This is a genomic window from Kitasatospora sp. NPDC023176, from assembly GCF_055560495.1.
In genome coordinates this window covers 161,757-218,845 of sequence record NZ_JBVHIP010000011.1, presented here as the reverse complement: position 1 = coordinate 218,845, position 57,089 = coordinate 161,757, and the positions used below count along the sequence as shown (strand labels likewise).

At 72.4% G+C, this 57,089-nt stretch carries 44 protein-coding genes and 1 pseudogene (2 of these 45 cut by a window edge); 17 read left to right on the top strand and 28 right to left on the bottom strand.

What is annotated here, in order from left to right; all coding sequences use genetic code 11:
- From ACZ3YL_RS18415 to ACZ3YL_RS18405, 3 genes are all read right to left on the bottom strand, one after another.
- Positions 1-562, bottom strand: the 5' portion of a protein-coding gene (locus ACZ3YL_RS18415) for an NAD(P)/FAD-dependent oxidoreductase (protein WP_465658457.1). The gene continues 689 nt to the left of window position 1, outside the view; only the first 562 of its 1,251 coding nucleotides appear in the window; its start codon is at positions 560-562; the stop codon falls past the left edge of the window.
- Positions 559-756 carry a ferredoxin gene (locus ACZ3YL_RS18410; RefSeq protein WP_188307302.1) on the bottom strand — a complete coding sequence of 66 codons (198 nt, stop codon included), beginning with the start codon at positions 754-756 and terminating at the stop codon, positions 559-561. Before ACZ3YL_RS18410 ends, ACZ3YL_RS18415 begins: the two co-directional genes overlap by 4 nt.
- Positions 757-894: 138 nt before the next feature.
- Positions 895-2,094: a cytochrome P450 gene (locus ACZ3YL_RS18405; protein ID WP_188307303.1), complete on the bottom strand. Its 1,200-nt coding sequence runs from the start codon at positions 2,092-2,094 to the stop codon at positions 895-897.
- A 321-nt stretch (positions 2,095-2,415) separates the two neighbouring features.
- Between ACZ3YL_RS18405 and ACZ3YL_RS18400 the strand changes: the two genes are divergently transcribed.
- A complete protein-coding gene (locus ACZ3YL_RS18400) occupies positions 2,416-3,021 on the top strand; it encodes a MarR family winged helix-turn-helix transcriptional regulator (RefSeq protein ID WP_465658453.1) in 606 nt (201 codons plus the stop codon).
- 152 nt (positions 3,022-3,173) lie between these two features.
- On the opposite strand, the gene ACZ3YL_RS18395 is transcribed toward ACZ3YL_RS18400, so the two are convergent.
- Positions 3,174-4,352 carry an SMI1/KNR4 family protein gene (locus ACZ3YL_RS18395; RefSeq protein ID WP_465658450.1) on the bottom strand — a complete coding sequence of 393 codons (1,179 nt, stop codon included), beginning with the start codon at positions 4,350-4,352 and terminating at the stop codon, positions 3,174-3,176.
- A 51-nt stretch (positions 4,353-4,403) separates the two neighbouring features.
- Entirely contained in the window at positions 4,404-15,821 is an 11,418-nt protein-coding gene (locus tag ACZ3YL_RS18390) for a LamG-like jellyroll fold domain-containing protein (RefSeq protein ID WP_465658448.1), read from the bottom strand.
- 632 nt (positions 15,822-16,453) lie between these two features.
- Between ACZ3YL_RS18390 and mycP the strand changes: the two genes are divergently transcribed.
- A complete protein-coding gene (mycP, locus tag ACZ3YL_RS18385; protein WP_465658446.1) occupies positions 16,454-17,686 on the top strand; it encodes a type VII secretion-associated serine protease mycosin in 1,233 nt (410 codons plus the stop codon).
- A gap of 35 nt (positions 17,687-17,721) precedes the next feature.
- Positions 17,722-18,255, top strand: coding sequence for a hypothetical protein (locus ACZ3YL_RS18380; RefSeq protein WP_465658444.1), 534 nt, complete (start codon positions 17,722-17,724; stop codon positions 18,253-18,255).
- Between the two features lie 9 nt (positions 18,256-18,264).
- On the opposite strand, the gene ACZ3YL_RS18375 is transcribed toward ACZ3YL_RS18380, so the two are convergent.
- Complete coding sequence (locus ACZ3YL_RS18375) at positions 18,265-19,617, bottom strand: M14 family zinc carboxypeptidase (protein WP_465658442.1); 1,353 nt, start codon at positions 19,615-19,617, stop codon at positions 18,265-18,267.
- 158 nt (positions 19,618-19,775) lie between these two features.
- Here ACZ3YL_RS18375 and ACZ3YL_RS18370 point away from each other — a divergent pair, with 158 nt between their 5' ends.
- On the top strand, positions 19,776-22,538 hold the full coding sequence (locus tag ACZ3YL_RS18370; RefSeq protein ID WP_465658440.1) for an AfsR/SARP family transcriptional regulator: 2,763 nt from the start codon (positions 19,776-19,778) through the stop codon (positions 22,536-22,538).
- Positions 22,539-22,598: 60 nt separating this feature from the next.
- Here ACZ3YL_RS18370 and ACZ3YL_RS18365 read toward each other — a convergent pair whose 3' ends face one another.
- Positions 22,599-23,009, bottom strand: a complete 411-nt coding sequence (locus ACZ3YL_RS18365; RefSeq protein ID WP_188303312.1) for a hypothetical protein — start codon at positions 23,007-23,009, stop codon at positions 22,599-22,601.
- 90 nt (positions 23,010-23,099) lie between these two features.
- Here ACZ3YL_RS18365 and ACZ3YL_RS18360 point away from each other — a divergent pair, with 90 nt between their 5' ends.
- On the top strand, positions 23,100-23,726 hold the full coding sequence (locus ACZ3YL_RS18360) for a hypothetical protein (RefSeq protein WP_465658438.1): 627 nt from the start codon (positions 23,100-23,102) through the stop codon (positions 23,724-23,726).
- A gap of 77 nt (positions 23,727-23,803) precedes the next feature.
- Here ACZ3YL_RS18360 and ACZ3YL_RS18355 read toward each other — a convergent pair whose 3' ends face one another.
- Entirely contained in the window at positions 23,804-24,166 is a 363-nt protein-coding gene (locus tag ACZ3YL_RS18355; RefSeq protein WP_188303314.1) for a peptidoglycan-binding domain-containing protein, read from the bottom strand.
- 130 nt (positions 24,167-24,296) lie between these two features.
- Positions 24,297-24,653, bottom strand: a complete 357-nt coding sequence (locus ACZ3YL_RS18350) for a Rossmann-fold NAD(P)-binding domain-containing protein (RefSeq protein ID WP_188303315.1) — start codon at positions 24,651-24,653, stop codon at positions 24,297-24,299.
- A 35-nt stretch (positions 24,654-24,688) separates the two neighbouring features.
- Between ACZ3YL_RS18350 and ACZ3YL_RS18345 the strand changes: the two genes are divergently transcribed.
- Complete coding sequence (locus ACZ3YL_RS18345) at positions 24,689-25,570, top strand: PIG-L family deacetylase (RefSeq protein WP_188303316.1); 882 nt, start codon at positions 24,689-24,691, stop codon at positions 25,568-25,570.
- A 63-nt stretch (positions 25,571-25,633) separates the two neighbouring features.
- Here ACZ3YL_RS18345 and ACZ3YL_RS18340 read toward each other — a convergent pair whose 3' ends face one another.
- Both ACZ3YL_RS18340 and ACZ3YL_RS18335 read right to left on the bottom strand, forming a co-directional pair.
- Entirely contained in the window at positions 25,634-26,935 is a 1,302-nt protein-coding gene (locus tag ACZ3YL_RS18340; protein WP_465658436.1) for a cation:proton antiporter, read from the bottom strand.
- 251 nt (positions 26,936-27,186) lie between these two features.
- On the bottom strand, positions 27,187-27,891 hold the full coding sequence (locus ACZ3YL_RS18335; RefSeq protein ID WP_465658434.1) for a G1 family glutamic endopeptidase: 705 nt from the start codon (positions 27,889-27,891) through the stop codon (positions 27,187-27,189).
- Between the two features lie 194 nt (positions 27,892-28,085).
- On the opposite strand from ACZ3YL_RS18335, the gene ACZ3YL_RS18330 reads away from it, so the two are divergent.
- Complete coding sequence (locus tag ACZ3YL_RS18330; RefSeq protein ID WP_317620935.1) at positions 28,086-29,039, top strand: LuxR C-terminal-related transcriptional regulator; 954 nt, start codon at positions 28,086-28,088, stop codon at positions 29,037-29,039.
- 7 nt (positions 29,040-29,046) lie between these two features.
- Here the strand turns inward: ACZ3YL_RS18330 and ACZ3YL_RS18325 are convergent, their stop codons facing one another.
- Positions 29,047-29,730 (bottom strand): TetR/AcrR family transcriptional regulator, encoded by a 684-nt coding sequence (locus ACZ3YL_RS18325; RefSeq protein ID WP_465658432.1) that lies wholly within the window; start codon positions 29,728-29,730, stop codon positions 29,047-29,049.
- 164 nt (positions 29,731-29,894) lie between these two features.
- Here ACZ3YL_RS18325 and ACZ3YL_RS18320 point away from each other — a divergent pair, with 164 nt between their 5' ends.
- Together ACZ3YL_RS18320 and ACZ3YL_RS18315 are read left to right on the top strand one after the other, a co-directional pair.
- Positions 29,895-30,578: an SRPBCC family protein gene (locus ACZ3YL_RS18320; protein ID WP_465658430.1), complete on the top strand. Its 684-nt coding sequence runs from the start codon at positions 29,895-29,897 to the stop codon at positions 30,576-30,578.
- A 138-nt stretch (positions 30,579-30,716) separates the two neighbouring features.
- Positions 30,717-32,123 carry a uracil-xanthine permease family protein gene (locus ACZ3YL_RS18315; protein WP_188303321.1) on the top strand — a complete coding sequence of 469 codons (1,407 nt, stop codon included), beginning with the start codon at positions 30,717-30,719 and terminating at the stop codon, positions 32,121-32,123.
- Positions 32,124-32,495: 372 nt separating this feature from the next.
- Here ACZ3YL_RS18315 and ACZ3YL_RS18310 read toward each other — a convergent pair whose 3' ends face one another.
- The 7 genes from ACZ3YL_RS18310 to ACZ3YL_RS18280 all read right to left on the bottom strand — a co-directional run bounded on the left by ACZ3YL_RS18310 (position 32,496) and on the right by ACZ3YL_RS18280 (position 37,091).
- Positions 32,496-33,719, bottom strand: a complete 1,224-nt coding sequence (locus ACZ3YL_RS18310) for an RNA-guided endonuclease InsQ/TnpB family protein (protein WP_465658428.1) — start codon at positions 33,717-33,719, stop codon at positions 32,496-32,498.
- A 238-nt stretch (positions 33,720-33,957) separates the two neighbouring features.
- Positions 33,958-35,154, bottom strand: coding sequence for an MFS transporter (locus tag ACZ3YL_RS18305; protein ID WP_465658426.1), 1,197 nt, complete (start codon positions 35,152-35,154; stop codon positions 33,958-33,960).
- Positions 35,155-35,238: 84 nt separating this feature from the next.
- Entirely contained in the window at positions 35,239-35,451 is a 213-nt protein-coding gene (locus ACZ3YL_RS18300; RefSeq protein ID WP_465658424.1) for a DUF397 domain-containing protein, read from the bottom strand.
- A gap of 11 nt (positions 35,452-35,462) precedes the next feature.
- Complete coding sequence (locus ACZ3YL_RS18295; protein WP_465658422.1) at positions 35,463-35,675, bottom strand: DUF397 domain-containing protein; 213 nt, start codon at positions 35,673-35,675, stop codon at positions 35,463-35,465.
- 10 nt (positions 35,676-35,685) lie between these two features.
- The gene (locus ACZ3YL_RS18290; RefSeq protein WP_465658420.1) at positions 35,686-35,883 is read right to left on the bottom strand and encodes a DUF397 domain-containing protein; all 198 of its coding nucleotides are present in this window, start codon (positions 35,881-35,883) and stop codon (positions 35,686-35,688) included.
- Positions 35,884-36,067: 184 nt separating this feature from the next.
- Positions 36,068-36,268, bottom strand: coding sequence for a DUF397 domain-containing protein (locus tag ACZ3YL_RS18285; RefSeq protein WP_465658418.1), 201 nt, complete (start codon positions 36,266-36,268; stop codon positions 36,068-36,070).
- Entirely contained in the window at positions 36,258-37,091 is an 834-nt protein-coding gene (locus ACZ3YL_RS18280) for a helix-turn-helix domain-containing protein (protein ID WP_465658416.1), read from the bottom strand. Before ACZ3YL_RS18280 ends, ACZ3YL_RS18285 begins: the two co-directional genes overlap by 11 nt.
- A 126-nt stretch (positions 37,092-37,217) precedes the next feature.
- Here ACZ3YL_RS18280 and ACZ3YL_RS18275 point away from each other — a divergent pair, with 126 nt between their 5' ends.
- From ACZ3YL_RS18275 to ACZ3YL_RS18255, 5 genes are all read left to right on the top strand, one after another.
- Complete coding sequence (locus ACZ3YL_RS18275) at positions 37,218-37,463, top strand: hypothetical protein (RefSeq protein WP_465658414.1); 246 nt, start codon at positions 37,218-37,220, stop codon at positions 37,461-37,463.
- 47 nt (positions 37,464-37,510) lie between these two features.
- Positions 37,511-38,047, top strand: a complete 537-nt coding sequence (locus tag ACZ3YL_RS18270) for an NUDIX domain-containing protein (protein WP_465658411.1) — start codon at positions 37,511-37,513, stop codon at positions 38,045-38,047.
- A 48-nt stretch (positions 38,048-38,095) separates the two neighbouring features.
- Complete coding sequence (locus ACZ3YL_RS18265; protein ID WP_465658409.1) at positions 38,096-39,058, top strand: quinone oxidoreductase family protein; 963 nt, start codon at positions 38,096-38,098, stop codon at positions 39,056-39,058.
- A 39-nt stretch (positions 39,059-39,097) separates the two neighbouring features.
- On the top strand, positions 39,098-39,700 hold the full coding sequence (locus tag ACZ3YL_RS18260) for a TetR/AcrR family transcriptional regulator (RefSeq protein ID WP_188303333.1): 603 nt from the start codon (positions 39,098-39,100) through the stop codon (positions 39,698-39,700).
- 376 nt (positions 39,701-40,076) lie between these two features.
- The gene (locus tag ACZ3YL_RS18255; protein WP_188303334.1) at positions 40,077-41,465 is read left to right on the top strand and encodes an MFS transporter; all 1,389 of its coding nucleotides are present in this window, start codon (positions 40,077-40,079) and stop codon (positions 41,463-41,465) included.
- Between the two features lie 83 nt (positions 41,466-41,548).
- On the opposite strand, the gene ACZ3YL_RS18250 is transcribed toward ACZ3YL_RS18255, so the two are convergent.
- Positions 41,549-42,484, bottom strand: coding sequence for a hypothetical protein (locus ACZ3YL_RS18250; RefSeq protein ID WP_188303335.1), 936 nt, complete (start codon positions 42,482-42,484; stop codon positions 41,549-41,551).
- Positions 42,485-42,670: 186 nt separating this feature from the next.
- On the opposite strand from ACZ3YL_RS18250, the gene ACZ3YL_RS18245 reads away from it, so the two are divergent.
- Both ACZ3YL_RS18245 and ACZ3YL_RS18240 read left to right on the top strand, forming a co-directional pair.
- Positions 42,671-45,418: an ATP-binding protein gene (locus ACZ3YL_RS18245; protein WP_465658406.1), complete on the top strand. Its 2,748-nt coding sequence runs from the start codon at positions 42,671-42,673 to the stop codon at positions 45,416-45,418.
- A gap of 177 nt (positions 45,419-45,595) precedes the next feature.
- The gene (locus tag ACZ3YL_RS18240) at positions 45,596-46,699 is read left to right on the top strand and encodes an NADH:flavin oxidoreductase/NADH oxidase (RefSeq protein ID WP_465658404.1); all 1,104 of its coding nucleotides are present in this window, start codon (positions 45,596-45,598) and stop codon (positions 46,697-46,699) included.
- Between the two features lie 41 nt (positions 46,700-46,740).
- On the opposite strand, the gene ACZ3YL_RS18235 is transcribed toward ACZ3YL_RS18240, so the two are convergent.
- The 7 genes from ACZ3YL_RS18235 to ACZ3YL_RS18205 all read right to left on the bottom strand — a co-directional run bounded on the left by ACZ3YL_RS18235 (position 46,741) and on the right by ACZ3YL_RS18205 (position 56,240).
- Positions 46,741-49,554 (bottom strand): hypothetical protein, encoded by a 2,814-nt coding sequence (locus ACZ3YL_RS18235; protein WP_465658403.1) that lies wholly within the window; start codon positions 49,552-49,554, stop codon positions 46,741-46,743.
- A 112-nt stretch (positions 49,555-49,666) separates the two neighbouring features.
- Positions 49,667-51,847 carry a DUF6571 family protein gene (locus tag ACZ3YL_RS18230; RefSeq protein ID WP_188306625.1) on the bottom strand — a complete coding sequence of 727 codons (2,181 nt, stop codon included), beginning with the start codon at positions 51,845-51,847 and terminating at the stop codon, positions 49,667-49,669.
- A 2-nt stretch (positions 51,848-51,849) separates the two neighbouring features.
- Positions 51,850-52,161, bottom strand: coding sequence for a hypothetical protein (locus tag ACZ3YL_RS18225; RefSeq protein ID WP_188306624.1), 312 nt, complete (start codon positions 52,159-52,161; stop codon positions 51,850-51,852).
- A 359-nt stretch (positions 52,162-52,520) separates the two neighbouring features.
- A complete protein-coding gene (locus ACZ3YL_RS18220; protein ID WP_465658402.1) occupies positions 52,521-53,594 on the bottom strand; it encodes a hypothetical protein in 1,074 nt (357 codons plus the stop codon).
- On the bottom strand, positions 53,591-54,472 hold the full coding sequence (locus ACZ3YL_RS18215; protein ID WP_188306622.1) for a hypothetical protein: 882 nt from the start codon (positions 54,470-54,472) through the stop codon (positions 53,591-53,593). The genes ACZ3YL_RS18220 and ACZ3YL_RS18215 overlap by 4 nt, the downstream gene beginning before the upstream one ends.
- A complete protein-coding gene (locus tag ACZ3YL_RS18210) occupies positions 54,469-55,371 on the bottom strand; it encodes a hypothetical protein (RefSeq protein WP_188306621.1) in 903 nt (300 codons plus the stop codon). The genes ACZ3YL_RS18215 and ACZ3YL_RS18210 overlap by 4 nt, the downstream gene beginning before the upstream one ends.
- A gap of 53 nt (positions 55,372-55,424) precedes the next feature.
- Complete coding sequence (locus ACZ3YL_RS18205; RefSeq protein ID WP_465658400.1) at positions 55,425-56,240, bottom strand: hypothetical protein; 816 nt, start codon at positions 56,238-56,240, stop codon at positions 55,425-55,427.
- Between the two features lie 342 nt (positions 56,241-56,582).
- Here ACZ3YL_RS18205 and ACZ3YL_RS18200 point away from each other — a divergent pair.
- Positions 56,583-56,801: pseudogene (locus tag ACZ3YL_RS18200) on the top strand (P-loop NTPase family protein); the annotation flags it as partial.
- Positions 56,802-56,905: 104 nt separating this feature from the next.
- Here the strand turns inward: ACZ3YL_RS18200 and ACZ3YL_RS18195 are convergent.
- On the bottom strand, positions 56,906-57,089 hold the final stretch of the coding sequence (locus ACZ3YL_RS18195; protein ID WP_465658398.1) for a DUF6262 family protein. Its footprint extends 332 nt past the window's final position; 184 of the gene's 516 nt are visible here — the last part of the coding sequence; the start codon falls outside the window, past its right edge; it ends in the stop codon at positions 56,906-56,908.

Here is a 57,089-nt window from a genome sequence, read left to right as displayed (position 1 = left end):
CGGCCGCGGAGACCAGCCAGGTCACCTCGGCGCCGAGGCCGACGGCGGTGGCCGCCGCCTCGGCGCCGAGCAGCCCGCCGCCGACCACCAACAGCCGTACGCCCTGGCGCAGTTCCTCGCGCAGGGCGAGGGCGTCGGCGAGGGTGCGCAGCACGTGGGCGCCGGGCAGCGGGGCCTGGGCGCCGCCGGGCCGGGGTGTGGTGGCGCCGGGCAGCCGGCGCGGGCGCACACCGGTGGCCACGACGAGGGCGTCGCAGCGCACCCGGCTCCCGTCGGCCAGGTGCACGGTGCGGCTCCCCCGGTCCAGGTGGTCGGCGGCCACCCCCAGGCGCAGGTCGAGCCGTAGCTCCTCCAGCGCGCCGGGGGTGCGCAGGGCCAGCCGTTCGGGCTGCCACTGCCCGTCGAGCAGCTGCTTGGACAGCGGCGGCCGGTCGTACGGGGGTTCGTGCTCGGCGCCGACCAGGGTGAGGCGGCCGTCGTAGCCGGCCCGGCGCAGCGCCTCGGCGGCGTGCAGTCCGGCCGCGCCGGCTCCGACGACGGCCACCTCGCGCGGAGCGGTCACCCCTGTTCCAGGGTGATCGCCGCGGCCGGGCAGACCGCGGCGGCGTCCTGGACGGCCTGGTGGAGTCCGGCCGGCGGGTTGGCGTCGAGCAGGACGACGATGCCGTCCTCGTCGCGCTGGTCGAAGACGTCGGGGGCGGCGAGCACGCAGCTGCCGGCGCCGCAGCACTTCTCCTGGTCGATGCGGACGAGCATGGGTGGGGTTCCCTTCGGGGCTTCGGGGTCGGTGAGGGGTGGTCAGGCACGGAGGGGTGATCAGGCACGGAGGGGCGGTCAGGCACGGAGGGGCGGTCAGGCACGGAGGGGTGGGTGACGGGCGCGGAGGCCCGGGGGTCACCAGGCGACGGGCAGCTCGTGGACGCCGTAGATGAGCATCTCGCCGCGGAAGCGGACCTCCTCGAACGGCACCGCCAGGCGCAGTCCGGGCAGCCGGCGCAGCACGCTGTCGAGGGCGATCTGCAGTTCCAGCCGGGCGAGGGGCTGGCCCAGGCACTGGTGGACGCCGAAGCCGAAGGCCAGGTGGCGGCGGGCGTCGCGGGTGAGGTCGAGGTCGTCGGCGTCGGGGAACTCCGCGGCGTCCCGGTTGGCGAGGCTGATCATGCAGATGACGCCCTCGCCGGCCCGGATCCGCACCCCGCCCAGCTCGACGTCCTCGGTGGCGACCCTGGTCAGGCCGGAGTGCACGATCGTCAGGTAGCGCAGCAGTTCCTCGACGGCGCCGGGGACGGCCTCGGGGTGGCGGCGCAGGTGGTCGAGCTGGGCGGGGTTGCGCAGCAGGGCGAGGATCGACAGCGCGGTCATGTTGGCGGTGGTCTCGTGCCCGGCGACCAGCAGCAGCCGGCCCATCGCGCCGATCTCCTTGGTGTTCAGCTCGCCGCGTTCCACCAGTCGGCTGAGGATGCCGTCGTCGGGCTGGGCGCGCTTGGTCTCGGTGAGGTCCTCCAGGTAGCCGGTCAGCCGCTCCTGGGCGGTGATGACGTCCTCGACGGCGGAGTCGCGGCGCAGCAGGACACGGCTGCACTCCTGGAAGAACTCGTGGTCCTGGTAGGGGACGCCGAGCAGCAGGCAGATGACCAGGGAGGGCAGCGGCAGGGCGAACTCGCCGACCAGGTCGGCGCCGGTGCGCCCTTCGGTCATCCGGTCCAGCAGCTCGTCGGCGATGCGCTGGATCTCGGGGCGCAGCGCCTCGACCTTCTTGATCATGAATTCGCCGGTGAGCATCCGGCGCAGGCGGGCGTGCTCGGGGTCGTCCATCCGGATGAAGGTGGGCTGGCCGTTGGTCAGCTGGCGGGCGCCGGCGCTGATGAAGGGGAAGCCGGCGCGGTTGGCGTCCGCGCTGAAGCGGGCGTCGGAGAGCACCGCCTTGACGTCCTCGTGCCGGGTGAGCAGCCAGCTGGGGGATCCGTCCCACAGCGAGATGCGGCTGATCGGCTCCTCCCGCTGGGCCTGCTGGTAGGCCGGCGGCGGGGCGAACGGGCAGGCGCCGCGGGCGGCGGGGTGGGTGGAGCTGGGGGTCTGTGCGGCGGTGGCCATGGGGGGCTCCCCTCTCGGAGCTGGCTGTGCCGGATGGGTCCGGTCCGCGGCGCCCTACGGTGTGCGGCCGTACGGGCGGGCGGCGCTACGTGTGTGCGGGTGGCGGTACGGGCGTGCGGCGGTGCGGCACGTGGGCGTGCGGTGGCATCCGGGCGTGCGGGCCCGGAGCATTTACGTGCCAAAAGCAACTAACTCGCTGTCACGCTAACTCGCGGTCAGTGTCGGCGAAAGGGGCCACCGGGTGGACGGCGAATCTGTCCGAAATCCGGTCACCGCTGCGCACCGCTGCGGTGGCGCGCACCGGCTCGCTAAAGTTCCCCCATGTCGGACGCCGCAGACGAGCCCGCAGACGGCCGGAACGCCACCGCAGACCTGGAGGCCGTACTCGCCTCGCTGGCCTACCTGCTGACCCGCTCCAAGGAGCACGAACACCGCACCGCCAAGGCCGGCATCACCGCGGCCCGCTCGGACGTCTACCTGCTGCGCGCGCTCGCCGAGGCCGACGGCGTCAGCCGGGTGGGCGACCTGGCCGCCCGGCTGATGGTCAAGCCCTCCCACGTCACCCGGCAGATCGACCGCCTGGAGAGCCAGCGGCTGGTCGAGCGCACCCCGGACGCCCTGGACCGGCGGGCCCGCCAGGTCGCGCTCACCACCGACGGCCGGGCCCTGCTCGACCGGCTGAAACAGGCCAACATCATCGGGCTGGCCGACGCCCTGGACGGCGTCCCGGAGCCGGACGTCGCGGCGACGGTCAGCGTGCTGTGCCATCTGATCGAGCGCTATGTGCACCGGGTACGGAGCACCATGCTGCCGGAGGACGACGGCGACTGCGCTCCCCCGGCGGACCCCGCGGCCGCGGTGCGGCGGCCGCGGGTCGAAGCCCGCCCGGGCCCGCGCGACGCGGCCCGCGACGCCGTCGAGTCCTGAGCACCCGCCGGAGGGTGACGAGCAGTTCGCCCCCACTACTATCCACGTAGACGCGCCGCCCTCATACTCGGCGATCTGGTACGGGTAGGGCAGCACGTCACGGTCTCAAGAAATCAGCGCCGCATGCATTCACTTGCACTGAACGGAAGCGGTCACGTTCCAGATGACCAGGACGCGATAATTGTGCTTTCGGATCCCTGGGGCGCCTCGATGCCAGCCCTCGCACGGAAGGCTCCAATCCCCTCGTCAATAATGCTCATGACTACCAGGGAAGCCTCGAGCGCGATCTCTGAACTGACATTCGGAACGTCCACCGAGAAAGTGAACGGGCGATCTCTTGTGACTTCGATAGACCCCGACTCAGATCGGTTATCGAGATGCACAATCACCAAATTTGAACTTCGCACCTCCTCCCCGCGTGAATCAAAAATTTTCACCACCAAGCGCAGTGGTACAGAGAGTGACAGCGGCCCAAACTCCGGCAATCCCAAAGCAATCGAAGTATCGATCGAAAGGATGCCGCCATTAAAACGGATGCCGAGGAAAACGAGTTGCGGCGCCCCACTCGTCTCCGGCGACCGGGCATCTATGGAAAATCCCTCTCGCCCCGTTACCACGTAGTCCTTCAGCTGCGCCAAGCGTGCCGACAGCTCGGCCGGAACATCATCTCGCCGATATGCGACATGTTCCCCAGTTATATGAGTTATCTCAACCGCCAGGTCACTTTCAAGGTCATCCAGGTCGTCGTGCAGCTCTTCCAAGTACTGCCACGGGTCGATATCTTCGGAATTCAGCCTCGCTTCTTCCCGCCAGTGGATGAATTTCGAATGAGGGTAACCAAAAAGATCTCGCTGCTCCAAAGGCAGGTGGGATGACTTACGGAGAAGCTGAGCCAGAAACTGCGCCATTCCTTCGGGATATTCGGCAAATCCCTGACGATCGCGCTTCCAAACTACCACCGGCCAGCGATCTGCATCGGGTCCGGCCGACCGCCAGTACAGGAATCCGTACGTCTCTCCATAGCTCTTCAACCTGCCCCAGCAGATGAGGGATCCCGGATCCGGCCAGAGAGGGTAGACGGACCCGCTCTCCTCGAGCCACCGCGCGCTGGATTCGCGTGGCGTCATGGCCATCATGCCCGCTGGGCCGACCACCCCTTCTTCGGGCGAAGCGACTTCGAGTTGATCGTCGATCGTCCCTGCGCCATAAACGGTGATGAATTCTCGAAAGTCGCTTGGCAAGGATACGCCAATGGCTTCTTCGATCGACTCCCAGTCAACGACTTCACCACATCCCTCATGTGGTGGCATCAGGTTGATCAGCGCTTCCATTGCCGGGTGCATATCACCCCTCCGCTCCAAATCGATTCCAACTCATCCACTCTATCTGACCCCCGGCGTCGGCAAGGGGCTGGAACATGACGAACATGAGTTCAGACCGATGTTCACCCACGCCCCCCGCTTCGGGCTGTATATCACATTTGGAACGATGCTCACTTGCACATGCCCCGTGCTGCTAAGGGCCTCCATCTGAAAAGCGTACGGAACGGTTCGATTTCCCTCATATTTTGGCTGAACACGATACAACACTTGCTGGCCCGCCTCTACCTCATCCCTTACAAGATTCTCAAAGTCAGTCATCGGGCCATTTCGGCCCGGATCGGTCGCATCCTGCCTGGCGGCATTCGTCGAACGGCCGCATGTTGCCAAGTTTGCAAGCACACCCCTTCCGCCCAACTGGTCCCCGAGAAGGTGGCATGCATTCACAGAATATTGCGCGGAGTCCACTTCAAGGTCATCGGTAGCGAATTTCTGCGCCCACTTGTATCCAGGAACTCCCTTTTGCTTCGCAGCACTCCCATTTTTAATGCTCTCCGTGGTCAGACAAGCCTCGACGCCAGTGGCCCGCTTCCCGTTTGACGCATCTCGCGGATCATATCCGACCAGCCCTCCCGACGAACATCCCAGGAAGTCCTTGTCACTACTACCAGAAAAGTCGAAGGTCTGAGTCGAACCTTGCGATATTGCGTCCTCTGCGTTGGCGATCGACTGCTGAGTAGAAGGGTCGGGAGCTAGCTGGGTGGCAATGCCCTGTTGAGTCAGACCAAGCTCTGGGCCATTCAGCGGGGTTCCCTGCGGAGTCGAGGTGGAGCAGACGGTGCAGGGGACGGGGTCGACACCGTGGGGGTCAACCGCCGGCGGCTGATCGTGCCTTGGCGGCGGGGGCGGCAACTTGCGGTAGTGGCGGGGCGGCGGGCCCGATCCGTCAGTGTCGCAGCTGCTGTGGCTGGCGGCCAGTTCGAACTCGGCCTCCATCTGCATCATCTCGGCTTCGGCCTCGGCCTCGGCTTCCATCTGCGCGAAGGTAACGGCCCCACTTACAGCCACACCACCGGACCGATTTCCGGAGAGTGCGTTCTCGATCCACTTGTTGTAGTTGTACTCGTTGCCCACCGATGATTCCGCGTAGCTCATGCGGTCGTAGGAGGCCTTCCGTTCTGCGGCTTCCGCGATCTCCATGTCCGCCATGTGCTGGGCCTTGCGTTCCCAGGCGCTCGCGCTCATTCCTGAGTACGCGGGGGCCGAGGCGGCTGCCGAGTCGCCGGGGCTGTTGCCCCCGGGGTCGTCGTCCGGGCTGGCGCCGCCCGGTTCGCACGGGTTGTGGCCGCTGGGGTCGGCGTTGTCGAGCGGGTCGCCGGCGCCGTAGGCGTAGCGGTTGGCGCCGGCGGCGGTGCCGGGGGCGAGGTTGGCGGTGTCGCGGCTGGTGAAGTCGGCGGTGGCGGGGTCGTACCAGCGGCTGGCGGTGCTGACCTGGCCGCTGGTCGGGTCGGTCCAGCCGCTCTGGTAGCCGAGGTCGTGGGTGGTGCCGGCGGTCGCGGTGGGCTTGCCCCAGGGGTCGTAGGCGCTGGAGCCTGCCGTGGCGGTGCCAGCGGCGGTGAAAGTGGCGACGAGGTTGCCGTGGCGGTCGCTGTAGGCGAAGGCGGATCCAGCGGTATTGCCGATGGAGGTCAGGCCGCCGGAGGGCGTGCGGGTGTAGTTCTCCGTTCCGTCGGAGGTGAGGTTGTCGCTGGTCGCGTCGTAGGTGAAGGTGTGCCCGGCGCTGGTGGTGAGGCGTCCCAGCGCGTCGTAGGTGTAGGCCTGTCCGCCCTGGCTGGTCAGTTCGTCGAAGGCGTCGTAGCCGGCGCTCGTCGTGGTGGTGCCGGTCGTGGCGGCGGAGCGGGTGCCCCGGGCCGTGTAGGTGTAGCTGGTGGTGCCGGCGGTGCTGAGCTGGTTGCGCTGGTTGTAGGTGGCCGTGGTGGTGCCGTTGGAGGTGAGGTTGCCGTTGCCGTCGTAGGCGTAGGCGGTGGTGGCGGCACCGTTGTTCCAGGTGCTGAGCCGCCCGGCGGCGTCGTAGCCGTAGGTGTGGGTGGTGGCCCCGGCCAGTCCTGCGGTGGTCTGGGTCTTGAGCCGCCCTGACGGGTAGTAGGTGTAGCCGAGCGAGGAGACGGCCGCGCCGGTGCTGGTCTTGACGCTGTCGCTGGTGACGTTGCCCTGGTCGTCGTAGGTGTAGGAGCGGGTGTTGCCCGTGCCGTACTGGATGGTGGCGACCTGGCCGGTGGGTGTGTAGCTGTAGGCGAGGGTGCTGCCGGTCTGGGGGTCGGCGAGGGTCTTGAGCTGACCGGCGCTGTCGTAGGTGAAGGCCGTGGTGCCGGCCGCGTCGGCTCGGGAGGCGAGTCGGCCTTCCGCGTCATAGGTATAGCTGCTGTTGCCCGTCGGGCCGGAGGCGGAGGCGATGGCGCCCCGGTCCTCGTAGGTGTAGGTCTGGGTGCCGTGGGGGGTCGACAGCGAGGTGGTCCGGCCGTCGGCGTCGTAGCCGAAGGTGCGGGTCGGGGTCGGTGCCTCGCCTCCGCTGCCGGCCTGGCTGATCAGCCGGCCGGCGGCGTCGTAGCTGCTGGAGATGGTGACCCCGCCGGGTTCCTTGACGGACACCGCTTCGCCCAGGGGGTCGTAGCTGGTGGTGTAGGTGCGGTCGGCGGGGTTGGGGTAGGCGCTGGTGGCGGGTTCGACCGTGGACTCGGGCAACCCGAGGCTGTTGAAGGTGGAGTAGGTGGTGTTGCCGTTGCCGTCCGTGTAGCCGGTCCGTCGGCCTGCGGCGTCGTAGGCGAAGGCCGTGGTGATGCTGCGGCCCGCGGCAACCGGCTGCGTCTGCTGGACCTGCCGGCCGAGTCCGTCGTAGACCGCCGTCGTGGTGTTGCCGTCGGGGTCGGTGACCGAGAGCTGCTGGCCCGCGGCGTCGAAGGTGGCGGTCGAGGTAGCCAACGTCGTTCCGCTGGCGGACAGTTGGGTGGTCGCGGTGTGGTTGCCGGCCTGGTCGTAGCTGGTTGTGGTGACCGGTCCGTCGATGCCGGGCCCGGTGCTGGGAAGGGTGACCTTCACGACCTGCCCGGTGAGGTTGTAGCCGGTCTTGGTGGTGCGCTGGAGGGGGTCGGTGGTGCTGGTGCGCTCCCCCGCGGCGTCGTAGCCGAACGTGGCGGCTGCTCCGGTCGGCGAGACCGCGGTGGTGCGGTTGCCTGCGTCGTCGTAGCCGAAGGCGCTGGTGTAGGAGGCGGTCGACTGGCTGGCAGTGCGGACCAGGTCCGTCAGGGTGACGGTGCGTCCGAGGTCGTCGTAGGTGGAGAGGGTCTGGGCTCCGGCCGGGTCGGTGACGGACTGCTTCTCACCGTCGAGGTCGTAGGTGTAGAGCCACTTGCGGCTGGTCCCGCCGATGCTTGGCAGGTCCTGCTCGACGAGGTTGCCCAGCTGGTCGTAGACGTTGGTGGTGGTGTTGCCCTTGGCGTCGGTGAGGGCCTTGGGGCGGCCCATGGTGTCGTAGTCGGTGCGGGTGACGGCGGTGAAGGTGCCGCTGCCGTCGGGGGTGGTGTAGGTGTTGCCGGCGACGGCGAGGTGTTCGCCGGTGGCGTCGTAGGTGTGGGTGGTGGTGGTGATGGCGCCGGTGGGGTCCTTGGCCTCGGCGCTCTCGCCGAAGGTGTTGTAGCCGGTGCGGGACTCGGGGGCGACGGTCAGCGTGAGGGGCTGGCCGGTGGCGGGGTTGAGGGTGGTGGTGGACACCGGCGGTTCGGTGGTGACGACCTGCCGACCTGCCGCGTCATTGAGGTAACTGACGGTGAACGAGGCGGGGTTGGCTCCGCTGACGTTGCCGTCGGGGTTGGTCCGGGTGAGCGGCAGGCCGCGCTGGTCATAGCTGAACGTGGTGGTGGAGTCCTGCGGCGGGTTCTTGGCGGCCTGCGCGGTGACGTCCCCCGCGACGTCGTAGGTGAAGTCGGTCTCCCGGGTCTGGGTTCCGTCGGTGATGGTGGAACGCAGCACGTGGCCGGCCGCGTCGTAGGCGTTGCTGCTGGTGCGGTTGAGCCCGCCGGGGTCGACCGTCGTGCTGGTGGCCCGCCCTGCGGCGTCCCAGGTGTTGGCGACGGTGGTCTTACCGCCGCCGGTCACGCGCTGGGTCAGGTGGCCGGCCGCGTCATAGGTGTTCTGCTGCAGGACGACATTGCGCAGGGTGCCGTCGAAGTTCTTGGCGACCGGGTCGAAGTTGTGGAATCCGTCGGCGTCGATCTCGGCGACCGTGTCGTCGTCGTTGTAGTAGGTGTGCGTGGAGCGCCCCATCGCGTCCGTTACCTTGGCCAGGCGGCCGGCGGGATCGTAGGCGCGGGACTCGACGATCTGCCAGCGGGCGCTGACCGGACTGGTCGGGCTTCCGGTGTAGTTGGTGACGGAGACCTGCTGCAGCCACCCCATCGGGGCGTAGTCGTAGCTGTAGGTGGTGCCGGCGGCGTCGGTGCTGGACACCTTGTTGCCGTACTTGTCGTAGGTGTAGCTGGTGGTGCGGCCGGCCGGGTCGGTGACCTTCGCGGGGTGGCTGGTGGTGCCGGAGTACGCCCAGCTGGTGGTGCGCGGTGCGTCGCCGCCGGTGAGGTCGGCGACGGTCCGGGTGAGGGGGTTGCCGTCGGTGTCGTAGGTGGTGGTGGTCCGGGGGGTGTGGACGGTGCCGGTGACGGCGTCCGTCGTGGCCGGGTCCGTGCGGGTGAGCGGGTTGCCCTGGCCGTCCCAGGTGAAGGCGGTGGTGACCTTGGTGGGGGTCTGCCCCTGGCCGCAGTTGGTGCAGGCCTCGGTGCTGGAGGTGAGGTGGCCGAGGTTGTCGTAGGTGTAGGTGGTGACCAGGCCCAGCGGGCTGACGCTCTTGGTGAGGTCGCCGGCTGCGTTGTACGAGTTGACGGTGCTCAGGTTCGCGGGTACCGCCGCCTGGTTGGGGTAGGCGGCGTGGTCGACGTACGGGGACTGCGAGGTGACCAGCCCGGCGGGCTGGGTTCCGGTCGTCGGGTTGCCGTCGCTGCCGACGGCGGCCTCGCTGCCGCTGGTGCGGGCGACGTAGGAGGAGCGTCCCTGCGGGAAGTCCGCGGTGGCGGGCACGGTCGTGGACAGGACCTCGCCGGCCGGGTCGTAGCTGTACTGCGTGCGGTAGGTGGCGTCGCCGGACCCGTTGGAGCGAGCGTCACTGCGGTCGGTCACCGTGTCGTTGACGGCGCCGAGGTGGTCCGCAGTGCCGTCGAGGTAGTAGTGGGCATAGCTGGTGTTGCAGTGGGTGGTGTCCTGGCAGGTGGTGTGAGAGACCTCGTTGCCCCGGTCGTCGTGGCCGATGGTGACGGTGTGCCCGTCGGCGTCGGTCACGGTGTGCAGGAAGCCGTTGGTGTCGTACGTGTAGCGGGTGGTGTGGCCCCAGGCGTCGCTGCGGGAGATGAGCTTGGCGGAGCGGGCATCGTAGCGGTACCCGAGGGTGTTGCCCGTCGGGTCGGTGACGTTGGCAGCCGTGACGGGAGTGGCGGTGCCTCCGTCGCCCATGGCCTTGAAGTGCGCGGCCACCGTGGCGGCGTCGAGCCGGCTGGTGTAGTAGGAGGCCTCCGCGATGCTGCCGGTGAAGTGGTCGCCACCGCCGGCGGGCCAGCCCCAGCCGGTGGTGGTGCCGGCGCCCAGGTAGACGTACGGGGTGCCGTTGAAGGTGATCTTGCGTCCGCTGGTGTCGGAGGCACTGGGCTGGCCGTCGATGTAGATGGTCTGACCGCTGTCGTCGGCGGCCAGGACTACCTGGTGCCACTTCCCGTCGTTGACCGTCCGGTCGGAGGTCATGACAGCGCCCGAGCCCATCCAGAACTCACCGTGGATTCGGCCGTCGGAACCGACGTACAGGGCCGGGTTCCAGCTGTTCCCCGGCGGACCGCCGACCGGGAAGTCCTGGTAGCTGTACAGCGGACCGCCGCTGGTGGTGTTGAACCACAGCTCCATGCTGGCGGGGCCGTGGGTGGGGGCGGCGTCGGACGGGAGCTGGATCTGCGAGGTGGTGCCGTCGAAGACCGCCGCGCGCTGGTTGCCGTAGTCGTTGGACGGGCCGTTGGCGTTGAGCGTGACGTTGCTGTAGGTGCCGGCCGTCAGGTCGGGCATGGCGGTGCCGAGTTCGGCGGCCGCGTACCAGGAGCCGGAGGGGTCGTTGAGGCGCCAGTACTGGATCGGCCCGGCCTGGACGACGGCGGCGCGGTAGGCGCCTGCGGCATCGAGGCCACCCATGGTGCCGGGGGTGGTGGCTGCGCGGTAGTGGTCTGCGACCGCACCGGGGACGAGCGGGTAGCTGTAGATCGAGAAGTCGGCGATGGCTCCGTTGAAGTAACCGACCTGGTCGGAGGGCGGGTTGGGCCAGCCACCACCGGTCCAGCCGGCGCCGAGGAAGTCGTAGGCGGAGCCGTTGTAGGTGATGGGCAGCGGCGTGTTGCTGGTGGCGTTGGGCGCACCGTCCAGGTACAGGCTCTGGCCGTGGCTGTCGCCGGCCAGGACGACGTAGTGCCACTTGCCGTCGGCGACGGTGGTGCTCGAGACCAGCGCGTTGGTGGCCGAGCCGGTCCACAGGGCGCCGTAGAGCTTCTTGTCCGATCCGACGTAGAGCGCGGGGTTCCACCGGTCGGTGGAACCGTTCGGCTTCCCGTCGATCGGGAAGGACTGGTGGCTGTAGATCACGCCGGGGGCGGTGGTCTTGAACCAGAGCTCGACTGCCGTGCCGCTGTAGGCCTTGGGCGCGGTGTTGGCCGGCAGCTGGACGTAGGAGGTGGTGCCGTTGAAGCCGGTGGCCGTGGAGGCGCCGGAGGCCCAGGGGCCGTTCTGGCAGCAGGTGGTGTTGTGGTAGCTGCCGTGGTTCTGCGCCAGTGCCGCGGAGGAGATCAGCTCGGCGGCCTGGTTGCCGTTGGTGTCACCCATGCGCCAGTAGCCCGTGGGGTGGGCGTCGACGACGGCCGCGTCGTACTGCGCTGCGCCACTGGTGGTGGCCAGCTGGTAGAGGCTCGTGACCGTCCCGCTGTCCAGGCCGCGGGGGAACGCCATGACGTCCGCGATCTGGCCGTTGAAGTGGCCGGAGTCGTCGCTGGGGGCGGCGGGCCAGCCGAGGGAGACCGCGCCTGCGCCGACGAAGACGTGCTCGACGCCGTTGGGGGTGATGCTGCCGGTCAGCGGGCCGGCGCTCTGCGCACCGTCCACGTAGAGCTGTTGTGAGGTGGGACTGTCCGCGGAGAGCACGGCGAAGTGCCACTTGCTGTCGTTCACCGTGACGCTGCTGGCCATGGTGTGAGAGGCGTCGCCCATCCACAGCTGCGCGTGGAGTTTGCCGTCGGTGCCGACGTACAGGGCCGGGTTCCAGTGCAGGCCCGCCTGGGTGTGGGGGGCGTTGACGGGGAAGGACTGGTAGCTGAGCAGGACTCCGGCACTCCCGGTCTTGAACCAGACTCCGAGCGTTCCCGGACCGGACTGGGGTGCGTAGGAGGCCGGTAGTTCAGCCCAGGAGGTGCTGCCGTTGAAGGAGGCGGATCCGGTGGATCCCGTCATCGGTCCGGTGGCTCCGAGCGCGACATCGGAGTAGGTGCCGTTGTTGGGGGTGGGCCGGGGGCTGTAGACCTGGCTGGTGGCCTGGACACCCTGGCTTTCCGACAGGCGCCAGTAGCCGGCGGGCTGCGAGCCCATGACCTGGCCGCGGTACTCCTGGGAGGAGCCGGACACGGTCGGGTTGCTGAGATTCCAGGTGCCGCCGTTCCCATCAGTGATCTGGGACGCGCGGTCCTTGGCGGTGTCGTAGGTGGCGGCGAGCTGGGTCTTGCCGGAGGGGAGCTTCAGGCCGGACAGCTCGGTCGAGGGCTGGCTCCCGGCCTGCCACAGGGCCTGCACGGTCGGGGCGCCGAGGGTCCGGTTGTAGAAGGCGACGTCGCTGATGCTGCCGGTGAAGTAGCTGGCCCGGCCGGTGTAGTCGGTGAACGGGCTGTCCTGCCACCAGGCGCTGGTGAAGCCGCCGCCGATGGCGCCGGCGCGCTGCCCCGGTGCGAGGACGGGGCCGGCCAGCGTGTCCTGGGCCTGGCCGTCGAGGTACAGCGTCTGGGTGACGCCGGCGGCCGAGAGCACCGCGTAGTGCCACTGACCGTCGTTGACCGCCTTGGAGGACTGCATGGGGTTGGAGGAACCGGCCCAGAACTTGCCGTGGAGCTTGCCGGAGGTGCCGACGTAGAGCGCGGGGGTGTAGTCGCCCGCCGTGGTGCCGCCGCCGGGGAAGGTATCCGTCTGGTAGCTGAACAGCACGCCCGAACCGGTGGTCTTGAACCAGAGTCCGACTGACGTGTAGGACGAGCTGGCCAGCCCGGTCTGCGGCAGCGTCACGTAACCGGTGCTCCCGTCGAAGGTCGCCGCTGTCGAGGCCGCCGCCGGACCGGGAGTGCCCAGGGTCACGCCGTTAGAGGAGTAGGTCGCGTTGTCGTTGCCCTGGTTCTCGATCACCTCGCTGGCCGCGGTGGTACCGGAGGCCTCACCGAGGCGCCAGTACGAGACGGGGCCGGCGTCGAGGACGGCCGAGCGCAGGTGGGAGCCCGGGGTGTAGCTGTAACTGGTGCAGGGCCTGGTCGTGTTGGTGCCGGCCGGTGGGGTGCAGACGCTGTTCAGCTGGTCCGGGTTGGCGCTGTCGTACGTGTAGGTCCAGGTCTGGGCGGTGTTCCCGTCCGTACCGGTCGTGGGGTCGGTGTAGACCTTGGCGACGTGTCGGTTGTCCGTGGTCCATTCGAAGTGCAGGGACCGGCCCGAGGCGGTGTCCTTGACCGCGGTGAGCCTGCCGTTGGCGTAGGTGAGGTCCTGGATGTGACCGGCGGCGTCGGTGACCCGGGACAGCGCGAAGGCACTGCCGCTGGGTATGTGGAACTGGTAGACCACGCCGTCCTTGGCCGTCAGGTCGAACCCGGCGTCGACCTTGGTCAGGGAGGCGAACTCGCCCGGCGGCGGAGTGAAGACGTTTCCGCTGCCCAACCCGAAACGTCCGGTGCGGCCGTTTGCGGTGGTCAGCACGACTGCTCCGGTGCCGTCCTGGTCCGGCTGCACCTGCATGTCGAAGGCGGAGGTCCAGCCGGCTCCGAAGAGCGTGGAGGTTCGCGGGTCGAGGGAGTTGTACGAGCGGGTCACGGTCAGGGCCGGTCCGACCGTCTTCACGCTCGCGTCCGTCGCGGCGGTGGTGTAGTTGCCCACGTGGGCGTCGAAGTCGTGCCCCGCGCCGTCGCCGGCGGCCCCGCCCAGGTGGGAGGTGATGACGGGCTGTTGCAACTGGGTGGAGAAGGTCGCGTACCCCGACCACGGACTCGCGCCGATGTGGTCACCGGCCATGACGGTCCACTGGTAACTGCTGTTCCAGGCCAGCTTGCCGGCCGGAACGGACCAGGTCTGGTTCGGCTGCCAACCCGACTCGGCGAGCAGCTGGGGGTCGCCCGAAGCCGGGTTGGTGTAGACACGGAAGTCGTAGTCCACCCCCGTGCCCGGGTAGTTGTCCGGGTCGTGACCGCTCGCGTAGAGCTGCGGGGAGAGCGTGCCGACCACTGAGTTGGACAGCGGCACCATCGTGTCGATCTGCGGGTTGACGTTCTGGGCAGTGACCCACGTGCACGTGTGGTACGGGATGCCGAAGTCGTCCCTGAGCGAGTACGTTCCGTTCACCACGCCGTCCCAGCACAGCTGGTAGCTGGTCCCCGGCGCCATGGGCGGGATGGTGGCGGTGAAGGTCACGGTGTCGCCCGTCTTGACCAGCCCAGGAACGCCCGTGGTGGTGCCTGCTCCGGGCCAGAACTCGTGCCAGCTCGCGTCGAAGAACCTCGGCTTGACCCGCATGCTGTTGGAGTTCCACCAGTTCGCGGCGAGGTTGGTCATAGTGACCTGCTGCGAGCCCGGGGTGATGGCCGTGGGCTGGATGTAGTCACCCGGGACGGAGTAGTCGGCGGCCCAGTCGACGTAGGTGAGCTTCAGGAACGGCGGGTGCTGGGTGTTGACGCTGTCGAACTGCTTCCAGGCCTGGATGTCGCTCGTGTCGGAGGTGAGTGCGAAGCCGTAGTTGCCCGCACCGTGGGTCCAGCTGTTGACGAGCTGGACGCCGGCCGTGGTCGGGTCGCCGCCGAGGTTGAACGGCACGGTTACGGGCGAGCCCGGGCAGTAGTTGCTGTTGGGCGCCTGGAAGTTGGCGGATGCGAGCACCGCGGGGTCGAACGGCACCTGGGAGAAGTTGTTGACGCTGCCCGGGTCCCAGGCGGAGGTGATGGCGTGCACGGCGACGTCGCGTGACTGGCAGCCGCCGCTCCAGATGGCGTTCAGGTCCAGCTCGGCCTTCTGGATGTACATGTTGGCCACGTTCGAGCCGACGGAGCCGAGGGAGTCGAAGACGAGGTAGCTGACGTCATAGGACGCTCCTCCGGTGTAGCTACCGGTCTTGAGACTGTTCTCGCTCGCGTGGTTCGTGGCGCTGTTCGACACGATGTAGGTGGAACGCGTGCCGTTGATCTGCCCGGTGGGGTCCACCTTGACCGGGAAGACCCGCTTGGGGTCCTTCAGCCAGGCGGTGTCGAGGTCCATCTGGAGGGCGGGCTTGCCGTCCACCGTGGTCAGCTTGTACGTGACGGCGTCGGAGGTGACCCCTTCACCGGAGTGGGGGTCGAGTGCCGAGTCCTCCATGTACCCGTGTGGGATGGTCATCCTGACCTTGCCCGCCTCGTCGGTGAAGCGAACATTGCCGGAGGTGTCCAGGGAGGCCGACAGTCCCGTGGTGTTCAGCGGGAACACCCAGGTGGTCGGGGCGGAGGTGCTGTGCAGGACCAGAGATTCCTTGATGCCCTGCGCCAGCGTGTTGTAGACGACGTCGGAGTCAGGGAGCGCCCCGGGGTAGGTCAGCGTGTTCGCCACGGCGGTGGCCGCGACCGGCTTGGCACCCTGGAGCGTGTAGGAGATCCGGTGGCCGGCGTCCAGCGTCCAGTCGATCAGCGCGGTGCCGTCGGCGCTCGGCGAGAAGCTGAGTGCCTGGTCGTTGGCGGCCTCGGCCCACCTGTTGTCCCGGCGCCGGGACAGGCCGGTGTCGATGTTCTCCCAGGTGCCGTCGGGCTTCTGGAAGTGGACGGGCTGGCTGTAGACCCGCATCGTCTTGGTGCCATCGGGGTTCTGGAAGACCGAGGTGGTAGAGGTCCTGGCTCCGGTGACCTCGGTGGCCCCGGCGGCCGGGTCGGTCGGGCCGACCCAGGCGGCCGGCGAGTCCTTGGTCGGGGCGACCCGACCCGTGGCGGCCTCGCCCTGGCTCTTCGGTGAGCCGTCCGCATTGCTCGCCTGAGGCCTGGGCAGCACGGGCGGCGTCGTCTGCTTGCCCTTCACCGGCACCGGGGCAGCGGGCGCGTGGGGCTCACCACCGTCCTGACGGTCCGACTTCTCGGGTGCCTCTCCTGGAGCGGGCATGTGTCCGGCCGCCACACCGCTGTCGGCGTGGCGCGAAGTCTCGCTCGCATCGACCTGGTGCCCCTGTCGGCCGGCATCATCCGAGCGCTGCTGCGGAACTCCGGGGGCCTGCGCCGATACGACGGGCAGCGGAGCATGTGCCTGGGCGAAGGCCTCAGCAGGCTGGAGCACCACAGCCTGCAGCAGGGACAACGACAGCAGCGCTACAGGCCAACGCCGCGTCGATCCGGCGGGCCGGTTCGGCCCGACTGCTCCGCTCCGCGCACGACGAGCCGCGTTCCGGGGGCTGTTAACGCCCCCCAGGCGCGACGTGTTTTGCGATTCACGGCGTGACAAGCGGCGCACGACCGACCCTCCGGGAAAACGAGTCCAAGACCGCCATCAGGCAGGCCGACAGATCTTCTATCGACCACGGGCACTTCCGGTCCAGCGTTCAACTGACTTCGGGCATCCGAGATGCCGCGCTATCGCCCGCTTTGCCTTCAAATGGCCCTGGCAAAAATTCCGCAAAGCGCGGCCCTGACGCTCGATCCCCACCCTCCCGGCATGGCACGTGTGTATAAGATCGCCACCGATCTAGGCACTTTCATGCCTTCTTGAATCACCGTCACTCCGTCCCAGGAGCACCACCGATGGCCGCGATACGCCGCTTTTTCCATGCCTGCGGTGTTGCCGTATTCACTGCGTCCGCCCTGATCGCCGGAGCGCCCGCCGGCAATGCCGAAGGCATCCGCTCCAGTGAATGGCCGCTGGATGCCGCGCACTTCAAGGCCGACCGGATCTGGTCGATCAGCCGCGGCGCCGGAACGACGGTCGCCGTCGTCGACAGCGGGGTTTCGGCCTCGCACCCCGACCTCGCCGGACAGGTCCTTCCCGGGGGCAGCCTGATCGGCGATGGTGACGACGGCCGGACGGACACCTCGGGGGAGTCACACGGAACCGCCATCGCCGGCATCATCGCCGGCACCGGAGGTCCCGCCCCTGGTGAGGGCATGACGGGCCTCGCCCCAGAGGCGAAGATCCTCCCGGTCCGTGTCAGCGCCGGAAACCAGGTCTCCGCCGCCGCCGTCGCGCGCGGCATCGTCTGGGCGACGGACCACGGCGCACGGGTCATCAACGTGTCCCTCTGCGCCCCCGATCCGGACCCCCTGCTCAAACAGGCCGTCACCTACGCCATGGGCAAGGACGCCATCGTCGTCGCCTCGGCGGGCAACGAGGGCGACCGAGGGAACCCGGCGATGTATCCGGCCGCTTTCCCCGGTGTCGTATCGGTTTCCGGCGTCGACGCGAACGGCGGTTTCTGGAAAGCCAGTGAATCCGGTCGCGGCGTGGTCGTCGCGGCACCCGCCGCCGAGATCTACTCGACCAACAACCAGGACCGATACGTCAAAGCCGACGGCACGAGCTACGCAGCGGCCTATGTCTCGGCCACTGTCGCCCTGATCCGCTCAAAGCACCCGGATTTGACGGCGGGACAGGTGATTCACCGCATCATCACCACCACGATCGAGCGGAACAGCCACCCCGACGCGAAAGTCGGGTTCGGAAGAATCGACCCGGTCTCGGCACTTTCCACCACTGACGACGGTGGCCGCGAGAATCCGCTTCTCCGCGAATCGCGCGAATCGGCTGTTGCCGGATCCGATGCGGATTCCGGTACGTTCGTCACCTTCTCGTCGTCCGCCGGAATCGTCCTGGCTGCCTGCGTCGCAGCCGTCCTTTGGCGGCGCAAGTCCCGCATGCATGGCAACGCCCTGACGGACGCACCGGTCCGACCCGCCGCGGAGACGGTCGGCAAGTCACCCCGGCGAAGCCCCCGTTCACGCACAGTTCCACGCGCATCCCGTTCCAAGCCGAACAGCTGACCCAGCTCCCCCCGCTCCCAGGAGGGCCCCGTCCCATGTCACTGCGTCTCGGTCCCGGCCGCCGAACCCTGGTCGTCGTCTCCCTGGGCGTCGCCGCTGTTGCTGCCACAGTCGGCTGTCTGCTGTTCACAGATGACGGCACCCCGCACGCAACCACCGCCAAGGCGAACGACGTGTCGGGCCGGGCGACCGCATGCCTGGCGGCGGACAGCACGAGCTCAACGGCCGGCGACACCGTCACCAGGATCTGGTCCGCCATGCAGTTGGCCGGCACCCAGCACGGCACCAACGTCCAGCAGATGGTCGAACCCGCTACCACTGCGGAGCAGGCTGCCCCGCACCTCGCGGAACTGCTCGTCCAGCACTGCGACCTGATCGTCACCGTCGGCGTGCCCTTCGGCCAGGCGACCAGCGGCATCGCCTCGGCCGCGCCGTCGGTCCCGATCATCGCCGTCGACTCGAGACTGTCCACCTCGGCGACCAACGTCACCCTGCTCACTGGCCCCGATGCGGCGGCACGGATCACCGATCGGATCAGCGGCTTGCGGCGGCACGCTGCAGGGTCATGAACCCCGGGCTCAGCGCGGGCGCAGGGCGGTCACGGCGGCCTCGGCGGTGTTGGCGTGGTGGGCGGCCTGGCGGGTGACGGGGAGCCAGGTGGGGCGGAAGCGGCGGCGGTAGTGGGCGCACCAGGTGTGCAGGAGGGCGGCGGGGCGGGGGTCGGGCGCGGGGGCGGCGCGGCGCAGCAGGGCGGCGGCGCGGACCGGGATGCGGTGGGCCCACAGGTCGATGCCGGCCAGGTGGGCGCCGGTGAGCAGGGGCGGCGGGATGAGGGGGTGCCCGGCGGTGCGCGGGTCCCAGGCGTCGGCGAGTTGCCGTAGGGCGGTCAGCTGGGTGTGGGCGGCGCGCAGCAGCGGGGTGTGGTGCGGCGGGAGGGCGGTCGGCGGGTCGCCCGGCAGGTGGTTCAGCACGTCGGTGAGCCGGCGGCCGCGTTCGCGCAGCTCGTCGGCGACGGCGCGCAGGTGCGGGTCGGGGTCGGCGGCGGGGCGGGGGTCGCCGAGGCGGTCGGTGGTCCAGGCGGGGACCTCGATGACGACGGTGTGGCCGCCGTGGCGCTGCGGGGCGAACCAGGTGGCGGCCCGGGCGCCGGCCGGGGCGTCGTCCTGGTCGGCGAGCATGCCGGTGGTGTTCTCCTGGGAGTCGATGTGGTGGGGCTCCATGAGGAAGACGCCGGGGCCGGCGGCGGACAGCCGGTAGGTGTCGAAGGATCCGGTCTCGACCGGGATGCCGAGGGCGGCGGCGGAGCGGGCGAAGGGCTCGACGAGGGCGGCCGGGTCGGTGGTGGCCTGGAGGAAGGTGCCGCCCACGTCGGCGGTGTGCAGGGAGAGTTGGAGCGAGGGCCGGAGTTCGTCGATCAGGTCGAGCAGGATCCGGCTCTCCGGGAGGCGGCCGCCGATCGCCGGGGCCCATTCGGGCTGTTCGTCGGCGGCGGGGCGGAAGTAGCCGGCGAAGTAGGCGGGCAGGGTGCGGGATTCCACGGCGCCCCGGGCCAGGTGGGCGCCGTCGGGGTCGAGGCAGAGCAGGAGGTGCCAGGCCGTCGCGGGGTGCCGGGCGGGGTGGGCCAGGGCCCGGTGGGCGAGTTCGACGAGGCCGGCGCGGCCGGAGAACTCGTCGGCGTGGGCGCCGGAGACGACCAGGACGTTGTCGGCGGGGTGGCCGCCGGGGCTGTCAGGGCCGTCGGGGTGATCGGGGCCGATCGACAGGAGCAGCAGGGGGCGGCCGGCCCGGGAGGTGCCGAGGGTGCGGACCCGGCAGCGTCGGGGGTGGCGGGCGGCCAGCCGGTGGGCGGTGTCGGCGAGTTCGTCGAGGGTGGGGTAGCGGTCGTGGAGCAGGATCGCCCGGCCCGCGCCGGTCGAGGTGTCGGTCAGCATCGGTCTCCTTCTCCCGGTGTCCGGAGGCCGGTGGGCCCGGAGGTGGTATTGGATCCGCTCGGGTGGTGATCCGTCCAGGGTGCTCCGGGCGGTGGCCGGGCGGGTGGGGCGAACCGTGTGTCACTACCAGGTCGCCTATTGTCATATGCTTGCCATATTTGCTGGTCAGGGTGGGGGCGCGGGTGGACTTCCGGTTGTTGGGCTCGGTGGCAGCCGTGGCCGCGGACGGGCAGGAGCTCGCGCTCGGCTCCCCCAAGCGCCGCAGCCTGCTGGCGATGCTGCTGCTGAACCCCGGCGCGCCCGTCGGCGTCGACCGGCTGACCGAGGCCCTCTGGGAGGAGGAGCCGCCCCGGCACGCCCGCACCGTCATCCACAACCACGTCTCCGGGCTGCGCGCCGTCCTCGCCGCCCACCGGGCACCCGCCGCCGGCGTCGAACTGGCCACCGACGGCAGCGGCGGCTACCTGCTGCGGGCCCCCGAGGCCGCGGTGGACACCCAGCGGTTCGAACGCCTCGTCCGCACCGCCCGCACGGCACCCGAGGCCGGCCACGCGGTCACGGCGCTGCGGCGGGCACTCGCCCTGTGGCGCGGTCCCGCGCTCGCCGGCACGGCGCCCAGCCTGCCGCTGCAGTGCGCCGCCCAGGCCCTGGAGGAACTGCGGCTGACGGCCGTGGAGGAACTGGCCCGCGCCCACGGCCGGCTCGGCGACCACGGCGCGGCCGCCGCCGTCCTGGCCACCGAGGCCGCCCTGAACCCGCTGCGGGAGCCGCTGGTCGCCGCGCTCGTGCTCGCGCTCGGCCGGGCCGGGCGGCGCTCGGAGGCGCTGGAGTGGTACCACCGCACCCGCCGCACGCTGGCCGAGCAGCTGGGGATCGACCCCGGGGCCGAACTCGCCCAGGCGTACGGGGTGCTGCTGCGCGGCGACGGGGCGGGCGCACCGGTGCCCGTACCCGTCGCGCCCGTCGTACCCGTGCCCGCCGGGCCCGCGCCGTGGCCCTTCCCCCGGCGGCCCCGGGGGTTCTCCGGGCGCGAGGACGAGCTGGCCGCGCTCGACCGGGCCGCCCGCGCCGCCGGCGCCATCGCCGTCGTCACCGGCGGGGCCGGGGTCGGCAAGACCGCCCTCGCCGTGCACTGGGCGCACCGGCGGCAGGCCGACTTCCCCGACGGACGGCTGTTCGTCGACCTGTGCGGGCACAGCCCGCTGCCCGAACGGGGCACCGGCGCGGTGCTGCGCGAACTGCTGCTCGCCCTCGGCCTGCCCGCCGAGCAGATGCCCGCCTCCCCCGAGGCCCTGGCCGCCCGCTACCGGGAACTGACCGCCGGGCGCCGGATGCTGATCGTGCTCGACAACGCCCGCCGCTCCGAGCAGGTCCGCCCGCTGCTGCCCGACGGGGACGACTGCGTCACCCTGGTCACCAGCCGCGACCGGCTCGGCGGGCTCGTCGCCACCGACGCCGCCCGGCCCGTACCGCTCGCCGAACTGTCCGCCCCGCAGTCCGTCACCCTGCTCGCCACCACCCTGGGCCCCGACCTCGGCGCCGACCTGGTCGGTGCCGAACCCGAGGCCGCCGCCCGGCTCGCCCGGCTGTGCGACGGGCTGCCGCTCGCCCTGCGCCTGGCCGCCGCCCGCATCGCCACCTGCCCGCACCGCGGCCTGGCCGCCCTCGCCGAGGAACTCGCCGACGAACAGGGCCGGTTGGGGCTGCTGGAGGTGGAGGACACCAGCGTCGCCGCCGCCCTGGCCCTGAGCGTCCAGCACCTGTCCGACCCGGCCCGCCGGATGTTGCGGCACCTCGGCACCCACACCGGCACCACCCTGGACAGCCGCACCGCCGCCGCCCTCGCCGACTGCGAACTCCCTCAGGCCGCAGGCGCGTTGGCGCAGCTGGCCACCGCCCACCTGGTCGTCGAGATCGGCCGCGACGCCTACACCCTGCACGACCTCGTCCGCCTCTACGCCCGCAGCCTGCGCGCCCGGCCCGGCGAGGACGACACCGGCACCCTCCCCCGCCTCCTCGACCACCTGCTGCACACCCTGCTCGCCGCGAGCGCCGCCGCCGAACCCGGCAGCGAACCCTGCTGCGACCCGCCCGCCGGGGCCCGGCGCCCCGTCGACGTCCGCCCCTTCCCCGACCGGGCCGGCGCCCTCGCCTGGTACGCCGCCGAACGCGACACCCTGCGCGGCGCCGCCCTGGCCGCCGTCGCCGCCGGACTGCACGACCGCGCCTGGCGCCTGGTCCTGCTGCAGTGGCCCCTGATCGTGTGGCAGGTCCGGGACGGCTGGGTGCCGCTGCTCGAACACGGGCTGGCCGCCGCCGAAGCCGACCTCGACCCCGGCGCCCAGTCCCGGGCCCGCGCCCTGCTCGGCTGGGTCCTGCTGGAGGAAGGCCGCCCCGAGGAGGCCCTCGCCCACCTCGAACGGGCCCCCGACCTCGCCGCCCTGGCCGGCGACCGCAGCGCCCAGGCCGTCGCCCTGGTCAACCTGGCCGCCGCCCTCCACCGGTACGGGACGGGCCACGGCGAGGCGCCCGCCCGGGTGCGGAACCTGCTGGGCCGCGCCCTCACCCTCGCCGAACGGGCCGGCCGCGCCGACCTCGTCGCCCTGGCCCACCAGCACCTCGCCGACACCTGCCTCACCGGCGGCGACCCCGAACGGGCCGCCCACCACGCCGCCCACGGCCTCGCCCTCGCCGAACCCCCCTTCCCCGCCGCCCGCCGCATCGTCCTGCAGACCCTCTACGGCCGCGCCCTCGCCGCCACCGGCCGCCCCGCCGAGGCCGCCCACCACCTCCGGGCCGCCCTGCACGCGGCCCGCGCCCACCAGTACGGCGACGGCGAGTCGGCGGCCCTGGCGGCCCTGGCGGCCCTGCCGGGCACGGCGGGGGCCGCGCCGAGGGCAGGGCTGGGCAAGCGCTGCTGACGGCGGAACCGGGCTGCGGGCCGGCTGCGGACTGGCTGCGGACTGGCTGCGGGCGGACTGTCAGCGGTAGCTGCGGTCCGCCCGGTCCGGGTCGGCCAGGACGTTGGCGACGAAGAGCCCGAGGTCGAAGTCCTCGGCCTCGACGAACGGGGTCAGGTCCTCCGCCAGGCCGTACCACTGCGGCGGCACCGGGTAGCGCAGTTCGGCGATCCGGCCGACGGTCAGGACGCACTCCGGTTCGACGATCCGGTGCCGGACGGTGGTGGCGGCGTCGAGCCGGATGTCGCACTCCCCCACCCGGATCCGCAGCCCGTCCGCGCCCCGGTAGAACACCACGCCGGTGCGGCCCACTCGGCCGTAGTGGCCGTGGGTTCTCTGCCCGGCGTCGACGGCCCGCGCGGGGCCGAGCCGTCCGGTCGCCGGATCGAACTCGGCGGCCCGGCCGTAGACGTCGAAGTCGGCGATCAGCATGGCGGGTTCTCTCCCCTGAGGTCCGGCCTGTCGTCGTAGCCTGCCAGGTTCCGGCCACCGGCGCACCGGCGGTGCGGGCATGATGCGGGGATGGAGAAGACGGTGGAGGCAGCGGCCGGCGGGGAGTCGGTGGCTGCGTACGGGCGGGTGTGGGACGTGCTGGTCCAGGCCCGGGCCGGGTACCTGGCGGGTGTCTCGCCGTACTACGACGAGCTGTTCGACGAGGTCGCGCAGCGGGCGCGGCGCAGCGGCAGCCTCGGGAAGGGCGACATCGCGGCGCTGACGGTCTGGAAGCGGCTGACCGCGCAGGCCCCGTGGGCGGCGGAGCTGATGGGCCTGCCCGAAGCCGAAGTCCGGGCCGTCACCGGGCGGGCCGTCGCGGCGGTCCGCGACACCGGCGTGCCGCGTGGTGAGGCGGCCCGGGCGGGGCGTCGCGTGCTTCTGGAGTTGCCCGGGTTCCGGACCGGGGACGCGCTCGCCTCGGCCGTGCTGACCGCGGCGGCGCCCGGCCGGATGGCGGTCTACGACCGCCGCGTCCAGGGCGCCCTGGACGCCGTCGGGCTCACCCTCACCGCCGCGCCGGGGCGGTACGGCCGCTACCTGGGGCTCCTGGACGACCTGCTGCGGCACGGCGGGGCGCGGGCGGAGGGCTGGACGGCCCGGGACGTGGACACCGCGCTGTACTGGGCCGGCGGCGCGTCGGCGCAGCAGCCCTGACGCGGGCCGGGGGCCGACGGCCGCTGGGGGCGGGGCATCCGGATGCCCCGCCCCCAGCGCTGTTCCTACCGGCTACCTCAGCAGTTGGGGTAGGCGTTCTGGGAGCTCCACCAGTCCAGCGCGCCCCAGGTCTGCGCGCCGACCTGGCCGTCGACCTGCAGGTATCCCATACACGCCTGGAAGTCGCGGACGCGCTTGAGGGTGTCGTCGCCGAAGATCCCGTCGACGGTGGTCTTGCCGTGGGTGTCGGGGTTGAGCGAGTAGTTGAGCTCGCACTGGAGCTCCCGGACGGCGTCGCCGGTGGCGCCGTACTTCAGCAGCGGCTCGGCGGTGCTCCAGTCGCCGCAGCGGGTGCCGGCAGCCTCGGCGGTGCCGGCCGTGGCGACGGTGCCGGCGAGGAGCAGGCCGGTGGCGGCCAGCCCGATGATGATCTTGCGCATGGGTTTCCCTCCCGTTGGCGGGCGCCGTTCCTGACGGCGTCTCGTGTGCCTTGACACTGCCAGGCCGGATGCCCCCGCGAGATATCCAATTGACCGCCGCTTCTGTGGGCCAATCGGGCTGCGCGGGCGGTCAGGGGCGGTAGTCGGCCAGGGTGTGGCGCGGGTGCCAGCCCTGGGCGCGGGCCCGGGTGAGGTCGAGGACGACGCCGCGGGTGAGCAGGTCGACGGTGTACGGGGTGAGGCCGGGCAGCAGGGTGGTGCGGGCGGCGAGGCGGGCGAGGGCGACCGGGAGGTGGAGGATGCGGGCCGGTATCTGATGCACCGTCAGGACGTGCCGCAGGGCGGTGTCGCGGCGGTAGGGGGCGGGGTCGGTGATGTTGTAGGCGCCGGGGGGCCAGGGCGGGGTGCCGGTGAGGCCGAGGGCGGCCAGGCAGGCGTCGGTGAGGGTCGAGGGCGGGCGGCCGAGTGTCAGAGCCGCCGGGCACACTGGGGACGGACACCCGAGCGAACCGAGGACTGAACATGGCCGACCGGCCCCTGACGCTGATGGCAGTGCACGCCCACCCCGACGACGAGGCCACCGGCACCGGCGGCGTCCTCGCCCGCTACGCCGCCGAGGGCATCCGCACCGTCCTCGTCACCTGCACCGACGGCGCCTGCGGCGACGGCCCCGGCGGCGTCAAGCCCGGCGAGGACGGACACGACCCGGCCGCGGTGGCCGCCCTGCGCCGCAAGGAGTTGGAGGCCAGCTGCCGGATCCTGGGCGTCGACCACCTCGAACTGCTCGAGTACGGCGACTCCGGGATGATGGGCTGGGCCGCCAACGACGCCCCCGGCTCGTTCTGGAGCACCCCCGTCGCCGACGGCGCCGCCCGCCTGGCCGAACTGCTGCACCACTACCGGCCCGACGTCCTCGTCACCTACGACGAGAACGGCTTCTACGGCCACCCCGACCACATCCAGGCCAACCGCATCACCATGGCCGCTCTGGAGCTGGCCCCCGGCCTGACGCCCAAGGTGTACTGGACCACCGCGCCGCACTCGTCGATGAAGCGCTTCTTCGAGGCGATGCAGGAGTTCGGCACCGACTGGGACGAGCAGGCCGGTGAGACCCCCGAGTCCTCCGAGCCGGCCGGAGAGGCCGGGGAGGCCGCCGCGGTGCCCGAGCTGCCCCCGATCGGCCTGCCCGACGAGGAGGTCACCACCTGGGTGGACACCCACGCCTGGGGCGGCCGGAAGTACGACGCGCTGGCCGCCCACGCCAGCCAGGGCGAGAACATCTTCTTCCTGCGGATGGGCAAGGAGCGCTTCACCGAACTGATGGGCACGGAGACCTTCGTCCGGGTCCGCGACACCACCGGCGCGGCCCTGCCCGAGGAGGACCTCTTCGCCGGCCTGCGCTGACGGCCCGTCCGTCCGGGCCCCGGCGGGAAGGACGGCGGCGGATGCGACGACGGGCGCCCCGGGTCAGCCGCCCGGGGCGCCCGGGGCCCGCACCGGGGCCTCCAGCAGGGGCCGGGGCACCGGCCGGGCGGCCCGGCCGGCGAGGTGGTGGACCAGCGGGTTGACCGGGAGGGTGGCGGCGAGGGCGGTCAGCAGCAGGACGGTGAAGAGCCGTTCGCCGATGATGCCCAGGTCCCGGCCCAGCGTCAGGATGAGGACCTCGCCCAGACCCTTGGTGTTGAGCAGCACGCCCAGGGTGGCGGCCTCGCGCCGGGGCACGCCGGTGAGGCGGGCGGCGAGGACGGCGCCGGCGAACTTGCCGCCCCAGGCCACGGCCAGCAGCACCCCGGCGGCGAGCAGGCCGCCGGTGCCGATGCCGTGCAGGTCCACGGACAGCCCGGTGAGGGCGAAGAAGACCGGGACGAGCAGGGCGCCGGCGTTGCGCAGCGGCAGTTGGACGGCCTGGCGCAGCTCCTCCCCCGCGTCCCGGGGCATGGCCAGGCCGAAGGCGAAGGCGCCGATCACCGCGTGCAGGCCGAGCCGGGAGGCCGTCCAGGCGGAGAGCAGGGCGCCGCCGGCGACGGCGAGCAGGATCAGCAGCGGATGGCCGGCGACGGCGCGCAGGGCGGGCCCGAGCAGCAGACGGCGCAGCAGCGGGCGCACCACCAGGGCCAGGACGGCGGCGTAGCCGGCGATCCGGGCGAGGGCGGGCAGCAGGCCGCCGTGGGCGGGTCCGTGGGCGGCGGCGCTGACGCCCGCCACGGCGCACCACAGGACGATCTCGGTGAGGGCGCCGCAGGCGGTGGCGAGCACGCCGGTGCCGTCGGCCTGGAGGTGGTTCTCCTCGACGATGCGGGCCAGGACGGACAGGGCGCTGGCGGACAGGGCGATGCCGAGGAAGACGGTGAACAGGGCCGGGGTGGCGGCCGGTCCGGCCAGGCCGGGGCGGCGGGTGAGCAGGACGGCCGCGAGGACGGCGGCGAAGGCGAAGGGCAGGGCGACCGAGGCGGTGGTGACGGCCAGGACGGTCCGGGCCCGGCCCGCCAGCCGGCGCAGGTCGAGTTCCCAGCCGGCGGCGAACATGAAGAGGACGATGCCGAGTTGGGCGACGACCGCGAGGTGGGCGCGGGCGGCGGGCGGGAAGAGCCGTTCGGTGGGGTCGCCGGGCAGCAGGCCGAGCACGCCGTGGCCGAGGATCACCCCGACGGCGATCTCGCCGATCACGACGGGCTGGCGCAGCCGGGTGCGCAGCGGGGTCAGGGCGACCCCGGCGAGCAGGACAACGGCGACGTCGGCCAGGACGGTCGTGGCGGAGGTGCCTTCCATCGCGCCGTCCCCTGGTCGCATGTACACGGTCGTACCGGTTCACTGCATTGTGCGTGGGGGCCGTGCGGGTGGCGGGGTGCGGCGCGGGCGGGTCGGGGTGTGGTGGGGTGCGGTGCGCCCCGGCGTGCGCGCCCGCCCCGGTCCGTAGCGGGTACGGTCCCCGGGGCGGGCGGTGTTCACGGCCGGCGGTGAGGCGTACGGCCGGTGAGGCGTACGGGCCTCGGGCGTACGGGCGGTGAGGCGTACGGGCGTCAGGCGGGGACGATGGCGAAGGAGCCGTTGCTGAGCGAAGTCTCGGTGTACTGGCCGCTGTTGATGGCCTGCGGGGAGTAGCTGTCGAAGACCTGGCCGTTGACGGTGACGCCGGAGAAGTCCAGGCGGTCGAAGGACGGGTAGCTCTGGCTGGGGGACTCTATGACGGCCTCGGCGCTGACGTTCTGCCCGTCGAGCTGCTGGGTGGTGTTCTCGGACCAGCCCTTGGTGGTGTCGGTGATCTGCAGCGTGTAGGTGGAGCCGCCGCTGTTGACGACGGAGGCGGTGAAGCTGTCGCCGGCGTCCACCGGGTCGTTGAAGTACTGCGGCGGGGCCGGGTACATCTCGTACCAGGCGGAGTAGACCGGGAAGCCGCTGGAGCAGTCGACCTGGACGCCGGTCTGTTCGACGGTCTGCGAGCCGTAGCCGTCGATGCCGACCCAGGGGGCGAACAGGTCGTTGGAGGTGTTGCACTGGACGGTGGGCATGGTCCAGGAGCCGGAGACGCTCTGGAAGCCGTTGCCCTGGGCGACGTAGCCGCCCCAGACGCCGCCGTCGTAGCGGGCGCCGTGGCCGTAGTGGTGGGCGCCGTAGCTGTGGGTGGCGTGGGTGGGGGCGGCGCTGGCCACGGGGGCGGCGAGGCCGGCGGCCGGCAGGGCCAGCAGGGCCGCGAGCGCGAGGCGGCCGGTGCGGGAAAGGGCCATGGGGGGCTCCTTGGCTGGGCGTTGTGGGGGTGCCGCCCAGCTTGGGGGCGCCGTGGCGGGGCCGGGAAGGGAGCTATGGGGGCCGGAACCCGACATGGCGTAAACATGTCAAGCGGTCAATCCCTTGATTTCGGCCACCGGGTGGCGCACAGTCACTCTGTTCCGCTGGCGGTGCAGGACGCGAGGAGGGTGTCGTGCCGGGGACGGGCATGCTCGGCGGGCTCGGGCTCGGCGCGCTGGAGGAGCAGCTCTACCTGCGACTGCTGGGCCTGCCGGCCGCCGATCCGCAGTGGCTGGCGGCGCAGTTGAACCTGCGGGCGTCCATGGTGGCGGCCGCGCTGGCGGTGCTGGCCGAACTGGGGCTGGTGGAGGCGTGCGCGGCCGGGGCGTGGACGGCGGTGCCGCCGGACGTGGCGCTGGAGGAGCTGCTGCTGCGGCGCGAGGTGGAGCTGCGGCGTGCCCGGGGCCGGATCGGCGAGCTGATGCGCGCCTACCGGCAGGGCCGCCCGGACGCGGAGGCGGCCGGGCCGGTGGAGGTGATCAGCGGGCGCCGCTCGATCGCCGACCTGTGGCGGACCCTGCAGCTGGGGGTGCGCGAACGGGTGCGGGTGCTGGACCGGCCGCCGTACGTACGGCGTTCCGATCCGCACACCGAACTGGCGCTGCTGGGGCGGGGGGTGGCGACCCGGGTGGTCTACCACAGCCGGGTGCTGCGCGATCCGGAGCGGCTGGCGGAGATCCGGACCTTCACGGCGGCCGGGGAGCAGGCCCGGGTGCACACCGAAGTGCCGCTGAAGCTGGCCCTGTTGGACGACCGGTGGGCGCTGCTGCCGGTGAGCGCGGGCACCGAACTGGAGAGTGTGCTGCTGATCCGGCCCTCGACCCTGCTGGACGCGCTGGCCGGGCTGTTCGAGCTGTACTGGGCGCACGGGATGCGGCTGCCGGAGCTGCCCGAGGAGCCGCCGGAGGACCGGCACCGGCAGTTGCTGACGCTGCTGGCCGCCGGACTCACCGACGAGTCGATCGCCCGGCAGCTGGGGGTGTCGACCCGTACGGTGCAGCGCTGGGTGCGGGAGCTGATGGACCGTTTCGGCGCCCGGACCCGGTTCCAGGCGGGCATCCAGGCGGCCCGGGCGCAGCTGCTGTGACGCCCCTTCAGCCGCGCGGGGCGAGCAGGTCGTCGAGTTCGGCGGCGTAGAGCAGGGCGGGGTCGAAGCCCATCGCGGTGAAGTGGCCGGCCAGTTCCAGGGACAGCACGCCGTGCAGGCGGGTCCACAGGCTCAGGAAGCGGTGCAGCGCCTCGGGCGGGGCGGGGTGGCCGAGGGTCCAGTCGCGGTGGTCGGCCAGGTGGGCGGCGAGCGCGGCGGGGGTGGACTCCGGCGTGGTGGGGCCTGCGGCGCCGGCGGCGGCGGACCCGGCGAGGACGGCGACGCACGCGTCGAGCAGGATCGTCATGATCTCGCCGGAGATCGCGGTGGTGTCCTCGGGCGCGTGGTAGCCGGGCACGGGCGTGCCGTAGATCAAAAAATAGCGCTGGGGGTCGGCCAGCGCCCACAGCCGCAGGGCGTGGGCCAGGGCCCGCAGGTCGGCGCCGCCCTCGGCGCCCACCTTCAGGGTGTCGGCGAGGCTGCGGTAGGCGTCGCGGACGAGTGCGGTGATCAGCTCGTCGCGGCCGGCGAAGTAGCGGTAGAGCGCGGGCCCGCTCAGGCCCATCTGCTTGGCGATGGCGTTGAGGGAGAGCGCGGAGGCCCCGGCCGTGGCGATCTGCTCCCGGGCGTGCCGCTTGACCTCCTCGCGTACCTGGGCGCGGTAGCGCTCCCTCGGGGTCTCCTCCGCCATGGTCCGCCGCCCCTTCCGCATCCGGATGAGCCACATCGCTACATCCTCAAGAATTAGTTAGAGGCTATCACTGAACCTGTTGACCCCGGCCGGGCCGAGGAGTTACAACTTCTAACGAACGAAGGAACGTCTAGCAGACCCTCCGTCGACCCCAGGGGACCACCATGTCCGGCACCCGCAGCACCCGCATCCACAGCACCCGCGTCCGCCCCGCCCTGTCCGCCGCCGCGCTCGCCGCCGCCCTGCTCGGCACCGCCGCCGTGCCCGCCCAGGCCGCCGGCACCCCGGCCACCACCCCGGCCACCACCCGCGCCACCACCCACCCCGGCGCCCACTCCCCCGCCCCGCTCACCTGCCGCGGCCAGGGCGTCGACCCCTCCGCCCGGATCCGCCACCGCACCGAGGCGGTGATCCACGCCCCGCTGTCCACCGTCTGGCGGCTGCAGAGCGACGTGGCGCACTGGCCGTCCTGGCAGAGCGCCGTGGCGAGCGCCGAGCGCCTGGACCACGGCCCGCTGCGGCCCGGCTCGGCGTTCCACTGGACCACCCCGCTGCCGCCCAACCCCGCCACCACCGCCCCCAGCCTGGACATCACCTCCACCGTGCAGCAGCTGAAGCCCGGCTCCTGCATCCGCTGGACCGGCCCCGCCACCGCCGAGGGCCTGCACATCGACGGCGTGCACGTGTGGACCTTCACCCCGGTGCGCGGCGGCGTCCTGGTGCGCACCGAGGAGACCCACACCGGGCCGCAGGTCGACGCGGACGTCCCGGTCGCGACGGCGATCCTGCGTCAAGGCCTGGACGCCTGGCTGCACGACCTCAAGGCCGCCGCCGAGGCGCGGGGCTGACCGCCCGTCGCACGCCCCCCGGCCCCGCTCCCCGCGCGAGTGCGCAGGTCAGGAGCGGGGCCAGGTGTGCGTGGGAGGCCGGATGACCATGAGAATGGTGCGGACAGTCCCCCGAAAGTTCAGAGAAGGAACCCCCACATGGATCTCGGCGTGCGCTGGAAGCTGCACGGTGACGGGCGGACGCCCGCACCGGGAGCGGTCGTCCGCCCCGACGAACGACTCTCCTGGCCCCGGACGGCAGGGCTCGGCGCCCAGCACGTGGTGGCCATGTTCGGCGCGAGCTTCGTGGCTCCGGTGCTGATGGGGCTGGACCCCAACCTGGCGATCATGATGTCCGGCGTCTCGACCGTGATCTTCCTGCTGGCCACCCGCGGCCGGATCCCCAGCTACCTCGGCTGCTCGCTGTCCTTCGTCGGGGTCGCCGCGGTGATCCGGGCCCAGGGCGGCACCAGCGCGACGGTGACCGGCGCGGTGCTCGTGGTGGGCGCGGTGCTGTTCCTGGCGGGCCTGGCGGTGCAGTACTTCGGGGCGCGGATCATCCACGCGGCGATGCCGCCGATCGTCACCGGCGCCGTCGTCATGCTGATCGGCTTCAACCTGGCCCCGGTGACCGCCTCGACGTACTGGCCGCAGGACCAGTGGACGGCGCTGCTGGTGATGCTGTTCACCGGGCTCGCGGTGGTGTGCCTGCGCGGGTTCTGGTCGCGGGTGGCGATCTTCCTGGGGCTGCTCTTCGGGTACGGGATCTCCTTCCTGTTCGACCGCGTCTTCGGCAGGATCCACTCGGTGGACGCGGCCGGGCACCTGACCGACCACTGGCGCCTGGACCTGTCCGGCGTCGGCAAGGCGGACTGGATCGGCCTGCCCGCCTTCCACGGCCCCTCCTTCCAGTGGTCCGCGATCCTGGTCGCGCTGCCCGTGGTGATCGCCCTGATCGCGGAGAACGCCGGGCACATCAAGGCCGTCGGCGAGATGACCGGGGCGAACCTGGACGACAAGCTGGGCACCGCGATCTCCGCGGACGGCGTCGGCTCGATGCTCTCCACCGCGCTCGGCGGCCCGCCCAACACCACGTACTCCGAGAACATCGGCGTGATGGCCGCCACCCGGGTCTACTCCACCGCCGCCTACTGGGCCGCGGCCGGCTTCGCCCTGCTGTTCGGCGTCTGCCCGAAGTTCGGCGCGGTCGTGGCCGCGATCCCCGGCGGGGTGCTCGGCGGCATCACCGTCATCCTGTACGGCATGATCGGCCTGCTCGGCGCGCAGATCTGGATCAAGTCCGGGGTCGACCTGCGAAACCCGCTGAACCTGGTGCCGGCCGCCGCGGGCATCATCATCGGCATCGGCAACGTCACCCTGAAGTTCACCGACACCTTCAGCCTCAGCGGCATCGCCCTGGGCACCCTGGTCGTCATCACCGGCTACCACGCGCTGCGCGCGCTGGCCCCCGCCCACCTGAAGACGCAGGAGCCGCTGCTGGACGAGGGGACGTCCTCGTACGACGAACCGTCCGGGACCGCCGGGGGCGACAACCGGCAGAAGTGACCAGGACATGACCGGCGGATACTTCCGCCGGTCGTTCCGCCTTGCCGCCGGGTGGTCGAATCACAGGCAGCGATTCGACCACCCCGTTCCCCCACTGGGAGTGGCATGTCCGTCCTGCCCCACCACCGCCGGCTCACCGTCGGGGCCGTGACCCTCGCTGTGTTCGCGATCTCCTGCAACTCGGCCACCGCCAGCACCACCGCCGCCGCAGGCAAGGTCCAGTGGCCCCCGAGCACCAAGACCGACCCCTTCCCCTTCCCCAACGTGCAGTGCGCCGCCCCGAGCACCTTCGGTGTCGTCAAGGCTCGAATGGTCACCGATTGCCGACACGGCAATGCACCCGATCGAAATCGACTTGACTTCCTCTCCCGGCTAACGCCGGGAGAATCCGGCCATGCGTGTGCGCGTGGCCGGTGGTTGGCGCTTCGCTGACCGGCCAGTGCCGAGGTCTCCACGCCCTGACACCGCATGCCCTGCGGCGTTGAGGATGTTCTTCGCGGCGTTCACGTCGGCGTGATCCGCATGCCCGCAGGCGGTGCACCGAAAGTCGGCTTGGCTCTCGCGCGACTTGGGGTCCACGTGCTTGCAGGCGTTACAGGTCTGCGACGTGTACGCGGGGTCAACCAGCACCACTTCGGTCCCGGTGGTGCGCGCCGCATTGCGCAGCGCGAGTTCGAGCAAGCGCCATCCCTTGTCCAGGATGGCACGGTTGAGTCCCGCCTTGGCACAGACGTAGCGGCCGGGCCGCTCTACGGTTCCGGCCGCCGAGGCGGTCATGTTCCGGATACGCAGGTCTTCCAACACCACCACCGCGTTCCGGGTGGTCAGCCCGGCTCCGGTCTGGGCGCAGAAGTCCGCCCGGCGGTTGCGGACCCGGCTGGTGATGGCGTTGATCTTCGCCAGCACCGCCTTGCGCCGGTTGCTGCCGCGCTTGCACCTGGCCAGCTGTTGCTGCAGCCGTCGTTGCCTGGCAGCTTCCCCGGGTGTGGCAAACGGCCGATCGTGGAAGTCGCCGTTACTGGTCGTCGCGGCGACCTTCACGCCCCGGTCCACACCCACCGCTGTGTCCGGCATCGCGTGCCGCTCCGGCGTGGATTTGCCGTCCTCAACCAGGAACGAGACGAACCAACGTCGCCCCTGCCGGGTGACGGTAGCCGACCGGATGTCGCCGCCGAGGGGACGGGACCAGCGGAACCGGACCCAGCCGAGTTTCGGCAGCTTCGCCCGGCCCCACTTCCGGGCTATCCTCTCGACCGTGATCCGGTTTCCAGCCGGGAACCGGAACGACGGCGACCAGCGGGCCTTCGACCGCCAGCGGACCCTGAACGTGCCATGAGTCCGGCACGCCTTGTCGAGATCGCGAAGTGTCTGTTGCAGCACGTGCGATGGAGCATCCGCCAGCCACGGGAACTCCCGCTTAGCCTCAGCCAGCTCAGCGGCTTGCGGCACGTAGTCCATGAACGCACCCCGCCACCGGTATTCCCGGCGCTGCTCCAGAGCGGTGTTCCAGACCGACCGGCAGACGTCGCCGAACATCTCGCACAACTCGGTCTGAGTCTCACTGAGTTCAAGCCGGTACCTACGCCCGGACAACATCGTGGAACACCCCCTTCGACAGCTGCGGTCAACATAAGGCACACCACTGACATTGATGCTGATACTCAGGTTCCGGTGGTCGTGGCTCTGCCACTGACTGACGCCCTGCTGGGCTGTCTTCGGGTTGTTCTGTCCGGCCGCCGGGACCTGTTCAACAGGCCCGGACCGCAACGGACGCGGCCCGGGGCCGGTCGTCGTCCCGGCCCGCGCGCCGGGTGAAGCCGACCGCCGGGGGCGGTCAGCGGATCCGGGCGACGCGGGCCGCCGCCACGGCCACCAGCAGCCCCAGACCGACACAGGCCGCGCAGACCAGGAACATCGTCCGGTACCCGGTGGCCTCGGCGACCAGCCCGAGCGAGCCACTGCCGGCGGCGAGGCCCACCGTGAAGCAGGCCCCGAAGGTCGACAGCGCCGTGGCGCGCTGGCGTTCACCGACCGAGCGCACCACGAACAGTCCCAGCACCGGGTAGATCTGCCACATGCCGACCCCGGTGAGCACACCGCCGATCACGCCCAGAGCAAGGCCGTCCGACAGCCCGATGAGCGCGACGCCCAGGGCCTCGACGAGGAACAGGGCGGCCAGCGCCACCGGCCGCGTGGCCTCCCAGCGGATCCAGGTGCTCGCTATCCGCAGCAGCACCACGGTCAGGGAGTACGCGGTGACCACGGCCGCTCCCCCGGCGACACCGAGGGCGTCGAACTTGGCGACCGCGAAGCCGGAGACCGCCGCGAACCCGAACGCGGTGAAGACCAGCGCGACGCTGGACAGCACGGTGCCCAGCAGCGCCCGGCCCCGCTCGATGCCGCCCCGCTCCGCCGCCTTCGGGGGCAGGCGCACCTCGGGTACCGAGAGGGCGATGGGGATGACGGGCAGGGCGAGCAGCCCGGCGATCACGAACGTGGCCGTCGTGCCCACCAGGTGCTCGACCAGCGTGCCCAGCGGGGCGCCCAGGCCGATGGCCACGTAGATGACGGTGCCGCTCAACCCCAGCGCCCAGCTCTGCCGGTCCTTGCCGACCAGCTGCACCGGCCAGACCCCGGTCGCGGCCAGCATCACGCCCATGCCGATGCCGACCAGCATGCGCAGGCCGACGAGTTCGGCGATCGACCCGGCCAGCGGGTAGCAGACGGTGGCGAGCGTGGTCAGTATCGTGCCGCCGATCGTCAGCACCCGGGCGCCGAGGCGGTTCATCAGCGCACCCGACACCGGACGGGACAGCAGCGCGGTCAGCGCGTAACCGCCGACGACCGCGCCGACCTCGGCGGGGCCGCCGTGAAGTCGGCCGGTGACGTGGCCGGGAAGGATCGGGATGGTCAGCGCGAACGGCATGTAGCCGATGCCGCTGCCCAGCGCGATCAGCAGGGCCTGCCGTACAGATCGCTTGTCGGTAGTTTCGGCAGCAGGCTGCGCCAGCTCTTCGGTCTGCACACTCACAGGTTCACTCCCCCAGGTTCACGAACCCCCTCACCGCGTCGGTGACGGCCCGGGCCGCAGCGGATGCGGCCCGGGCCCACTGTTTCAGATGGCGCCGAACTCCCCACTGCGGACTGCGGTGATGAACGACTCCCAGGCCTCGGCCGGAAAGACGAGCGCCGACCCCTGAGGGTCCTTCGAGTCGCGAACGGGAGCCAGGCCGGGGAAACCCGGCGCTACCTCCACGCAGTCGCCCCCGTTGTTGGAGTACGAGGACTTGCCCCAGAAGGCTCCGGACAGGTCTACACGGTCGGCCATGACGCTCCCTCTCAGATGTCGCCGAACTCGCCGCTGCGGACACCGGCGACGAACGACTCCCAAGCCTCGGCCGGGAAGACCAAGGCCGGCCCGTCGGGGTCCTTGGAATCACGGACGGGAGCGAGGCCGGGGAAGGCCGCTGCCACCTCGACGCAGGTACCGCCGTTGTTGCTGTAACTGCTCTTGAACCATGCGGCGTCGGACAGGTCTACACGGTCGGCCATGATGCTCCTCTCAGACTTCACCGAACTCACCGCTGCGGACAGCGGCGACGAACGACTCCCAGACCTCGGCCGGGAAGACCAGGACCGGGCCGTCGGGGTCCTTGGAGTCACGGACTCTGCCCGGGAGCGCGTCATCTACCTCGATGCAGCCGCCCCCGCCATTGCTGTAGGTGCTCTTGCGCCACTTGGCGCCCGTTGGGTCATGCATGGTCCAGCTCCATCCGTGCCTCCCGGATCATGGCCGAACTGTCCTGCTGGCTGAGTGCGTTGAGCTGGAGTCGATCGTATCTATCGACCCATCGGTCCACATCCCCGCATTCAGCACCCACCCCCGGCTCGCAGGAGGAAGACGACAGGCCCGGACCACAGCGAATGCGGTCCGGGCCTGTCGCTCAGACGTCGCCGAACTCGCCGCTGCGGACGGCGGCGACGAACGACTTCCAGGCCTCGGCCGGGAAGACCAGGACCGGGCCGCTGGGGTCCTTGGAGTCACGGACCCTGCCCGGGAGCACGTCATCTACCTCAATGCAGCCGCCCTGCCCGTTGCTGTAGGTGCTCTTGCGCCACGCGGCGTCGGTCAGGTCAACTTGCATTGCCTTCATAGTCCTCTCGTGTCTCCCGGATCTTGACGAGACTGTCCGGTTGATTCAGGGCGTTCACCTGCAGTCGATCGTACTTTCCAGCCCACACGGATACGACCTCGATGTCCTGCTCCAGGAAGCCCCTTTGAAGGGTCTCCGTGTACCCGACCATGGTCCGGTTCGCCAGGGTGAGCAGCGTGACCGAGTGCGAGAACGGCCGCTCCTCGCCAAGCGCGGAGGGCGCGATTTGGATCACGATGTTCGGCCTTGCCGCCAAGCGCTCCAGGTGCTGTAGCTGCTGGGCCATGGTGCCTGGCCCGCCGATCGGACGTCGGAGGACCGACTCATCAAGGACGACATGAACTGCTGACGTGCGGTCAAGGATTCGCTGTCGCACGGACTTGAGCTTCAGACGCTCGTCTGCCTGCTCCTGCGTCGCCTCGCCGCGCCGAACTGGCGCCATCTCATACGCAGCGCTGTAGCCCGCGTGTTGAAGTATGCCTGGAACCATGTCCAGCTCGAAGATCCTGATAGCCAGAGCTTCGCGTTCCTTTGCCGCGTACTCAGGGAAGCCCGGGATCAAGGATCCATTCTTCCAACTCCACCACAAGAGTTCGAGCGAGCCACCGGCATCCAACGCAGCATCACAGAGAGCGATGAACTTTAAGCTCGGAGCCGTTTTCCCCGTCTCTACGTTCGAGATGTAGACACTTGAGTACCTGACCAGCTCCCCCAACTCTGCCTGGGTCAAGCCCTTTACATCCCGCAGCGTGCGGAGATGAACGACCAGCGCCGCCAAGGGTGATGACTTTGGATCAAGCGTGCGACGGTTCAAGATCAGCTCCAACTTAAAGCAGAACCAACTGGAGAGTTCAAGTCCTTCCGATCGTAGAGGTCGACACGGGAGCATGGCTACACCCGGTGATTCGCCGGACGCACAGCGCAACCTGCGGAGACCCCCATGCCTGACGCGCAGAACCCCTCTCTTCCCTTCCAACTCCACGAGGTCGTCCAGGACTTCAGTCACCTGGCGGACGGGAGGCCGCGCGAGGGCGTCTTCGTCGAGGTGATGCTCGGGAACGCGATTCTCCGGCCCCTGGGGGTGACCGGCCCGGAGTGGCGCGCCGCCCCGGCCTTCCTGCGGCCCCTCACCCCGCGTGAGACCGCGCCCGGCACCTGCGGGAAGCCGCGCCGTCGGCCGCTGTGACCATCGTTCTCCGCACCCCTGGAGCACAGTTGAACAGGACCAGCCTCATGAGCCGTCCCCCCGCCCGTCGTTCGGGCCAGCAGGTCTTCGTCCTGCGCGAGGACCCCGACGGGTCGGACGAGTTCTCCGTCCTCCTGGTCGACCCCTCCTACAAGGACGGCATGACCCTGCCCGGCGGCAGCGCCGAGCAGGACGAGCTGCCGCACCTCGCGGCCCGCCGGCACCTCGAAACCGAGACCGGGCTCGTCCTCTCCCTCCGGACCATCCTCACCATCGACTACGTCCCCGCCGCGGCCTTCCCCGAGGGCGTGAACTTCGTCTACGCGGGCGGACTGCTCACGCACCGCCAGCCGAGGCCGTCCACCGCCACCAGCCGCCGCCGGAGATCCGCGGCCTGCACTGGATCCCGCAGTCCAAGCTGCGCGAGGTCACGACGGATGACCAGTACCGCCGCATCGACGACGCCTGGGACGCCTGGGAGCACGGCGCCGGCCTGCCCCTCCTCGTCCGGGGCGTCCCGGTCCCGGTGGGCTGATCGGCACGGCGCCATTTCTGGACTTGTGGGTCCATTTTCGCCTGCCTAACGTGCTGGACGTTCCCTCCGAACGAACCGCACAGAAGGGCGGCACCCCATGCACGCGATCCGGATCGAGGAGCACGGCGGCCCCGAGGTCATGCGCTGGACCGAGCTGCCCGACCCCGTCCCCGGCCCCGGCGAGGCCGTGGTGCGCGTGGCGGCGGCCGGGGTGAACTACCTCGACGTCGGCGCCCGCGCGCAGGGCGGATTCGGCTGGGCGGCACCGACGGTCCTGGGCGTCGAGGGCGCCGGCCGGGTCACCGCCCTCGGCGCGGGAGTGACGGGCCTGGCCGTCGGCGACCGGGTCGCCTGGTACTACCACCCGGGCAGCTACGCCGAGTTGCTCGCCGTCCCGGCTGACGAGCTGGTCAAGGTGCCCGACGGGATCGACGACGAGACGGCGGCCGCGGTGATGCTCCAGGGCCTGACCGCCAGCCACCTGAGCACCGAGACCTACCCCGTCGGCCCGGGCGACACCGCCGTGGTGCACGCGGCCGCCGGCGGGGTCGGTCTGCTGCTCACCCAGTTCGTCAAGGCCCGCGGCGGCAGCGTCATCGGCCTGGTCTCGCGCGAGGAGAAGGCCGCCGTGGCGAAGGAGGCCGGCGCCGACCACGTCCTGGTCCACGCCGGCCCCGGCTTCGAGGAGCGGGTGCGGGAGCTGACCGGCGGCCGCGGCGCCGACGTCGTCTACGACGGCAGTGGCGCCGAGACCTTCGCCTCCTCCCAGCTGGCGCTGCGCCCGCACGGCGTGCACGCCTACTACGGCCCCTTCCTCGGCGTCCCGACGCTGCGGCCCACCGACCTGCCCAACAGCATCCTGCTGTCCTTCCCCCTGGTACGTCACCACGTCCCCACCCGCGAGGCCCTGGTGCGGCGCAGCGGCGAGCTGTTCGACCTGGTCCTGGACGGTCGGCTGACCCTGCGGGTCACCGGCCGCTACCCGCTGGCCGAGGCGGCCCGGGCGCACGCGGACCTGGAATCGCGGCGCACCACCGGCAAGTTGCTGCTGCTGACCTGACCGGCACGGTACGGGGCCGTCGGAAGCACAGGAGGACGGATGACGCTGACCCGCAAGGGCGCCGCCACCAGGGCGCGCATCGTCGAGGGCGCGGCCGGGCAGATCCGCGAGGAGGGCGTGTTCGCGCTGCGCCTGGAGGACGTCATGGCCCGGACGGCGACCAGCAAGAGCCAGCTGTTCCACTACTTCCCGGGCGGCAAGGACGAGTTGCTGCTGGCCGTGGCCCATCACGAGGCGGACCGGATCCTCGACGACCAGCAGCCCGAACTGGGCGCGCTGACCAGCTGGGAGGCCTGGTGGCGGTGGCGGGACAAGGTGGTGGCCCGCTACCGGGCGCAGGGCGCCCACTGTCCGCTGCAGACGGCCCTGTCCCGGCGCGGCCCGGCCGCCTCCGACGCGGCGCGCGCGGTGGCGGGCCGGCTGATGGACCGGTGGCAGGAGCAGATCGCCGCGGGCATCCGCCACCTCCAGGACGCCGGCGAGGTCACGGCGGGGCTGGACGCGGAGCGGGAGGCGGCGGCGCTGCTGGCCGGGGTGCAGGGCGGGGTGGCGATCCTGCTGGCCACCGGGTCGACGATCCACTTGGAGGCGGCCCTGGACTCCGGTCTCGCCCGGCTGCGCGAGGCCCGTCCAGCCGACTGACCCGCGCGGCCGATGGCTGCTGGTCTGGACCAGTACGCCGGAATGTGGCGCGGGACACTCCAAAAGGGGCTCCGGGTGAGAAGGGTCACCCGGAGCGCCCCGGAGGGCGGGCGGACGGCGACAGGGCCCGCGAGGACTGGGCTGGACGTGAACCGGCACGGCCGAAGGCCCTGTCCGCTTCGGGACCTTGGTCACGAATCCGGCCGACCTTCGGCCCGGTGGTTCACCCTCCGTACCCGGGCAACCGTGGACGGTCGCCCGGTGTGACCGGGCGATGGAGCCGTCCATGGTGGGCGGCTCCGTTCCCTGCCGTCTACCCGGCGCACGGCCCGCGTGCCAATCGCGCGGCCGTACGTCCCGGAGGACCCCGAAGCCCATGTCCCAAACGATCGACAACGCCCCGTATACCGCCTTCCACCGCAGGCTGGCCCTGGCCTGTTCCGGTGGGCCGCTGCTCGACGGCTACATCCTGAGCATCGTCGGCGTCGCCCTGATCGGGATGCGTCCCGACCTCGGCCTGTCCACTGCGGAGGTCAGCCTGATCGGCGCCGCCGCCCTGGTGGGCATGTTCGTCGGCGGCGCCCTGTTCGGCGTGCTGACCGACAAGATCGGCCGGGAGGTGATGTACACCGCCGACCTGCTGGTGATGGTCGCCTGCTCGGTGCTCTCGTTCTGGGTCGACTCGGTGTGGGCGATCACCGTGCTGCGCTTCGTGCTCGGCATGGCCGTCGCCGCCGACTACCCGATCGCCACCTCCCTGCTCGCCGAGTGGCTGCCCGCCAAGCAGCGCGGGCGGCTGCTCGGTCAGCAGATCGTCGCCTGGTACGCCGGCTCGGTGCTCGCCTACGTGGTGGGCTACCTGTTCCTGGAGCTGGCCGGACCGGGCAGCTGGCGGTGGATGCTGGCCAGTTCCACTGTGCTGTGCGTGGTCTTCCTGGTGATCCGCCGCGGCTCCCCCGAGTCGCCGCGCTGGCTGGCCGCCAACGGACGGGTCGGCGACGCGGTGCGCGTGGTGGAGAAGCACCTCGGGGTGCGGGTCGACGGCCGCGAGCTGATGCCGGACCCGGCCGCCCGGGCCCGCAGCGCCGGCGGGCTGCGGCTGCTGATGACCCCGCCCTACCGGCGGCGCACCCTGTTCTGCGGCCTGTTCTTCCTCTGCCAGGTCGGCCCGCTGTTCGCGATGCTCACCTTCGGCCCGCAGATCCTCTCCTCCTTCGGCATGCCGGGCGGCACCGTGATGGAGACCCTGGGCACCGGGCTGATCAGCCTGGTCTTCCTGCTCGGCTGCTACCCGGCGCTGCGCCTGATCGACACCAAGGGCCGGCGCCCCGTCATCATCTGGTCCTTCGCGCTGATGACCGTCCCGCTGGCGCTGCTGGGGGTGTGGCCCAGCGCGCCGGCCGCCGTCGCGCTGACCGCGCTGTGCGCGTACGCCTTCCTGTGCGGCGGGCCGAACGTGCTCGACTGGACCTACCCCAACGAGCTGTTCCCGACCGAGATCCGGGCCACCGCCGTGGGCATGGCCACCTCGGTCAGCCGGATCGGCGCGGCGGTGGGCACCTACCTGCTGCCGCTGTCGCTGACCGGCCTGGGCACCGGGCCCACCATGCTGATCGCCGCCGGGACGACGGCGCTGGGCCTGCTGGTGTGCGTCCTGTGGGCGGAGGAGACCCGCGGCACCGCGCTGGGCGCCGCCCCGGCCGCGCCCCGTACGGCCGCTGCGCCGGGCGTCCCGGCGCAGCGCGTCCCGCAGTCGGTGCGCTGACGGTGCGCTGACGGTGCGCTGACGGCCGGCGCGTGCACGGCGGCGCCGCCCGGGTCCTTCCCGGGCGGCGCCGCCTTCGTTCGTCACCACCGGTCGTCCGGCGCGCCCTCGACGCCGTTCAGGCGGTTCAGGACGGCGCGGAAGAGCCACCGGTCGAGGTAGGCCGGGTACAGGGGGTGGGGCGGGAGGGGGTAGTCGCGTTCGACGCCCGGGGGCAGGCCGCCGGTGGCGGGCGCGAGTTCGCGTTCGTCGCGGAAGACGAGGGAGGCCCAGAACGCGGCGGCCAGCGGCACGGCGGTCACGCCCGGGGGCGTGGGCCAGTACTCGCCGGTCCGGGGGTGGCGCGGGACCACGGCGATGTCGGCGCGGGGGCCGGTCGGCGGCAGGCCCGGTCCGGCCAGGGCCGCGCGCCGGGCCGGGCCGGGTTCCGGGGGCGGCAGTTGGGCGAGGAGCGGGCGGAAGGCCAGGGCGAGCGGTCCGGCGGCGAGGGCGAGGGGCGCGCCGTCGGCGGCGTGGACGAGGTGGGCCAGGGTCACGGCGGCCTCCACGTCCCAGCGGATGCTCCGTCTGCCGTCGCCGTCCGACAGGTCGGCGGCGCGCCACCGGTCGGTGACGGTGGGCCAGTCGGCGGCCGGAGGGTCGGGGCCCGCCGGTACGGGGCTCACCGCGGCCGGTTCCAGCCAGGTGGCCTGCCACAGCGAGCAGTCGTCGACCCGGGTGGCGACCTTGCGGCCGCAGCCGGCGCAGGTGACGTTCGGGCCGTAGCGGCCGTCGACGCCACAGCAGGCGCCGAGTTCGCGCCGCTGGACCATCGCGGTGCCGTGGGCGTCGCCGGGAGCGATCACGATCAGCCGGGGCTCGCCGGCGGGGCCCTCGTCGACGCCGTAGGTGCCCGCTTCCATGAGGACGGGCATGGTGACGCCGTTGCCGTACTGGAGGCCGGCGTAGACGGGGTACGGGACCCGTGTGAGCGGCCTGGTCAGTGCGGTGCCGCACCCCTTGCACGCGAAGACCTCCACGCCCGCCCGCTCCCCCTCCGCAGCTGCCCCGACGCGCGAGTATCGCCGTCCGGGCGGGCGGCGGCCAACGGGTTTTCGGGCCGGGCGGCTTTGTCAAGCCCGTACCGGACCCGGCCTCTCGGCAGTAGCCTCGGCGCTCTGCGGCGACGCAACGACAGCCCTGGCAGGGCGATTTGGAGGCGACGGGTGACCGCTGGGAAGGCCGGGGGCGACGACGGGTCCGGGAGGGACCACTGGCCGCTGCACGAACGTGAGGCCGAGATCCGCTCGGCCGAGCGGGCGATCGAGGCGCTCACCCTGCCCGCCGGGGCCGGGGTCGGTGAACTGCTGCTGTACACCGGCGCGGCCGGGCTGGGCAAGACCGCGGTGCTGACCGCGGTGCGGCGGGCCGCGAAACGTGCGGGCTGCACGGTGCTGTTCGCCCGGGGCGGGCAACGGCAGTGCCACGAGCCGTTCCACGTGGTGCGCCAGCTGGTGCGGCCGGTGCTGTCGGCCCTGTCCGACGACGAGCGGGCGCGGGTCTTCGGGCCGTGGGAGGACATCGTCGGCCCGGCGGCGGGGCTGTGTCCGCCCGGCGGACAGCTCGATCCGCAAGGGGTGCGGGACGGGCTGGACTTCGTCCTCACCCGCCTCGTGCAGCTGCGTTCGCCGGTGGCCGTGTTGGTCGACGACCTGCACTGGGCCGACCCGGAGTCGCTCGGTTGGCTGGCCGGCTTCGCGCTGCGCGCCCGGGAGCTGCCGGCCCTGCTGGCGCTGGCCTGCCGCGACGAGTTCCCCGACGACGCGCTGGCACTCCAGCGCGGGCTCGCCGACCGGGCCGACCGCCGACACGAACTGCGCCCGCTCCAGCCCGCCTCGGTCGCGCACCTGGTCCGCGCGGCCCTGGGCGAGCGGGCCGAGGACGCCTTCTGCCGCCACGTCTGGGCGGTCACCGCCGGGAACCCGTACGAGACCGCCGCCCTGCTGCGCGAGGTGGCCGACCAGCGGCTCGACCCGGTCGAGGAGAGCACCGGGCAGCTGCGCGAACTCGCAGCCACTGCAAGGGGAATGACGCTGCGACACTGGCTGGAGCGGCTCGGCCCCACCGCACTGCGCTTCGCCTGGGCGGCCTCGGTGCTGGACACCGACATCCGCCCCGACCTCGCCGCCGCCATCTGCGCCCAGGGCCCGGAGACCGCCGCCCAGTCCGTCCGGGAGCTGCGCCGGCACCGGGTACTGACCGGCACACCGGCGGGCCGGCTGGAGTTCGTCCACCCGCTGGTCGCCACCTCGGTCTACCAGTCGATGCCGCCCGCGGCCCGCACCGGGATGCACGGGGTCGCCGCCGTCGAGATCGAGAACGCCGGCCTCGGCCTGCCCGCGGCCTCCCGCCACCTGCTGGAGATCCTGCCCGAAGGGGACGGCCTCATCGTCGACAAGCTGCGCCGGGCGGCCCGCGAACACCTGGCCATCGGCGCGCCCGGGGCCGCGCAGCGCTGCCTGCGCCGCGCCATCAGCGAGCCGCCCGCCGACCGGGACCGGGCCTCGGTGCTCTACGAGCTCGGCTGCTCGGCCCTGCTCACCGACCCGGCGACCACGGTCAACCAGCTGCGCCTGGCGCTCGCCGACCCGTACGGGCTGAGCCCCGAGCTGCGGGTGGACGCGACCTTCCGGCTCGCCCAGGCCCTCGCCCACAGCAACCGGCTCGGCGAGGCCGCCGCGCTGTGCGCCGAGGAGGCCTCACGCACCCCGCCCGGCCCGGGACGGCTGCGCCTGGAGGTCGCCGACTTCATGTTCGCCACCTTCCAGTTCGAGGACCCCGACGGCCCCGGCCGCTCCCGGCGGCTCGCGGAGTTCGGCCGGATGCTGGACACGGTCGGCCTGGCCTTCACCGACGCCGGCCCGGACGGGCCGGCCCCGGGCGAGGCCGTGTTCGAACGCGACGGCCTGGCCCGGGCGGTGGCCGTGCTGCGCTGCTGGGACCTCACGCTGCGCGGCGCCGACCGCGCGGAGGCGATCGCCCTGGCCGAGTCCGCGCTGCCGGGCGGCCGGCTGCCCCGCAGCCTCGGCTGGACCAACACCACCTGGGGCTTCGAGCTGCCCGGGGTCCTGGGCCTCAGCTACCTGTACGCCGACCGGGTCGACCGGGCGGAGGAGCTGTTCGACGAGGCGGTGCGCAGCTATGAGGTCGCCGGGTGGAGCGGTGGCCACCTGGGCTTCGCCTACCTGCTGACCGGCATGCTGCGGTTCCGCTGCGGTGCCCTCGCCATGGCGGAGGACTACCTGCGCCGGGCCCTGCGCATCGCCGGGCGGATCGGGCCGGGCACTCCGTTGCACTGGGACGCCGTCGGGGCGCTGGCCGAGACGGTGGCCGCGCGCGGCCGGCTGGACGAGGCCCTGGAGCTCGCGCGCGAGCACGCCTTCGGCCCGCCGTACCCGACGGTGATGGTGCTGCCCGACGCCCCGACGCTGTACGGGCGCCTGCTGCTGGCCCGGGGCGACGCGGCGGGCGCGGCCGCGACGCTGGCCGCCGCCGGGGCGGCCCTGGACGCGCGCGGGTGGCGCAACACGGTGTGGGCGCCGTGGCTGGGGCACCTGGCGCGCGCGCTGGCTCCCGTGGAACCGGACCGGGCCCGCGGTCTCGCCGAGGAGGCGGTCGGCCGGGCCCGGGAGTCCGGGACGGATTCGGCCGTCGGCAGCGCGCTGAGGCTGTGCGCCGCCGTGCACGAGCCGCCGCGGGCGGCCGGGCTGCTGGCGGAGGCGGTCCGGTACCTGGAGCGCTCACCGGCCCGCTACGAGCACGCGATCGCCCTGGTCGACCTCGGCGAGGCGCTGGGCTCCGCCCCGGCCGCGCGCGCCGCGCTCACCCGGGGCCTGGAGCTGGCCGCCCGCTGCGGCGCCGACGGCCTGGCGGCCCGGGCCCGCGGCCTGCTGTCCGCGGGGGCGGGGGGCTGACGCCCCGGCAGCACGGGGGCTGCGGCGCCGCCAGGGGATGGCCCCGGGCGGCGCCGCTTTCGGTGTACGGAGCCGTTCGACATTGAAAGTATCGTCCCGTGCAACTATTGTTGTGACACGTAAAGCGCATCAGCAAGCGCCTGCGCCCTGGCGCCGCCGACCCCACGGGAGCCCGACATGAGCACCACCCTCTTCACCCCGTACACCCTGCGGGAGCTGACCGTCCCCAACCGGGTCTGGATGCCGCCGATGTGCCAGTACAGCGCCGCGCCGGCCGGTGAGAACGCCGGGGTGCCCCACGACTGGCACTACACCCACCTGGCGGCGCGGGCGGCCGGCGGCACCGGGCTGATCATCGTGGAGGCCACCGCGGTCAGCCCCGAGGGGCGCATCAGCCCGTACGACCTCGGGCTGTGGAACGACACCCAGCTGGAGGCGTTCCGCCGGATCACCGCCTTCCTCAAGGAGCAGGGCACCGTGCCCGCCATCCAGCTCGGCCACGCCGGGCGCAAGGCCTCCACCGAGCGGCCGTGGATCGACCGCTGGCGCGCCCTGACCCCCGACGAGGAGCACGGCTGGACCCCGGTCGCCCCCAGCGCCCTGGCCTTCTCCCCCGAGCACACCACCCCCGACGAGCTGACGGTCGATCAGATCGGCGTCATCGTCCGGCAGTTCGCCGAGGCGGCCCGGCGCGCACGGGAGGCCGGCTTCCAGGCCGTCGAACTCCACGGCGCCCACGGCTACCTGATCCACCAGTTCCTCTCCCCGCAGAGCAACCGCCGCACCGACGCCTACGGCGGCACCTTCGAGGGCCGGATCCGCTTCGCCCTGGAGGTCGTCGACGCGGTGCGCGCGGTGTGGCCCGAGGAACTGCCGCTGTTCTTCCGCGTCTCCGCGACCGACTGGCTCACCGAGAACCCCGAGGACGGCCGCGAGGGCTGGACCTCGGAGGACACCGTCCGCCTCGCCAAGGAGCTCCAGGCGCACGGCGTGGACCTGCTGGACGTCTCCACCGGCGGGCTCGTCCCCGACGCCCGGATCCAGGCCGCACCCGGCTTCCAGGTGCCCTTCGCCGAGGCGGTACGGGGCGAGACCGGCCTGCCGGTGGCGGCCGTCGGCCTGATCACCGACCCGGCCCAGGCCCAGGAGATCCTCACCGACGGGCGGGCCGACGCCGTCCTGATCGGGCGCGAGCTGCTGCGCAACCCGTCCTGGGCCCGCCACGCGGCCGGCGCGCTCGGCGGCGAGGTCCACTCCCCCGTCCAGTACCACCGCGCCTGACGGTGCCGACCGGCCCTGACGGCACCCGGAAGCGGACCCGGTCAGGGCTGGTCGCCGGCCCGCAGTTCGGCGGCGAGCCGGCGCCGGCCGGCGACCGCGGTCTCCAGCACCACGGCCAGGCAGACCAGCAGTGCCAGCCCCGCCGCGGGCAGCAGCACCGGCAGCGCGGCGGGCCCCAGGGCGTGACCGACCCGGGCGCCGACCAGGGTGGACAGGTCGAAGCCCGGGCCGAGCAGGGCGGCCGCCGCGAGCGCGGCCAGGCCCCCGCCCAGCGCCGCCGTCAGGGCCTGGGGCAGGGCCTCGGCGGCGATCAGCGCCAGGCCCTGGCGGGGCCGCAGGCCCATGGTGCGCAGCCGGGCCAGGACGGCAGTGCGCTCGGGGGCGGCCCGTAGCAGCGTCAGCAGGACGGCGAGCAGGGCGAAGCCGGCGGCGGCGCCGGCCGCGTAGCGGAACAGGCGGGCGGCGGCCTGCTGGAGGGGGTCGTCGGCGAGTTGGGCGGCCAGTTCGCGGCTGCTGTGGACGGTGTAGCCGGGTGGCAGGCCGTGGGTGCCGCGGCCGGACGCGGCGGCGTCCTCCTGGATGAGTTTCAGGATGCCGGTGGGCTGGGTCAGGCCGCGCTCCCGCAGCAGTGTCCTGACCTGTTCGGGGTCGATGTCGCCGACGGCCAGCCAGCGGTTGGGCTTGCCGAGTGCGGGGAGGCGTTCGGCGGCCGGGCCGGCCGGGAGGATGACGAAGGGCCGGCCGGGATCGGGCAGGGCCGGGGTGGCGGCGACGGTTCCGGCGACGGTGGTGCGCAGTTCGTCGCCGCTGTCGAGGTGGAGCCTGGGTGCTCCGGCGGCGAGGCTCCCGGCCAGGTCACGGCTGAACAGGGCGGGCACGGGGGTGTCGGGGCCGCCGGGGGCGGTGGCGAGTGCCGCCGGGTCGAAGCCGCCGGCGCCGGTGGTGCGGGCGATCTCGGCGTACGCGGCGGGTTCGGCGACCACGACGGTGGCCTTGACGTAGCCCGAACCCGCGCCGATGAGCAGGGACTTGGGCTCGATCCGGACGGCGGCGGCGGTGTGCAGGCCGGGCAGGGCGGCGGCGGCCTCGGTGAACGCCGGCGGCACGGTGGCGTAGTCCGGCAGGGTCACCCCGATGTCCCCGCCGGTCGCGAGGCGGGCGGCGCGCAGTCGGCTGTGGTCGACGGCGTCCAGGACGGTGGCGCCGAAGCCGGTGCTGGTGACGGCGATCAGCAGGGCGAGCAGCGGCAGCGCGGAGGGCCGGCGCCGGCCCGAGGTGTCGCGGGCGGCGCGGGCCAGGCCGAGGAAGCCGATCAGGCCGCGGCCGCGCCGGGCGAGGGCGGCCAGCCCGCCGATCAGCGGCGGCGCGGTCCGGGCCAGCAGCAGTGCGCCGGTGACGGCGAGCAGCAGCGGGGCGGCGGCCAGCAGCGGATCGGTCCCTGCCCCGGGGTGGCCGACGCCCCGGCGCCGGACCTCGGCCACGGCCGCGACGGTCACGGCCAGGACGGTGAGTTCGCCGATCGCCCGGCGCGCGCCGCCGTGCTGCCGCGGGCGTGGGCGTGGGCGCGGCAGGACGGCCCGGGCGGGGAAGGCCAGCAGGGCGAGCAGGGTCGTGGCCAGGGCGGCGAGTGCGGCCTGGCCCCACCGGGGGGTGGGCAGCAGCGCCAGGGCGAGGGCGGTGGCGAGCGCGGCGGCGGGCAGCACGGTGGCGGCGCCCTCGCCGAGCAGCCGCAGCAGCACCCCGGGGCGGGAGGCGCCGCGGGCGCGCAGCAGCCGGAGTTCGCCGGCGCGCCGGTCGGTGGTGAGGGCGGCGGCCAGGACCAGGACGACCGCCGCGACGCCCGCGACACCGGCCGGGCCGATCGCGGCCAGGGGCATGGCCGCCCGGTAGCGGTCCTGGGCCCGGGTGAGGACGTCCGGCAGGAAGGACGCGGTGCGCAGGTCGGTGCGCCCGGTGGCGGGGACCAGGGCCTTGGCGTCGGGGCCGGTGAGGAAGGAGTCGGCGGTGGCGATGGTGCGGTCGAGCCGGTCGGCGCGCAGGGCGGCGGGGTCGACGGGCAGCCGCCAGAAGTCGTCGGCGCCGCCGCCCCAGCGGGCGAGGGCGGCCAGGTCGGCGCCGTCGGTGAAGCCGGTGGTCTGCCACCAGTTGTTGCCCAGCGGGTCCAGGTGCAGGCAGGCGCGGTCGGGGCAGCCGAGGTCGTCCCAGTACGGGTCCCTCGGGTCGTCGACGCGGTAGAGGCCGACGACCGTGGTGCGGCGGGCGCCCGCTTCGCCGGTGCCGCTGTCGAGGACGTCGCCGATCGTGATGCCGATGGTGCGGGCGGCCGGCTCGCTCACCACGATCGGCAGCGGGGCGGAGGCGTCGGCGGGGGCGTCGGCGGGGGCGGGCCAGGTGCCGGCGGTGAGGGTGACCCGGTCGGCGAGGCCGTCGAGGTGGAGCAGGGCCAGCTTCGGGGCCGCGTCGGCGGCCAGCCGGGTGTAGCCGGGGTTGTTCAGGTCACCGGTGGTGCGGGCCCGGGCGCCGCGGGCCTCGCCGGCCGGGGACAGCGTCAGCTCCGCGCCCACCCGCGCGGCCAGTTCGCGCTGGACGGCGGCGAGTTCGGCGGCGGTGTCGCCGGGGCGGGTCCGGGAGGTGTACTGCAGGCTGCTCAGATGCAGGTCCCCGTGGCCGACGTAGTCCCGCAGCGCGGCGTCGGCGCCCCGGTCCTGGAGCCGGGGCAGGGCGGCGGCGAGGAAGACGGTGACGAAGGCGAGGGCCGCCATGAGCAGCGCGGCCGCCGGGTCGGCGCGCAGTCTGCTGCGGACCCAGGGCGCGGGCCGGTGGTCGGCGTCGGCGGTTCCGGTGCGGCTGGTCACATGTTCCTCCCCCTCCGTTCCGACGGCTGTGCGGGCCGGAGGGGTTCACGGCGACCCGCTGGGGCCGCCGCCCGGAACGGGTGGCGGCCCCAGCGGGTCGACTGGCGGTGCGTCAGGAGTTGCCGCGGCCGAGGAAGTGCCCGGCGGTGGTGGCGCTGGTGGAGCGGCGGTCGTGGGAGGCGTCCTCGACGACGTGGATCATGCTGCTGTCCGGGTCCGTGCCGCGGTCCTTGGCCCAGCCGCTGACCAGGTGGGTCATCTCGTTGTTGGCGTCCAGGTAGGTGTCGGAGATCTTGGCGTTGGCGACGCTGTTGTTGTGGTCCTTCATCTGGTTGTCCCACTCCCAGGCCCAGGTGTCGACCAGGCGCTGGGCGCTGTCGCCGACCCACGGGATGGGGGTGAGCGGGGCGCCGACGACGTGGTAGGCGACCTTGGCCTTCCAGTCGGCCTGGAGGTTGGCGTCGTCACGCTGGCCCATGGCGACGTCGGCGCGGACCGCGTCGTAGACGCCCAGGCTCGCGGCGCCCTTGTTCATCACGTCCTGGATGTCGTTCTGCGAGGCGTTGGGCCCCAGCGAGGACAGCTCCTGGGCGATCTTGGCGCTCTCGGCCTGGTGCAGGGTGGCGTAGGCGTCGGGGTTGTCGGAGAGCCCGCGCATCACCCGCACCAGGCTGTCCTCGCCGACGCCCATGTGCACCGTGCCGTTGGCGTCGGTCCACACCGCGCTGCCGTGGTCGGCGTACTGGGAGTTGCGGCCGTTGAAGATCTCGTGGCTGTCGTTGGTGTAGTCGGCCAGGGCGTTGGCCAGCGGCTGGCGCAGGTTGGCGTTGACCTTGTTGCCGCCCTGGCCCTCGTCCAGGGTGGTGACGGTGTCGTGCATGATCCGGGCCTGGGCCTCGGTGTGGTGACCGGTGTGCGGGGCGCCGGCCGGCTGGCCGGTGGTGGCGGCCTCCAGGGCCGCGCCCAGTCCGCTCTGGGACAGCGGGTCGGGCATCTTGACCACGCCGGCGTAGGGGTTGGCGACCCAGCCGTCCGGCCACTTGCGGTCCTTGAGCAGGTAGTGCAGGTGCTGGTTGCCGCCGCCCGAGTTCGGGTCCAGGTAGGCGGTGGCGGCGTCGGGTTCGCGGCCCATGACGGCGAGCACGTTGTCCAGCGGGTCGGCGCCCAGCGCGTCGCCGCTGTGGCTGGCCTTGTAGCTCCAGGCGTCGGGGTGGTCCTTCTCCGTCGCGGTGATGTCGTCGGCGAGGTCGCCGAGCATCCCGGCGGAGTACTTGGCGTCGCCCTTGGTCATCAGGGTGGTGAGGACCTGGTAGCCGTACACCGGGTCGGTGTTGGAACCGTAGTTCTTGTAGCCGGCGTCCTTCATGCTCTGGCGCCAGCGCCGGTAGAAGTCGGTGTTGGTGTCCTGGGTGGCGGAGGCCACCGCGTGGGTGAGGCCGCCCTGCAGGTCGGTGTAGGCGGCCTTCTTGTCGCCGCTCGGGCTGTTCAGCTGCTGGGCGAGCTTCATCAGGCCGTCCGGGCCGAGCCGGTCCAGCAGGCCCTGGGAGAAGGCGGGGTGGTCCGCCTTGTCCTTCATCAGGTCCTGCAGCTGGGTGAGCTGGTCCGGGGTCAGGCTGTCCAGGTGGGTGGCCAGGTCGGCGGCGCGCTGGGCGTCGCCGGCGTCGCCGCCGCCCACCGCCTGGCCGTTGAAGGTGGTGTCCAGCGGGTTGCCGGCCTTGGAGGCGCCGCGCAGGGCGGCAGCGATGCGCTCGTCGGCGCGGGTGGCGGCCTGGACGCCGGCGGTGATCGCCTTGGTCCACTTGTCGGCCGCGTCCTGGTAGGACTGCCGGGCCTCCGGGTCGTGGTGCAGCGCCTGGCGGGTCGCCGGGTCGAGCGTGCTCTCGTCGAACACGGCGGTGCCGGTGCCGGTGACCTTGAAGCCGTCCTTGACCGCGCCGTCGGCGGCGTCGCGGGTCTGCTTCTGGGCGGCGGCGAAGTCCGTGTGCGCCTCGTCGAGCAGCGAGGCCATCGCGTTGGCCTCGGTCTGGGCGTCGACGATCTGGCCCTTGGTGGTCAGCAGCGACGCGTTGGCCAGGTTCGCCGTGTTGCCGGTCCACCAGGGGCCGCTGCCCAGGCCGTTGCCGCCGAACAGGCCGTTGCCGCCGATGCCGTTGCCGTTGCCGCTCCCACCCAGGACGTCCTGCTCCATGGTGGTCTGCATGGTGTGGAAGCGGGCGGCCATCGCGCGCCACTGGGTGGCGGCGGCGGTCAGCGCGTCGGTGTTGGCGTTGAGGACGTCTTCGTATCCGAGCATGATCACGGCACCTGGAGGGACTGGGCGACGGACTGGTTGGCACTGAGGTAGTTGGCACCGGTGCCCTGCATCGCGGTGGCGTTGGCGTTCAGCCGCCCGGTCAGGGCCTTGACCTGCTGGTGCCATTCGTCCAGCGAGTCCTTCAGCGCGCCGGAGCTGCCCCAGCCCTTGAGGCCGGTGACGGCCGTCCCGGTGGCGTCGTCGGCGACCGCGCCGGCACCGGGGCAGTCGTGGGCCAGGTTGGTCAGCGTGGCGTGCGCCTTGTCCAGCGCGGCATGGTTGACCCCGAAACCGCCTGGTGCTGGTGTGCTCATCCGTTGATCCCCCATACGTGGTGACCCCGGCGGTGTGGTCACCGGGGCGCCGATGATCGTAAGTCCGCGGAGCACCGGATTGCGCATGGGATTCATCAGGGATTTGTCACTATTTCGTCACTGCCCGGCGACGGAGGCGACCGGCGGGACCGGTGGACCCGTTGCGGTGACGGACGGTGACGACCCGTTGACGGCCACCGCGCACCCCTCCTCTCCGACGGGGGCACAGAGAGCCCGGAGACACCCCCCGGACGCCCCCTGCCCGGTGCCGGACAGGACCGCCCGGGCCCCTTGCACCGAGGGCCCCTGGAAACCGCCGGGCGGCGGTTTCCAGGGGCCCTCTCGAAGGTGGGTGTCGGTCAGGCGAGCAGGTCGGACTGGAGGTCGACCACCTGGCGGAAGGCCGTGGCGGGCACGCCGTGAGGGTTGGTCATGGTGACGACGGCCAGCACGTCGAAGGCCGACACGTACGCCAGCCTGGTCGTCGGCACGTCCTTGCCGGCGCTCTCCCGGGACTCCTTGCGGGTCACCTCGACACCGTCGGGCAGCTCGCGGTCGGAGGAGGAGGTCGCGGTCCTCGCGTCGGGCGCGGCCTTGAGCTGGATCTCCGAACGCATCCGGGAGAAGGTGCCCCAGGCCTCGGCCGAGGAGCCGAAGCGCAGCAGCCGGATCCGCGTGGTGGTGCCGTCGGAGGCGGTCCACTCCCGCACGGTGGCCGCCCGGCACACGTTCTGCAGCAGCAGGGCGCGCGCCCGGGCCGGGTTCTGCAGGTCGTCGAGCATCGCGTTGCAGGGCACCCAGTTCGCCGGGTCCGCCCCGCCGGGCGCCGCCGGAGCGGACGCGGACGGCGAGGCGGTGGCCGAGGGGGTGGGGGTCGGGCTCGCCGAGGGGGCGTCGGAGGGCGCGGCCGTGGCCGAGACCGTCGGGACCGTCGGGACCGGGAAGACCGGCGGGTTCAGCGAGCCGCCGGCCTCCTTGGGGGCGGGCAGCAGCAGGTAGCGCAGGTCCGCCTGGTGCAGGCCCTTGCCGTTCCCGTCGCTCTTGTCCTTCAGGTTCGGTGCGGCCTTGCCCGAGGGCAGCGGCGGCAGCGTCAGGGGCGGGAAGGTGTAGCGGCCGTCGTTCGCGGTGGCCAGCCCGGGAAGGTCGGTGCGCTCGGGGGCGGTGACGGCCAGTGCGGTGCCGGTGCCCGCCAGGACGAACACCAGGGCGGCGCAGCCCCAGCGCACCGTGGCCCCGCGGCGGCGGGTGCGGCGGGCGGCCTGCTCCTGCGGGGTCTGCGCCGTCATGGCGGCCGGGCCGGGGTCGGGCCGGGGGTCGTCGATGGTGATGGCGGCCCAGGGGCTCCCGGCGTCGCTCCCGGAGGCGGCGGGGGCGGCGGGGGCCTGGTCGTGCGGCTCCGGCGCGGGCTGCGGCGCGGCGGCGTGGTCGGTCATACGGACGCTCCCGGGCTGGCGAGGCGGTCGAGCTGCATGGTGAAGAGGGCGACGATCTTGTCCTTGGGCAGCGGGGCCACGCCCTCGGTGCTCATGATCACCAGGAGGTCGCCCTCGGCGGCCGAGCACTCCAGGTAGTCGATCGGCGCGGACGGCGGCGCGGGCATCAGGTAGCAGTGCGCCTCGGGGTGGCCCGGCACCTGCGGGCCGGAGCGGAAGATGCCGGTGTCGCCGGTGAACACCGCCGTGTACTCGTTGATCCGCTGCACCTCCTGCTGGTTGAACTGGCGCAGCCGCAGCCCGACCACCAGGTGGTTGTCCTCGTTGCGGTAGGTCCGCACGCCGGTTCCCTTGACGTGCAGTCCCTCCCAGTAGGAGCGGAGCTTGTCGCGCTTGTCCTTGGGGATCTGCTGGAGTTCGGCGTCCATCTCGTCGGACAGCTGTCCGGCGCCGAGCTCGGTGTCGTTGCCGTAGCCGCCCTCGTCGGGGCCCGGTGCGTAGCCGGCCGGGACGGGCAGCAGCAGGTCGCGCAGCGAGCCGAAGTGGCTGCCGTTGGACTTGGCGCCGAAGGGCGTGGGGGTGGCGGTCGGGGCGGGGGCGGCGGTGGGGCCGGCGGCGGCGACCGGGGCGGGGTCGTCGTACCGGGTCTTGATGATGCCGACGCCGATGACCACGCCGACCAGCGCGGCGGCGACGGTGGCCGCGCCCGCGCGCAGCAGTCGGCGGGAGGCGGGGTGGGGTGCGGCGGGGGCGCTCTCGATGGCGCCCTGAGGGGTGAACTCGGTGGTGGGCCCGGCCGGTTCGGGGCTTGCCGGGACGTCCGGGGCCGCTGGCGCGGCCGGGCCGGCCGGGGTGGTGGTCACGGAGTCGTCGGTCATACCAGCCGCTCCCACTGCTGCTTGGCGAGGGCTTTGAGGTCCCCGGAGTCCACCGGCTTGGGGCTGAAGACCTCCACGGTCATCAGCACCGTGCCGCGCTGGGCGGCGGCGTGCCCGTAGTAGTACTGCTCCTTGGTGTCGGACCAGCTGCTCGGCTCGTTCTCCACCCAGTAGCCGCCGTTGGCGTCGTCGGCGAAGGTCTTCCCGTTGGCGGCCGCGGCCTTGTCGAGGTGCTCGGGCGTGTACTGGGTGAGCGTGACGCGGTAGCGGATGTCGTCCTTCTTCCAGTCCACCTCGGCGGCGCGCCGGAAGCCGGACCCGGCCAGGCTCTTGAAGACGTTGGCCGCGTCGCCGTTGCGCTCGGCGAGTTCGCCGATGGACATCCAGCTCGGCTTGTCCGGGAAGTCGCCCCAGGCGGAGGTGCCGTCGGGGGCGCTGATCAGCAGTTTGCGCAGGTCGCCCTCGATGGCGGGCGGTTTGGGCTGCGCGGCGGCGAGCGCGGCCGGGTCGACCACCTCGGCCGGGTAGGACGGCAGGGCCACCTGCAGCGGCGGCAGCGGCGTGGGCGGGCGCTGGGCCTGGATGGCGTAGCCGACGCCGCCGCCGGCCAGCGCGCCCACGACCAGCGCGCAGACGGCCAGCAGCACCGGGCGGGGGCGGCGCGGGGCGCGCGCGGCGGAGTCGGGGCCGGCGGACAGGGTGTCCGGCTCCCCTTCGGTGGCGTCGGCCGGCCGGAACGGCGCGCCCGGGACGGGGGGCACCGGCGGGACCGGCGGGACCAGCGGCTCGTCCGGCACCGGCGGTACGGGCGGGACCGGGGGCACGGGCGGTGCGGGCGGGACCGGGGGCAGCGGTGGTTCGGCCGCAGCCGACGGCTGCTGCGCGGGTTCGGTGGTCACGTGAGTGGCTCCAGAGGAGGAAGGGAGGGCGACGTCGTGGGGCGGGCGCGGGCTCAGCCGCCGGAGGCGAGCCACTCGCGCTGGCGCTTCATCAGGTCGTTCAGCAGCGCCTTGTCCGGCGTGCCCTTGACCTCGACGTCGACGGTGTACTGGACGTCGCCCTGGCTGGAGATGCCGGTCATCGAGCCGGTGTAGGCCTCGTGCTTGGGCTTGTTGCGGAAGCCGTGGGCGTTGGGGTCGCCGTCGATGTCGATCGGCTCCTGCGACTTGACGGTGTAGCCCTGGACGAACCTGCTCGCCAGGTCGGCGGAGCCGAAGTGCAGCAGGGTGACGGTGACTTGGGCGGTGCCGTCGGCCGTGCGGTAGGTGCGCTCGGCGCCGTCCCGGTAGCCGAGCCGGTTGAGGATGGTGTCGATGTCGTCCTGCTTGCCGAATATCTCGGAGACGTCGTCGCGGGTCATCGGCATCCCGTCCGCGGGCCCGTAGGACTCGCCGCCGGCCGGGATCGGGAGCAGGAAGTAGCGCAGGTCGCCCTCGTGCTTGCCGCCGCTGACCGTGCCCTTGACGGTGCTGGCCGGGGCGGGCTCGGCCGGGGCGGCGGTGGGCACCGGGACGGGTACGGCGGACGGGGTCGCGCTCGCGCTCGTGTTCGTGTTCGCCGGGGTGGTGGCCGCGGCGGTGGCGCGCGGTGCGGGCGCGGCGGCCGGACGGCCGTCCGGCTTGCCGACCGCGACGGTCACCGCGGCGCTGGCCGCCGTGACGGCGAGCAGTCCGGCGGTGGCCAGCGCGACGCCGACGGCACGCGGCAGCCGGCGCGAGGCCGGGGCCGGAACCGGGGCCGTCGCCGGGTCGGCTGCGGGCTCGGGCACGGGCGTGGGTTCGGGTACGACAGCTGCTTCCGGCGCAGCTGCGGGCGCGGCAGCCGGATCCGGCGGCGGATCGGTGAACGCGGCGCTCTCGTTCTCGGGCGCGGACAAAGCACTCCCCCCAAGGGAACATTCTCGGAATCTCGCACGCGGGCCACTGTCGGGAATCCGCTCCCCCCGCGGCTTCCCGGACCGTCCATCACGTGCCTCACCAGGCAGTATGAGAGTCCGATGACATTCATGCCAACGAAAACAATCACCGCACTCCCGCCCAATGCCCGATGAAACGGACAGTCCGTGATCCAACCGCAACAGGCGGGCGGGACGCGGCGCTACGGTGGCCCGGTGACGGGCAGTCGGAACACGGTGCTGGTGGTGCTGCGCGGGCCGAGCGGGGCGGGCAAGTCCAGCGTCGCCACCGGGCTGCGGGCCGCGTACGGGCGGGGCGTGGCGGTCGTCGGGCAGGACCTGTTGCGGCGCACCGTGCTGCGCGAGCGCGACGTGCCGGGCGGGGCGAACATCGGCCTGGTCTCCCTGGTGGCCCGGCACGCGCTTTCCCTGGGGGAGATGACGTGTTGCAGGTGCGTCAGTGCAGCTCAGTGCCGTATTTCAGACTCTAGTCACTGCAACACCTGTTGCGTCATCCCCCCTGCGGGTGAACCGTGGCGTCAGGGCTTCTGGTTGAGCGCCCGGGTCAGATCGCGATTGGCAGCGCGGGCAGCGTCGAGCTCGCCCTGGAGCTCCTCAACCGAGCCCCTGAGCTGGATGTTCTGCTGTTGCAGCCGTGTGTTCTCTCGCTGGAGCGCGTCGACGTCGACCGGTGCGCCGAGCCCCGACTCGCGCCAGACCTGC

Excerpts from the sequence above, each read along its gene's own strand:
- ACZ3YL_RS18255 (WP_188303334.1), top strand. The coding sequence starts at position 40,077 with ATGTCCCAAACGATCGACAACGCCCCGTATACCGCCTTCCACCGCAGG.
- ACZ3YL_RS18225 (WP_188306624.1), bottom strand. The coding sequence starts at position 52,161 with ATGAGCACACCAGCACCAGGCGGTTTCGGGGTCAACCATGCCGCGCTG.
- ACZ3YL_RS18300 (WP_465658424.1), bottom strand. The coding sequence starts at position 35,451 with ATGGCCGACCGTGTAGACCTGTCCGGAGCCTTCTGGGGCAAGTCCTCG.
- ACZ3YL_RS18325 (WP_465658432.1), bottom strand. The coding sequence starts at position 29,730 with ATGGCGGAGGAGACCCCGAGGGAGCGCTACCGCGCCCAGGTACGCGAG.
- ACZ3YL_RS18290 (WP_465658420.1), bottom strand. The coding sequence starts at position 35,883 with ATGCATGACCCAACGGGCGCCAAGTGGCGCAAGAGCACCTACAGCAAT.
- ACZ3YL_RS18400 (WP_465658453.1), top strand. The coding sequence starts at position 2,416 with ATGTCGGACGCCGCAGACGAGCCCGCAGACGGCCGGAACGCCACCGCA.
- ACZ3YL_RS18335 (WP_465658434.1), bottom strand. The coding sequence starts at position 27,891 with ATGGCCCTTTCCCGCACCGGCCGCCTCGCGCTCGCGGCCCTGCTGGCC.
- ACZ3YL_RS18265 (WP_465658409.1), top strand. The coding sequence starts at position 38,096 with ATGCACGCGATCCGGATCGAGGAGCACGGCGGCCCCGAGGTCATGCGC.
- ACZ3YL_RS18285 (WP_465658418.1), bottom strand. The coding sequence starts at position 36,268 with ATGCAAGTTGACCTGACCGACGCCGCGTGGCGCAAGAGCACCTACAGC.
- ACZ3YL_RS18320 (WP_465658430.1), top strand. The coding sequence starts at position 29,895 with ATGTCCGGCACCCGCAGCACCCGCATCCACAGCACCCGCGTCCGCCCC.
- ACZ3YL_RS18270 (WP_465658411.1), top strand. The coding sequence starts at position 37,511 with ATGAGCCGTCCCCCCGCCCGTCGTTCGGGCCAGCAGGTCTTCGTCCTG.
- ACZ3YL_RS18405 (WP_188307303.1), bottom strand. The coding sequence starts at position 2,094 with ATGGCCACCGCCGCACAGACCCCCAGCTCCACCCACCCCGCCGCCCGC.
- ACZ3YL_RS18220 (WP_465658402.1), bottom strand. The coding sequence starts at position 53,594 with ATGACCGACCACGCCGCCGCGCCGCAGCCCGCGCCGGAGCCGCACGAC.
- ACZ3YL_RS18355 (WP_188303314.1), bottom strand. The coding sequence starts at position 24,166 with ATGCGCAAGATCATCATCGGGCTGGCCGCCACCGGCCTGCTCCTCGCC.
- ACZ3YL_RS18410 (WP_188307302.1), bottom strand. The coding sequence starts at position 756 with ATGCTCGTCCGCATCGACCAGGAGAAGTGCTGCGGCGCCGGCAGCTGC.
- ACZ3YL_RS18365 (WP_188303312.1), bottom strand. The coding sequence starts at position 23,009 with ATGCTGATCGCCGACTTCGACGTCTACGGCCGGGCCGCCGAGTTCGAT.
- ACZ3YL_RS18310 (WP_465658428.1), bottom strand. The coding sequence starts at position 33,719 with ATGTTGTCCGGGCGTAGGTACCGGCTTGAACTCAGTGAGACTCAGACC.
- ACZ3YL_RS18340 (WP_465658436.1), bottom strand. The coding sequence starts at position 26,935 with ATGGAAGGCACCTCCGCCACGACCGTCCTGGCCGACGTCGCCGTTGTC.
- ACZ3YL_RS18395 (WP_465658450.1), bottom strand. The coding sequence starts at position 4,352 with ATGGAAGCGCTGATCAACCTGATGCCACCACATGAGGGATGTGGTGAA.
- ACZ3YL_RS18390 (WP_465658448.1), bottom strand. The coding sequence starts at position 15,821 with ATGCCCGCTCCAGGAGAGGCACCCGAGAAGTCGGACCGTCAGGACGGT.
- ACZ3YL_RS18375 (WP_465658442.1), bottom strand. The coding sequence starts at position 19,617 with ATGCTGACCGACACCTCGACCGGCGCGGGCCGGGCGATCCTGCTCCAC.
- ACZ3YL_RS18295 (WP_465658422.1), bottom strand. The coding sequence starts at position 35,675 with ATGGCCGACCGTGTAGACCTGTCCGACGCCGCATGGTTCAAGAGCAGT.
- ACZ3YL_RS18345 (WP_188303316.1), top strand. The coding sequence starts at position 24,689 with ATGGCCGACCGGCCCCTGACGCTGATGGCAGTGCACGCCCACCCCGAC.
- ACZ3YL_RS18240 (WP_465658404.1), top strand. The coding sequence starts at position 45,596 with ATGAGCACCACCCTCTTCACCCCGTACACCCTGCGGGAGCTGACCGTC.
- ACZ3YL_RS18215 (WP_188306622.1), bottom strand. The coding sequence starts at position 54,472 with ATGACCGACGACTCCGTGACCACCACCCCGGCCGGCCCGGCCGCGCCA.
- ACZ3YL_RS18275 (WP_465658414.1), top strand. The coding sequence starts at position 37,218 with ATGCCTGACGCGCAGAACCCCTCTCTTCCCTTCCAACTCCACGAGGTC.
- ACZ3YL_RS18315 (WP_188303321.1), top strand. The coding sequence starts at position 30,717 with ATGGATCTCGGCGTGCGCTGGAAGCTGCACGGTGACGGGCGGACGCCC.
- ACZ3YL_RS18230 (WP_188306625.1), bottom strand. The coding sequence starts at position 51,847 with ATGCTCGGATACGAAGACGTCCTCAACGCCAACACCGACGCGCTGACC.
- ACZ3YL_RS18360 (WP_465658438.1), top strand. The coding sequence starts at position 23,100 with ATGGAGAAGACGGTGGAGGCAGCGGCCGGCGGGGAGTCGGTGGCTGCG.
- ACZ3YL_RS18260 (WP_188303333.1), top strand. The coding sequence starts at position 39,098 with ATGACGCTGACCCGCAAGGGCGCCGCCACCAGGGCGCGCATCGTCGAG.
- ACZ3YL_RS18380 (WP_465658444.1), top strand. The coding sequence starts at position 17,722 with ATGTCACTGCGTCTCGGTCCCGGCCGCCGAACCCTGGTCGTCGTCTCC.
- mycP (WP_465658446.1), top strand. The coding sequence starts at position 16,454 with ATGGCCGCGATACGCCGCTTTTTCCATGCCTGCGGTGTTGCCGTATTC.